The organism is Mycobacterium sp. P4_H6 (genome assembly GCF_056400845.1).
Genome location: NZ_JBFUKN010000001.1, coordinates 115,344 through 171,517 on the forward strand (window position 1 = coordinate 115,344; position 56,174 = coordinate 171,517).

59 protein-coding genes (2 of these 59 cut by a window edge) are annotated in these 56,174 nt (G+C 67.7%); 38 read left to right on the top strand and 21 right to left on the bottom strand.

The features are described 5' to 3' along the window. The 3 genes in view from mshC to AC1DTF_RS00510 are tightly spaced (at most 29 nt apart) and all read left to right on the top strand, a layout consistent with a single transcriptional unit that may run on beyond the window. Positions 1-402 carry the 3' end of a cysteine--1-D-myo-inosityl 2-amino-2-deoxy-alpha-D-glucopyranoside ligase gene (gene mshC, locus AC1DTF_RS00500; RefSeq protein ID WP_057165229.1) on the top strand. Its footprint begins 837 nt before the window's first position, so the window shows 402 of its 1,239 coding nt (coding positions 838-1,239); its start codon lies beyond the left edge, outside the window; it ends in the stop codon at positions 400-402. Between the two features lie 29 nt (positions 403-431). Beyond that, positions 432-1,313 (top strand): SDR family oxidoreductase, encoded by an 882-nt coding sequence (locus tag AC1DTF_RS00505; RefSeq protein ID WP_477472619.1) that lies wholly within the window; start codon positions 432-434, stop codon positions 1,311-1,313. Continuing rightward, entirely contained in the window at positions 1,310-2,746 is a 1,437-nt protein-coding gene (locus AC1DTF_RS00510) for a DUF1254 domain-containing protein (RefSeq protein WP_477472620.1), read from the top strand. Before AC1DTF_RS00505 ends, AC1DTF_RS00510 begins: the two co-directional genes overlap by 4 nt. On the opposite strand, the gene AC1DTF_RS00515 is transcribed toward AC1DTF_RS00510, so the two are convergent. Continuing rightward, positions 2,743-3,612, bottom strand: a complete 870-nt coding sequence (locus AC1DTF_RS00515; RefSeq protein ID WP_057165232.1) for a PAC2 family protein — start codon at positions 3,610-3,612, stop codon at positions 2,743-2,745. The two genes, AC1DTF_RS00510 and AC1DTF_RS00515, sit on opposite strands and share 4 nt — an antisense overlap. 409 nt (positions 3,613-4,021) lie before the next feature. Here AC1DTF_RS00515 and metH point away from each other — a divergent pair, with 409 nt between their 5' ends. Continuing rightward, positions 4,022-7,684 (top strand): methionine synthase, encoded by a 3,663-nt coding sequence (metH, locus tag AC1DTF_RS00520; protein ID WP_235570679.1) that lies wholly within the window; start codon positions 4,022-4,024, stop codon positions 7,682-7,684. 3 nt (positions 7,685-7,687) lie between these two features. Here metH and AC1DTF_RS00525 read toward each other — a convergent pair whose 3' ends face one another. Beyond that, positions 7,688-8,485, bottom strand: coding sequence for an SDR family oxidoreductase (locus AC1DTF_RS00525; protein WP_477472621.1), 798 nt, complete (start codon positions 8,483-8,485; stop codon positions 7,688-7,690). A gap of 75 nt (positions 8,486-8,560) precedes the next feature. On the opposite strand from AC1DTF_RS00525, the gene AC1DTF_RS00530 reads away from it, so the two are divergent. From AC1DTF_RS00530 to AC1DTF_RS00580, 11 genes are all read left to right on the top strand, one after another. Further along, positions 8,561-9,244, top strand: coding sequence for an HAD family hydrolase (locus tag AC1DTF_RS00530; RefSeq protein WP_477472622.1), 684 nt, complete (start codon positions 8,561-8,563; stop codon positions 9,242-9,244). A gap of 86 nt (positions 9,245-9,330) precedes the next feature. Beyond that, on the top strand, positions 9,331-10,683 hold the full coding sequence (locus AC1DTF_RS00535) for an ABC transporter substrate-binding protein (RefSeq protein ID WP_477472623.1): 1,353 nt from the start codon (positions 9,331-9,333) through the stop codon (positions 10,681-10,683). Next, positions 10,680-11,552 carry a carbohydrate ABC transporter permease gene (locus tag AC1DTF_RS00540; RefSeq protein ID WP_057165236.1) on the top strand — a complete coding sequence of 291 codons (873 nt, stop codon included), beginning with the start codon at positions 10,680-10,682 and terminating at the stop codon, positions 11,550-11,552. The genes AC1DTF_RS00535 and AC1DTF_RS00540 overlap by 4 nt, the downstream gene beginning before the upstream one ends. After that, on the top strand, positions 11,549-12,352 hold the full coding sequence (locus tag AC1DTF_RS00545; RefSeq protein WP_477472624.1) for a carbohydrate ABC transporter permease: 804 nt from the start codon (positions 11,549-11,551) through the stop codon (positions 12,350-12,352). The genes AC1DTF_RS00540 and AC1DTF_RS00545 overlap by 4 nt, the downstream gene beginning before the upstream one ends. Then, positions 12,349-13,410, top strand: a complete 1,062-nt coding sequence (locus AC1DTF_RS00550; RefSeq protein ID WP_477472625.1) for an ABC transporter ATP-binding protein — start codon at positions 12,349-12,351, stop codon at positions 13,408-13,410. The genes AC1DTF_RS00545 and AC1DTF_RS00550 overlap by 4 nt, the downstream gene beginning before the upstream one ends. A gap of 80 nt (positions 13,411-13,490) precedes the next feature. Next, positions 13,491-14,960 carry a sugar porter family MFS transporter gene (locus AC1DTF_RS00555; protein ID WP_057165239.1) on the top strand — a complete coding sequence of 490 codons (1,470 nt, stop codon included), beginning with the start codon at positions 13,491-13,493 and terminating at the stop codon, positions 14,958-14,960. A gap of 90 nt (positions 14,961-15,050) precedes the next feature. Further along, positions 15,051-17,369 (top strand): putative bifunctional diguanylate cyclase/phosphodiesterase, encoded by a 2,319-nt coding sequence (locus tag AC1DTF_RS00560; RefSeq protein ID WP_477472626.1) that lies wholly within the window; start codon positions 15,051-15,053, stop codon positions 17,367-17,369. A 30-nt stretch (positions 17,370-17,399) separates the two neighbouring features. Then, a complete protein-coding gene (locus AC1DTF_RS00565; protein WP_057165241.1) occupies positions 17,400-17,681 on the top strand; it encodes a phosphoribosyl-ATP diphosphatase in 282 nt (93 codons plus the stop codon). Next, a complete protein-coding gene (hisG, locus tag AC1DTF_RS00570) occupies positions 17,681-18,532 on the top strand; it encodes an ATP phosphoribosyltransferase (RefSeq protein ID WP_057165242.1) in 852 nt (283 codons plus the stop codon). Before AC1DTF_RS00565 ends, hisG begins: the two co-directional genes overlap by 1 nt. A gap of 78 nt (positions 18,533-18,610) precedes the next feature. Then, positions 18,611-19,111: a DUF4126 family protein gene (locus tag AC1DTF_RS00575; RefSeq protein WP_057165243.1), complete on the top strand. Its 501-nt coding sequence runs from the start codon at positions 18,611-18,613 to the stop codon at positions 19,109-19,111. After that, positions 19,111-20,490, top strand: coding sequence for an FAD-containing oxidoreductase (locus tag AC1DTF_RS00580; protein WP_477472627.1), 1,380 nt, complete (start codon positions 19,111-19,113; stop codon positions 20,488-20,490). Before AC1DTF_RS00575 ends, AC1DTF_RS00580 begins: the two co-directional genes overlap by 1 nt. On the opposite strand, the gene AC1DTF_RS00585 is transcribed toward AC1DTF_RS00580, so the two are convergent. The 6 genes from AC1DTF_RS00585 to AC1DTF_RS00610 form a co-directional block, all read right to left on the bottom strand. Further along, complete coding sequence (locus AC1DTF_RS00585; protein WP_477472628.1) at positions 20,474-21,085, bottom strand: flavodoxin family protein; 612 nt, start codon at positions 21,083-21,085, stop codon at positions 20,474-20,476. The genes AC1DTF_RS00580 and AC1DTF_RS00585 overlap by 17 nt on opposite strands. Further along, entirely contained in the window at positions 21,082-21,591 is a 510-nt protein-coding gene (locus AC1DTF_RS00590) for an SRPBCC domain-containing protein (protein ID WP_477472629.1), read from the bottom strand. Before AC1DTF_RS00590 ends, AC1DTF_RS00585 begins: the two co-directional genes overlap by 4 nt. Next, positions 21,588-21,905: an ArsR/SmtB family transcription factor gene (locus AC1DTF_RS00595; protein ID WP_057165247.1), complete on the bottom strand. Its 318-nt coding sequence runs from the start codon at positions 21,903-21,905 to the stop codon at positions 21,588-21,590. The genes AC1DTF_RS00590 and AC1DTF_RS00595 overlap by 4 nt, the downstream gene beginning before the upstream one ends. 69 nt (positions 21,906-21,974) lie before the next feature. Continuing rightward, the gene (locus AC1DTF_RS00600; protein WP_477472630.1) at positions 21,975-22,478 is read right to left on the bottom strand and encodes a hypothetical protein; all 504 of its coding nucleotides are present in this window, start codon (positions 22,476-22,478) and stop codon (positions 21,975-21,977) included. Between the two features lie 3 nt (positions 22,479-22,481). Beyond that, positions 22,482-23,273 carry a thioesterase family protein gene (locus tag AC1DTF_RS00605; protein WP_477472631.1) on the bottom strand — a complete coding sequence of 264 codons (792 nt, stop codon included), beginning with the start codon at positions 23,271-23,273 and terminating at the stop codon, positions 22,482-22,484. Further along, positions 23,270-24,166, bottom strand: a complete 897-nt coding sequence (locus AC1DTF_RS00610) for a RecB family exonuclease (RefSeq protein ID WP_057165250.1) — start codon at positions 24,164-24,166, stop codon at positions 23,270-23,272. The genes AC1DTF_RS00605 and AC1DTF_RS00610 overlap by 4 nt, the downstream gene beginning before the upstream one ends. 70 nt (positions 24,167-24,236) lie before the next feature. Between AC1DTF_RS00610 and AC1DTF_RS00615 the strand changes: the two genes are divergently transcribed. After that, positions 24,237-25,115, top strand: a complete 879-nt coding sequence (locus tag AC1DTF_RS00615; protein WP_477472632.1) for a tRNA (adenine-N1)-methyltransferase — start codon at positions 24,237-24,239, stop codon at positions 25,113-25,115. A 6-nt stretch (positions 25,116-25,121) separates the two neighbouring features. Here the strand turns inward: AC1DTF_RS00615 and AC1DTF_RS00620 are convergent, their stop codons facing one another. Genes AC1DTF_RS00620 through AC1DTF_RS00630 form a run of 3 tightly spaced genes read right to left on the bottom strand, consistent with a single transcriptional unit; the run spans position 25,122 to position 26,470 of the window. Then, positions 25,122-25,418 carry a DUF503 domain-containing protein gene (locus tag AC1DTF_RS00620; protein WP_477472633.1) on the bottom strand — a complete coding sequence of 99 codons (297 nt, stop codon included), beginning with the start codon at positions 25,416-25,418 and terminating at the stop codon, positions 25,122-25,124. Between the two features lie 3 nt (positions 25,419-25,421). Then, a complete protein-coding gene (lppK, locus tag AC1DTF_RS00625) occupies positions 25,422-25,964 on the bottom strand; it encodes a lipoprotein LppK (protein ID WP_477472634.1) in 543 nt (180 codons plus the stop codon). A gap of 11 nt (positions 25,965-25,975) precedes the next feature. Further along, on the bottom strand, positions 25,976-26,470 hold the full coding sequence (locus AC1DTF_RS00630) for an MTB12 family secreted protein (RefSeq protein WP_057165254.1): 495 nt from the start codon (positions 26,468-26,470) through the stop codon (positions 25,976-25,978). A gap of 145 nt (positions 26,471-26,615) precedes the next feature. Between AC1DTF_RS00630 and arc the strand changes: the two genes are divergently transcribed. Continuing rightward, complete coding sequence (gene arc / locus AC1DTF_RS00635; protein ID WP_057165255.1) at positions 26,616-28,451, top strand: proteasome ATPase; 1,836 nt, start codon at positions 26,616-26,618, stop codon at positions 28,449-28,451. On the opposite strand, the gene AC1DTF_RS00640 is transcribed toward arc, so the two are convergent. Continuing rightward, entirely contained in the window at positions 28,448-29,350 is a 903-nt protein-coding gene (locus AC1DTF_RS00640; RefSeq protein ID WP_477472635.1) for a LysR family transcriptional regulator, read from the bottom strand. The two genes, arc and AC1DTF_RS00640, sit on opposite strands and share 4 nt — an antisense overlap. A 71-nt stretch (positions 29,351-29,421) precedes the next feature. On the opposite strand from AC1DTF_RS00640, the gene AC1DTF_RS00645 reads away from it, so the two are divergent. Continuing rightward, entirely contained in the window at positions 29,422-30,357 is a 936-nt protein-coding gene (locus AC1DTF_RS00645) for a DMT family transporter (protein ID WP_477472636.1), read from the top strand. On the opposite strand, the gene AC1DTF_RS00650 is transcribed toward AC1DTF_RS00645, so the two are convergent. Both AC1DTF_RS00650 and AC1DTF_RS00655 read right to left on the bottom strand, forming a co-directional pair. After that, positions 30,358-30,657, bottom strand: coding sequence for a DUF732 domain-containing protein (locus tag AC1DTF_RS00650; RefSeq protein ID WP_057165258.1), 300 nt, complete (start codon positions 30,655-30,657; stop codon positions 30,358-30,360). It lies immediately after the preceding gene. A gap of 113 nt (positions 30,658-30,770) precedes the next feature. Continuing rightward, positions 30,771-31,931: a hypothetical protein gene (locus AC1DTF_RS00655; RefSeq protein WP_200962034.1), complete on the bottom strand. Its 1,161-nt coding sequence runs from the start codon at positions 31,929-31,931 to the stop codon at positions 30,771-30,773. 75 nt (positions 31,932-32,006) lie between these two features. On the opposite strand from AC1DTF_RS00655, the gene AC1DTF_RS00660 reads away from it, so the two are divergent. After that, positions 32,007-33,383, top strand: coding sequence for a HAMP domain-containing sensor histidine kinase (locus tag AC1DTF_RS00660; protein WP_057165259.1), 1,377 nt, complete (start codon positions 32,007-32,009; stop codon positions 33,381-33,383). Here the strand turns inward: AC1DTF_RS00660 and AC1DTF_RS00665 are convergent. After that, positions 33,359-34,033 carry a response regulator transcription factor gene (locus AC1DTF_RS00665; RefSeq protein ID WP_057165260.1) on the bottom strand — a complete coding sequence of 225 codons (675 nt, stop codon included), beginning with the start codon at positions 34,031-34,033 and terminating at the stop codon, positions 33,359-33,361. The two genes, AC1DTF_RS00660 and AC1DTF_RS00665, sit on opposite strands and share 25 nt — an antisense overlap. 621 nt (positions 34,034-34,654) lie before the next feature. Between AC1DTF_RS00665 and ectA the strand changes: the two genes are divergently transcribed. The 4 genes from ectA to thpD all read left to right on the top strand — a co-directional run bounded on the left by ectA (position 34,655) and on the right by thpD (position 37,943). Continuing rightward, a complete protein-coding gene (gene ectA, locus AC1DTF_RS00670; RefSeq protein ID WP_477472637.1) occupies positions 34,655-35,212 on the top strand; it encodes a diaminobutyrate acetyltransferase in 558 nt (185 codons plus the stop codon). Positions 35,213-35,275: 63 nt separating this feature from the next. Then, positions 35,276-36,571: a diaminobutyrate--2-oxoglutarate transaminase gene (ectB, locus tag AC1DTF_RS00675; protein ID WP_477472638.1), complete on the top strand. Its 1,296-nt coding sequence runs from the start codon at positions 35,276-35,278 to the stop codon at positions 36,569-36,571. Positions 36,572-36,603: 32 nt separating this feature from the next. Next, complete coding sequence (locus tag AC1DTF_RS00680) at positions 36,604-36,996, top strand: ectoine synthase (RefSeq protein ID WP_477472639.1); 393 nt, start codon at positions 36,604-36,606, stop codon at positions 36,994-36,996. After that, positions 36,993-37,943, top strand: a complete 951-nt coding sequence (gene thpD, locus AC1DTF_RS00685; RefSeq protein WP_477472640.1) for an ectoine hydroxylase — start codon at positions 36,993-36,995, stop codon at positions 37,941-37,943. Before AC1DTF_RS00680 ends, thpD begins: the two co-directional genes overlap by 4 nt. Here thpD and AC1DTF_RS00690 read toward each other — a convergent pair. Genes AC1DTF_RS00690 through AC1DTF_RS00700 form a run of 3 tightly spaced genes read right to left on the bottom strand, consistent with a single transcriptional unit; the run spans position 37,903 to position 39,879 of the window. Beyond that, the gene (locus AC1DTF_RS00690; protein WP_477472641.1) at positions 37,903-38,505 is read right to left on the bottom strand and encodes a hypothetical protein; all 603 of its coding nucleotides are present in this window, start codon (positions 38,503-38,505) and stop codon (positions 37,903-37,905) included. The two genes, thpD and AC1DTF_RS00690, sit on opposite strands and share 41 nt — an antisense overlap. Then, a complete protein-coding gene (locus tag AC1DTF_RS00695) occupies positions 38,505-39,161 on the bottom strand; it encodes an MspA family porin (RefSeq protein WP_477472642.1) in 657 nt (218 codons plus the stop codon). The genes AC1DTF_RS00690 and AC1DTF_RS00695 overlap by 1 nt, the downstream gene beginning before the upstream one ends. A 55-nt stretch (positions 39,162-39,216) precedes the next feature. After that, positions 39,217-39,879, bottom strand: coding sequence for an MspA family porin (locus AC1DTF_RS00700; protein WP_477472643.1), 663 nt, complete (start codon positions 39,877-39,879; stop codon positions 39,217-39,219). A 150-nt stretch (positions 39,880-40,029) separates the two neighbouring features. On the opposite strand from AC1DTF_RS00700, the gene AC1DTF_RS00705 reads away from it, so the two are divergent. The 12 genes from AC1DTF_RS00705 to AC1DTF_RS00760 all read left to right on the top strand — a co-directional run bounded on the left by AC1DTF_RS00705 (position 40,030) and on the right by AC1DTF_RS00760 (position 52,252). After that, complete coding sequence (locus AC1DTF_RS00705; RefSeq protein WP_477472644.1) at positions 40,030-40,584, top strand: hypothetical protein; 555 nt, start codon at positions 40,030-40,032, stop codon at positions 40,582-40,584. Positions 40,585-40,648: 64 nt separating this feature from the next. Beyond that, the gene (dop, locus tag AC1DTF_RS00710; RefSeq protein ID WP_057165264.1) at positions 40,649-42,157 is read left to right on the top strand and encodes a depupylase/deamidase Dop; all 1,509 of its coding nucleotides are present in this window, start codon (positions 40,649-40,651) and stop codon (positions 42,155-42,157) included. 73 nt (positions 42,158-42,230) lie between these two features. Then, positions 42,231-42,425: a ubiquitin-like protein Pup gene (locus tag AC1DTF_RS00715; RefSeq protein WP_057165265.1), complete on the top strand. Its 195-nt coding sequence runs from the start codon at positions 42,231-42,233 to the stop codon at positions 42,423-42,425. Further along, positions 42,422-43,273: a proteasome subunit beta gene (prcB, locus tag AC1DTF_RS00720; protein WP_477472645.1), complete on the top strand. Its 852-nt coding sequence runs from the start codon at positions 42,422-42,424 to the stop codon at positions 43,271-43,273. The genes AC1DTF_RS00715 and prcB overlap by 4 nt, the downstream gene beginning before the upstream one ends. After that, the gene (gene prcA, locus AC1DTF_RS00725; protein ID WP_057165266.1) at positions 43,273-44,001 is read left to right on the top strand and encodes a proteasome subunit alpha; all 729 of its coding nucleotides are present in this window, start codon (positions 43,273-43,275) and stop codon (positions 43,999-44,001) included. Before prcB ends, prcA begins: the two co-directional genes overlap by 1 nt. A gap of 80 nt (positions 44,002-44,081) precedes the next feature. Continuing rightward, positions 44,082-45,440 (top strand): Pup--protein ligase, encoded by a 1,359-nt coding sequence (pafA, locus tag AC1DTF_RS00730; RefSeq protein WP_477472646.1) that lies wholly within the window; start codon positions 44,082-44,084, stop codon positions 45,438-45,440. A gap of 47 nt (positions 45,441-45,487) precedes the next feature. Further along, positions 45,488-46,474 carry a helix-turn-helix transcriptional regulator gene (locus AC1DTF_RS00735; RefSeq protein WP_477472647.1) on the top strand — a complete coding sequence of 329 codons (987 nt, stop codon included), beginning with the start codon at positions 45,488-45,490 and terminating at the stop codon, positions 46,472-46,474. After that, positions 46,471-47,433, top strand: a complete 963-nt coding sequence (locus tag AC1DTF_RS00740; RefSeq protein WP_057165268.1) for a helix-turn-helix transcriptional regulator — start codon at positions 46,471-46,473, stop codon at positions 47,431-47,433. Before AC1DTF_RS00735 ends, AC1DTF_RS00740 begins: the two co-directional genes overlap by 4 nt. A 30-nt stretch (positions 47,434-47,463) precedes the next feature. Continuing rightward, the gene (gene tatA / locus AC1DTF_RS00745; protein WP_057165574.1) at positions 47,464-47,715 is read left to right on the top strand and encodes a Sec-independent protein translocase subunit TatA; all 252 of its coding nucleotides are present in this window, start codon (positions 47,464-47,466) and stop codon (positions 47,713-47,715) included. Between the two features lie 79 nt (positions 47,716-47,794). After that, positions 47,795-48,739: a twin-arginine translocase subunit TatC gene (gene tatC / locus AC1DTF_RS00750; RefSeq protein ID WP_477472648.1), complete on the top strand. Its 945-nt coding sequence runs from the start codon at positions 47,795-47,797 to the stop codon at positions 48,737-48,739. Further along, positions 48,729-51,467 carry a DEAD/DEAH box helicase gene (locus tag AC1DTF_RS00755; protein ID WP_477472649.1) on the top strand — a complete coding sequence of 913 codons (2,739 nt, stop codon included), beginning with the start codon at positions 48,729-48,731 and terminating at the stop codon, positions 51,465-51,467. Before tatC ends, AC1DTF_RS00755 begins: the two co-directional genes overlap by 11 nt. A gap of 38 nt (positions 51,468-51,505) precedes the next feature. Continuing rightward, a complete protein-coding gene (locus AC1DTF_RS00760) occupies positions 51,506-52,252 on the top strand; it encodes a DUF4333 domain-containing protein (protein ID WP_477472650.1) in 747 nt (248 codons plus the stop codon). 54 nt (positions 52,253-52,306) lie between these two features. On the opposite strand, the gene AC1DTF_RS00765 is transcribed toward AC1DTF_RS00760, so the two are convergent. After that, the gene (locus AC1DTF_RS00765; protein WP_477472651.1) at positions 52,307-53,266 is read right to left on the bottom strand and encodes a 5'-3' exonuclease; all 960 of its coding nucleotides are present in this window, start codon (positions 53,264-53,266) and stop codon (positions 52,307-52,309) included. Then, positions 53,263-54,102 (bottom strand): hypothetical protein, encoded by an 840-nt coding sequence (locus tag AC1DTF_RS00770; RefSeq protein ID WP_477472652.1) that lies wholly within the window; start codon positions 54,100-54,102, stop codon positions 53,263-53,265. The genes AC1DTF_RS00765 and AC1DTF_RS00770 overlap by 4 nt, the downstream gene beginning before the upstream one ends. 21 nt (positions 54,103-54,123) lie before the next feature. Between AC1DTF_RS00770 and AC1DTF_RS00775 the strand changes: the two genes are divergently transcribed. Together AC1DTF_RS00775 and AC1DTF_RS00780 are read left to right on the top strand one after the other, a co-directional pair. After that, on the top strand, positions 54,124-54,519 hold the full coding sequence (locus AC1DTF_RS00775) for a VOC family protein (protein ID WP_477472653.1): 396 nt from the start codon (positions 54,124-54,126) through the stop codon (positions 54,517-54,519). 10 nt (positions 54,520-54,529) lie between these two features. Next, positions 54,530-55,666 (top strand): M24 family metallopeptidase, encoded by a 1,137-nt coding sequence (locus tag AC1DTF_RS00780; protein ID WP_477472654.1) that lies wholly within the window; start codon positions 54,530-54,532, stop codon positions 55,664-55,666. 3 nt (positions 55,667-55,669) lie between these two features. On the opposite strand, the gene AC1DTF_RS00785 is transcribed toward AC1DTF_RS00780, so the two are convergent. Then, a complete protein-coding gene (locus tag AC1DTF_RS00785) occupies positions 55,670-56,095 on the bottom strand; it encodes a F420-dependent biliverdin reductase (RefSeq protein ID WP_477472655.1) in 426 nt (141 codons plus the stop codon). Between the two features lie 35 nt (positions 56,096-56,130). Here AC1DTF_RS00785 and AC1DTF_RS00790 point away from each other — a divergent pair, with 35 nt between their 5' ends. Beyond that, positions 56,131-56,174 carry the 5' portion of an SDR family NAD(P)-dependent oxidoreductase gene (locus tag AC1DTF_RS00790; RefSeq protein ID WP_477472656.1) on the top strand. It continues 700 nt past the right edge of the window, so only the first 44 of its 744 coding nucleotides appear in the window; its start codon is at positions 56,131-56,133; the stop codon falls past the right edge of the window.

Below are 56,174 nucleotides of genomic sequence, written 5' to 3' on the forward strand. Positions count from 1 at the left end.
GCCGGCATGATCGGATGGGACGGCCACAAGATGAGCAAGAGCCGCGGAAACCTGGTGCTGGTGTCCCGGTTGCGTGCCGACGGTGTCGATCCGGGTGCGGTGCGGCTGGGTCTGTTCGCCGGGCACTACCGCGAGGACCGCTTCTGGAGCCCGGCGGTACTCGAGGAGGCCGACGCCCGCCTGCGGCAGTGGCGCGCCGCGGTCGCGCTGCCGGCCGGACCGGATGCCACCGATGTGCTGAGCCGGGTCCGCCAGTACCTGGCCGACGATCTGGACACTCCGAAAGCGCTTGCCGCCCTGGATGGTTGGTGTACCGATGCGCTCACCTACGGTGGTTCGGACACCACCGCGCCCCGGCTGGTGGCCACGGCCGTCGACGCGCTGCTGGGTGTAAAGCTCTAATCACCACCGCGGGCGGTACGTTTGCCGCCATGGGTTCACTCAACGGCAAGGTCGTCCTCATCACCGGCGGCGCACGCGGTGTCGGAGCGGAGGTGGCCCGCCGGCTGCGCCGCAAGGGCGCCAACCTGGTGCTCACCGACCTCGACCCGGCGCCGCTGGCCGAACTGGCCGACGAACTCGGCGGTGACGCGCACGTGCTGACCGCGCTGGCCGACGTACGGGATCTGGCAGCCATGCAGCGCGCCGCCGACGCAGCCGTCGCCCGATTCGGCGGTATCGACGTCGTGGTCGCCAATGCCGGCATCGCCAGCTTCGGTTCGGTGCTGCAGGTGGATCCCGAGGCATTCCGGCGGGTCATCGACATCAACGTCGTCGGGGTGTTCAACACCGTGCGCGCCACCCTGCCCTCGGTCATCGAGCGGCGCGGCTACGTGCTGGTGGTGTCCTCGCTGGCGGCGTTCACCTCGGCACCCGGGCTCGCGGCCTATCACGCCTCCAAGGCCGGCGCCGAGTACTTTGCCAACACCTTGCGCCTGGAGGTCGCCCATCGCGGCGTGGACGTCGGATCGGCGCACATGAGCTGGATCGACACCCCGCTGGTGCAGGACGCCAAGGCCGACCTGTCCACCTTCCGCGAGATGCTCACCCGGATGCCCGGGCCGTTGAAGAAGACCACCACGGTCACCGAGTGCGGTGCCGCGTTCGTCAAGGGCATCGAGGGTCGCAAGAAGCGGATCTACTGCCCGCGCTGGGTCGGCGCCTTCCGCTGGATCCGGCCCCTGGTGTCGACGCCGATCGGTGAGCGCGACATCCGCAAGTTCGCCCCCGAACTGCTGCCGAAGCTCGACGCCGAGGTCGCCACCCTGGGCCGCTCCACCAGCGCCCGCATCGAATCGCTGGAACAGCGGTGACCCGCCTGCTGTGGGTGCTGGCCCTGATCGCCTGCGTGGCCGGCTGCAGCACCCCGGACAAGGAACCCGAAGCGGCACCGTCGGGCACCACGGCCCCGCAGGAACAGCCGGTGGACCTCGATCAGCTCCGCGCCATCGCCAAGGACGCCTACATCTACGGGTTCCCGATGGTGGACAACTACCGGGTCCAGTACGCCTACTTCGTGGACAAGCAGAACCCCGAATACAAGGGCGGATGGAACGAGATCCACAACACCGCCCGGGTCTACACACCCGCCGACACGGCCATCCAGACACCGAACTCGGACACCCCGTACTCCGCCGTCGGCGCCGATCTGCGCGCCGAACCGCTGGTCCTCACGGTGCCGCCGATCGAACAGGACCGCTACTACTCGCTGCAGTTCGTCGACGGCTACACCAGCAATTTCGCCTATGTGGGCAGCCGGACCACCGGCAACGGCGGCGGGCGATACCTGCTCGCCGGTCCGGGCTGGCAGGGCGAGAAGCCCGAGGGCATCGACGAGGTGATCCGTTCGGACACCGACCTGGCGTTCGTGCTGTACCGCACTCAGCTGTTCGGGCCGTCCGATCTGGAGAACGTGAAGAAGATCCAGGCCGGCTACCAGGTGGCGCCGCTGTCGGTGTTCCTGAACCAGCCGTCGCCCGCCCCCGCGCCGGCGATCGACTTCGTGCCACCGCTGACCCCGGATCAACAGCGCACCTCCCCGCAGTTCTTCGAAATCCTCAACTTCGTCATGAAGTTCACCCCGGCACTGCCCGAGGAGCAGGCGCTCCGGGACCGGTTCGCCCAGATCGGCATCGGCGCCGACGGAGATTTCGACGCCGACCAGCTGACCCCCGAAGCGCGCGAGGCAATCGTGAGCGCCATGGCCGACGCCAACACCGAGCTCGCCGACTTCACCAAAAACGAGATCGACACCGGCAAGGTCACCTCCGCCCAGCTGTTCGGCACCCGCCAGGAACTCAAGGGCAACTACCTGTACCGGATGGCCGGTGCGGCGCTGGGCATCTACGGGAACACCGCCGCCGAGGCCATCTATCCCGTCGCCGCGAAGGATTCCGCGGGCGCACCGCTGACCGGTGCGGGGGAGTACACCTACCGGTTCGCACCCGATCAGCTGCCCCCGGTGAACGCGTTCTGGTCGCTGACCATGTACGAGCTGCCCGCCAGCCAACTCGTGCAGAATCCGCTCAACCGGTACCTGATCAATTCGGCGATGCTGCCCAACCTGAAGGCCGACCCGGACGGCGGCTACACCCTGCGCATCCAGCGCGATTCGCCAGGACCGGACCAGGAGTCCAACTGGCTGCCCGCTCCGGAGGGACCGTTCACCCTGATACTGCGGCTGTACTGGCCCAAGCCGGACGCGCTGAACGGCACCTGGAAGGCACCAGTGCCGGCGAAGGTCTAGCGGCCCCGCCTGCGCAGATACCGCTCGAATTCGGCGGCCAGGGCGTCCCCGTCGATCTTGGCGACCGCCTCGTTCATGTCGACCTCGGCGTCGCCGCGTTCCTCCAGGGACTGCACGTACTCGGCGATCTCCTCGTCCTCGGCGGTCATCTCGGTGACCGCCTCCTCCCACTCCTCGGCCGCGGTCGGCAGGTCGGCCAGCGGGACCTCGATGTCGAGAACGTCCTCGACGCGGCGCAGCAGCGCCACGGTGGCCTTGGGGTTGGGTGGTTGCGACACGTAGTGCGGGACGGCGGCCCAGAACGTCACGGCCGGGATACCGGCCTGCACACAGGCGTCCTGGAACACCCCGGCGATACCGGTCGGGCCCTCGTAGCGGGTCTCCTCGAGGCCGAAGAACTTCGCCGAGTCCGACGAGTAGGCGGCGCCGGACACCGGCACGGGCCGGGTGTGCGGGGTGTCGGCCAGCAGCGCACCCAGGATGACCACGGTGTCGACGTTGAGTTTGTCGGCGATGGCCAGCAGCTCGGCGCAGAAGGTGCGCCACCGCATGTTCGGCTCGACACCGTGCATCAGCACGATGTCACGGTCGCTGCCGGGCGGGCGGCAGTGCGAGATGCGCATCGACGGCCACACCAACTCGCGGGTGACCCCGTCGATCTGCCGGATGACCGGACGATTCACCTGGTAGTCGTAGTAACTCTCGTCGTCGATCTCGACGATGGTCTCGGCCTCCCAGATGGAGTCCAGGTGTTCCAGTGCTCCGCTGGCCGCGTCACCGGCGTCGTTCCAGCCCTCGAAGGCGGCCACGACGACTGTGTTCTGCAGGTCCGGCAGGCCGGGCACGCTCGCATCCGACGGTGTCACACTGCCAGCGTAAGCCCTGCATCGCGGTGATGAGCTGCAGCGGGCCGCGCGGCGATTTGCCGGCGGATACCCCGCCCCACGGCGGTCACCGCGTCCAGATGAAATACCCTCGGCGACAAGACGGTTGATCGTGGCGACCATGCCAGTGCCGGCAGATCGATCACAGCCACGAGACGGCGTCCGAAACTCGGTGGAAAGACGACGTAGACTTTTCTGGTCGAGAGGCGTTGCAACGGATCCGGGTACCACCGGGGTCCGCCACGCTCGGCAGAGTTAAGGACGCCTTCCGCTACGGAAGGAGTGCCCTGTGAACGCCGCGAAATCGGACGTCTCTGCGCCGGACACCTTTGTGCCGAACATCCGCCCCGATTGCACCGACGAACTGACCGCCGCGCTGCGTGGGCGGATCATGGTGATCGACGGCGCGATGGGCACGGCGATCCAGCGCGACCGGCCCGACGAGGCCGGATACCGCGGCGACCGGTTCACGGAATGGCCGACCGCGCTGCAGGGCAACAACGACCTGCTCACGCTGACGCAACCGCAGATCATCGAGGCGATCCACCGCGAATACCTCGAGGCGGGTGCGGACATCCTGGAGACCAACACGTTCAATGCGAACGCGGTCTCGCTGTCCGACTACGACATGGCGGACCTGAGCTATGAGCTGAACTACGCCGGCGCTGCCCTGGCCCGCACAGCAGCTGACGAGTTCAGCACCCCGGACAAGCCCCGCTACGTGGCGGGCGCGCTGGGGCCGACGACGCGGACCGCGTCGATCTCGCCGGACGTCAACGACCCCGGAGCCCGCAACGTCTCCTACGACCAGCTGGTCGCCGCCTACCTCGAGGCCGCCAACGGCCTGGTCGACGGTGGATCCGACATCATCATCGTCGAGACGATCTTCGACTCGCTGAACTCGAAGGCCGCGGTGTTCGCCATCGAGACGCTCTTCGAGGAGCGCGGCCGCCGCTGGCCGGTCATCATCTCGGGCACCATCACCGATGCCTCGGGGCGGACGCTGTCCGGCCAGGTCACCGAGGCGTTCTGGAACGCGATCAGGCATGCGAAGCCGCTCGCGGTGGGTCTCAACTGCGCCCTGGGTGCGCCGGAGATGAGGCCCTACATCGCCGAGGTGGCGCGGATCGCGGACACCTTCGTCTCCTGCTACCCGAACGCCGGCCTGCCCAACGCCTTCGGTGAGTACGACGAATCCCCGGAGGCCCAGGCCGGCTACATCAAGGAGTTCGCCGAGGCCGGCCTGGTCAACCTGGTCGGTGGGTGCTGCGGAACGGCGCCGCCGCACATCGCCGAGATCGCCAAGGTCGTCGAGCGCGTAGCTCCGCGCACATTGCCGGAGATCCCGGTGGCCACCCGGCTCTCGGGCCTGGAGCCGCTCAACATCACCGACGGCTCGCTGTTCGTGAACATCGGTGAGCGCACCAACATCACCGGCTCCGCCCGGTTCCGCAACCTGATCAAGGCCGAGGACTACGACAGCGCCCTGTCGGTGGCCCTGCAGCAGGTCGAGGTCGGTGCGCAGGTCATCGACATCAACATGGACGAGGGCATGATCGACGGCGTTGCCGCGATGGACCGGTTCACCAAGCTGATCGCGTCCGAGCCGGACATCAGTCGCGTCCCGGTGATGATCGACTCCTCCAAGTGGGAGGTCATCGAGGCGGGCCTGAAGAACGTGCAGGGCAAGCCCATCGTCAACTCGATCTCCATGAAGGAGGGCGAGGAGAAGTTCGTCCGCGAGGCCCGGTTGTGCCGCAAGTACGGCGCCGCCGTCGTCGTGATGGCCTTCGACGAGCAGGGGCAGGCCGACAACCTGGAGCGCCGCAAGGAGATCTGCGGGCGTGCCTACAAGATCTTGACCGAAGAGGTCGGTTTCCCGGCCGAGGACATCATCTTCGACCCGAACTGCTTCGCGCTGGCCACCGGTATCGAGGAGCACGCGACCTACGGGATCGACTTCATCGAGGCGTGCGCCTGGATCAAGGAGAACCTGCCCGGGGTGCACATCTCCGGCGGCATCTCCAACGTCTCGTTCTCGTTCCGCGGCAACAACCCTGTGCGCGAGGCGATCCACGCGGTGTTCCTGTTCCACGCCATCAAGGCGGGCCTGGACATGGGCATCGTCAACGCCGGCGCGCTCGTGCCCTACGACTCGATCGATCCCGAGCTGCGCGACCGCATCGAGGACGTGGTGCTGAACCGTCGCGCGGACGCGGCCGAACGGCTGTTGGAGATCGCGGAGCGGTTCAACAGTTCCGAGAAGGCCGACGATCCGGTGGCCGCGGAATGGCGCAGCCTGCCGGTGCGCGAGCGGATCACGCATGCTCTGGTCAAAGGCATCGACGCCGACGTCGACGCCGACACCGAGGAACTGCGGGCCGAGATCGAGGGCGCCGGAGGGCGGCCGATCGAGGTGATCGAGGGTCCGCTGATGGACGGCATGAACGTCGTCGGCGACCTGTTCGGCGCGGGCAAGATGTTCCTGCCCCAGGTGGTGAAGTCGGCGCGGGTGATGAAGAAGGCCGTTGCCTACCTGCTTCCGTACATCGAGGCCGAGAAGGAGCAGAACGGCACCACAGCGGCCAAGGACACCAACGGCACGATCATCATGGCGACGGTCAAGGGCGACGTCCACGACATCGGCAAGAACATCGTCGGGGTCGTGCTGCAGTGCAACAACTACGAGGTCATCGACCTCGGGGTGATGGTGCCCGCCCAGAAGATCCTGGACGCGGCCAAGGAGCACAACGCCGACATCATCGGGCTGTCCGGCCTGATCACCCCGTCCCTGGACGAGATGGTCAACTTCGCCGTCGAGATGGAGCGCCAAGGCCTGGAGATCCCGCTGCTGATCGGCGGGGCGACCACATCGCGCGCCCACACCGCGGTGAAGGTGTCGCCGCGTCGCAGCGGTCCGGTGGTGTGGGTCAAGGACGCGTCCCGCTCGGTGCCGGTCGCCGCGGCGCTGCTGGACGACAAGCAGCGGCCGGCCCTGCTGGAGGCCACCGAGAAGGATTACGCGTCGCTGCGCGAGAGGCACGCCCAGAAGAGCGAGCGGCCGATGCTGACGCTGGAGAAGGCGCGCGCCAACCGGACGCCGATCGAGTGGGACGGCTACACCCCGCCGGTACCCGCGCAGGGTCTCGGCGTGCGCGAATTCCTGGACTATGACCTCGCCGAGCTGCGCGAGTACATCGACTGGCAGCCGTTCTTCAACGCCTGGGAGATGAAGGGCCGCTTCCCCGACATCCTCAACAACCCGGTCTCCGGCGAGACAGCCCGCAAGCTGTACGACGACGCCCAGGAGATGCTCGACACCCTGATCAAGGAGAAGTGGCTGACCGCCAACGGGGTGATCGGCTTCTTCCCGGCGAACGCCGTGGGCGACGACATCGAGGTCTACACCGATGAGACCCGCACCGAGGTGAAGACGAAGCTGTTCAACCTGCGCCAGCAGGGCGAGCACCGAGACGGCATCCCGAACCGGTCACTGGGTGACTTCGTCGCACCCAAAGAGACTGGAGCCGCCGATTTCATTGGCGCCTTCGCCGTCACGACCGGGCTCGGCAGCGGTGACAAGATCACCGCGTTCAAGGCCGACAACGACGACTACAGCGCGATCCTGCTGGAGTCGCTCGCCGACCGGCTGGCCGAGGCGTTCGCCGAACGGATGCACCAGCGGGTCCGCAAGGAGTTCTGGGGATTCCAGCCCGACGAGCAGCTCGACAACGAGGCGCTGATCGCGGAGAAGTACCGGGGAATCCGCCCGGCGCCCGGCTACCCGGCCTGCCCGGAGCACACCGAGAAGGCGACGCTCTGGGAGCTGATGGACGTCAAGGAGCGCACCGGCATCGAACTCACCGAGTCGATGGCGATGTGGCCCGGCGCCGCCGTCAGTGGCTGGTACTTCAGCCACCCGCAGTCGCAGTACTTCGTGGTCGGCCGGATGGCCCAGGATCAGGTCGCCGACTACGCCAAGCGCAAGGGCTGGACGCTGCAGGAAGCCGAGCGCTGGCTCGGACCCAACCTCGGTTACAACCCGGAGGACTGAGGCTCAGGCGAACTGTTCGGCGTTGGCCGCCGCCCACTGTGTCATCGACAGCGCGGGGGTGCCGGTCAGCCGCTCGACCAGGTCGTTGGCGTGCTGCGGTCCCGACTCGCCGTCGAACAGGTCCAGGTACCAGTCCACGCCGGCGCCCATCACCGGCCGCAGCAGCGCCTCGGCCTCGGCCCGGTCGCACCGCTGCATCCGCACGGGTGTKCCGAGGCCGGCGCCGATCTGGCGGGCGATCTCCGCACGCGTGATGGCTTCCGGTCCGGTCAGCTCGTACATCTGGCCCAGGTGAGCGTCCTGCGGAGCGGCCAGCAGGTGCGCGGCGACCCGGGCGATGTCGTCCATGGACACCGGTGACTGAATCGCGTCGGGCGCGAGGTCGCGCACCACACCCGTCTTGATCTGCGGAGCCCACATGGCGAAGTTCTCGCAGAACTCGCCGGGGCCCAATTGGGTGCTGGCCACCGGGGTGGCGGCGATCCGGTCGGCCTGTTCCTGCCAGTGCGCGGCCCCGGAGAGCGCCACCACATATTTCACCCGGGCGGCGGCGATCATCTCGCAGGTGATGCCGATGGTGCGCGGGAACGGCGCCAGGTAGATCTGGTCGACGTCGGCGAGCGCGGGCGACAGCGTCTCGGGCCTGCCCAGAAATCCTGTGAGCACTTCCACACCGGCGGGCAGATCCGCCTTCGCCGGATCGGAGGTCAGGGCCCGGATATCCGGGACACCCAGGTCGAGTAGTCGATCGACGACCCGGCGGCCGATGTTGCCGGTGGCGCCCGTCACAAGAACCGTCATGGCGACCACGCTAGCCGTGTCCGCCGAGCTGCTCAGGTTTTCCGGCCTGCCACGATCAATGAGACAATCGGGGACATGCGTGCAGTGCTGTGGGATATGGACGGCACCCTCGTCGACTCCGAAAAGCTTTGGGATATCGGCCTCCAGGAGCTCTATCGCCGGCACGGCCGGGAGCTGAGCGACGAGGTGCGCGCCACCACCATCGGTGGGTCCAGTGAGGTCGTGATGCAGATCGTGTACGCCGACCTCGGTCTGGACCCCGATCCCGCCGACATCGCCCGTACCGCCGACTGGTTGCACGACTATGTCGGTGAGCTTTTCGAGACCGGCCTGCCGTGGTGTGCGGGCGCGCGCGAGATGCTCGACGAACTCGCCGCCGACGGTGTGACGATGGCGCTGGTGACCAACACCCGCCGAGCGCTCACCGAGAAGGCCCTCAACAGCATCGGCCGCCACTACTTCACGGTGACCGTGTGCGGGGACGAGGTGCCCACGGGCAAGCCGTCTCCGGACCCGTACCTGCGGGCCGCCGCGTTGCTGGGTCTGCAACCCGAGCACTGCCTGGCCGTCGAGGATTCGGTGACCGGCACCACGGCCGCCGAAGCCGCCGGATGTGCAGTGCTGGTGATCCCCAACGAGATCGAGGTGCCTGCGGGTCCGCGGCGCCGTCATGCCGAGTCGTTGGCCGAACTCAGTGTGGCCCAGCTCCGGGACGTGCACGCCGATCTGGGAACCGAACTCGGCGAACGCACCGCCTGACCCCGTCTGGGAGTGCGCACCGAGTCATGATCGCGGTGAGTTTTTACCTCGCCGAGCGCTGCCGTGCCTTTCTATTCTAGAAAGTTGTGACCACTCACCATCTTTCGCGCCGGCGTGCGCTGCAGTTGCTCGGACTGGCAGGCGGCGCGGCGGTGCTCGCACCGGTTCTGGCCGCCTGCGGCTCGGCGTCGAGTACCAGCGCATTGCCCAAAACCGCTCCGGTATCCGGCCGATTCGACGGCGTGACCCTCAAACTGCTGGTCAACCAGCCGCACGTCACGTCCTTCCGGGACATCCTTGCGCCGGCCTGGGCGGCGGAGACCGGTGGCGCGCTGGAAGTCACCGCCGCCCCCTATGACCAGCTGACCAGCAAGCAGATCCTCGATGTGCAAAGCGGCACCGGGGAATTCGACGTGTTCGACTACTTCTACTTCGGGCTGGGCGACCTCGTCGACGCCGGGGCGCTGGTGGATGTCACCGAGTGGATCGACAACAACACCGACGCCATCGACGTCAGCGGCTATCTGCCGTCGATCTATGATCCGTACACCCTGCTCGACGACAAGCGATACGGACTGCCCTACGACGGGGACGTCCACATTCTGTTCTTCAATGCCGAACTGCTCGAACGCTACCGGGTGGAACCGCCCAAGACCTGGGACGAGTACGACGAGGTCGCCGCCAAGATCACCACCGATGCCCGTGGCAGCGCCTATGGCGCGATCGTGTCGGGTCAGCAGGTGCCGATGATCCTGGGCTGCTCGTACATCAACAGGCTGACCGGATACGGGGGCAATCTGCTCACCGCCGACGGTAAGCCGGACCTGACGTCGGAGTCGTCCGTCGCGGCCCTGCGTCACCTCGTCGATGTCGCGCCCGCCGCACTGCCCACCCCGCTGCAGATCGGATTCGATCAGGCCAATCAGGCCTTCCTGAGCGGTCAGGGCGCCCTGCTGGACACCTGGACCGATATGGCGCTGCGGGCCGAGGATCCGACGGCGTCGAAGATCGCCGGCCGGTGGGGAGCGGTGTCGCTGCCGGTGGGCGGCTCGAACACCACACCGCGCACCGCACTGGATGCCGGTTTCGGACTGGGCATTTCGACCGCGTCGAAGAATCAGGACGCTGCGGCGGCCTTCCTCAACTGGGCCACCGCGGCCCCGCAGAACCTGAAGGTGTCCTCCACCGCGGGCGCAGGCATCGACCCGGTGCGTGGGGACGTGCTCGATTCCGATGGCTACGCCAAGGTGGTGACCGGGGCGATCGAACCGATCCGGCAGGGCCTGCACGGCGATCCGTTGGTGTGGCCCAAGGGTAAAGGTGCGCCGAAACTGTTGCAGGATCTCGTCGATCAGCTCGCTCTCGCGATCGCGGGCACCCAGACCGTCGAGCAGTCACTGGAGAACGCCCAGAAGAGCTGGGAGAACGCCGCGACATGATCCGTCGCGTCCCGCTCTGGCTGGCGCTGCCCGCCGTCGCTGGACTGGTGTTGTTCCTGGTGTACCCGACCGCGTATCTGATCGCCTTGGCGCTCACCGATTCGTCATTGGGAAATCCGTTGCGGGCCTTCACCGGAGCGCAGAACTTCCACACCGCCTTCGACGCGCCGGCCTTCGTGCCATCACTGTGGCGCTCCACGCTGTTCGCGCTGGTCGCCACGACCGCCACCACCGGGATCGGCCTGCTGCTGGCGGTGCTGCTGCGGGCCCGCGGTACCCGGTTCGGCGCCGTCGGGGCGCTGCTGCTGCTGCCACTGGTCACCGCGCCGGTGCTCATCGGGGTGGCCTGGAAACTGTTGCTGGCACCCGTCGGCGGCGGCCTGTCGGATGTACTGTCGGCTGTCGGCCTGGCCGGCGCCAACCCGCTGGGCTCGGGGGCGGGGGCGTATGCGGTGCTGCTGAGCATCCACATCTGGCAGTGGACGCCGTTTGCGGTACTCGTGCTGTTCGCCGCCCTCGGCGTGGTGCGTCCCGAGCTGCAGGAATCCGCGCGGATCGATGGGGCCGGGCCGTGGCGCACCTTCACGAGCGTGACCTGGCCGGCGATCGCGCCGACCGCCTGGGCGGTGTTGATCCTGGAGCTCGTGATCGGCTACCGGGTGTTCGACCTGATCGTCGTGATCACCTCGGGCGGGCCGGGTTTCGCGACGACGCTGTCGCCGTACCTGATCTACCAGACCGGCTTGCGCGGAAGCTTCGACATGGGCACCGCGGCGGCGCAGACACTGGTGTTCGCTGCCGTCGTCGGCGTGGTGGCAACGGTCTTCACCGCCGCGCGGTCCCGGTCGGTGGAAGCTGAGCGCGCATGACCACACGTGTACTGATTCGATCGGCTCTCGCCGTTGTGGTGCTGATCGTGCTGATCCCTGTGGGCTACCTGGTGTCGCTGTCGGTGCGCCCGCCTGCCGACGTCCTGAACTCCAGTCTGCTGCCCGGCGAATGGACATCGGCGAACTTCACCTCCGTGTTCGACACCATCGCGCTGGGCACCATGCTGCAGAACTCGTGGATATCGGCGGTGGGCGCAGCCGTGCTGGCGGTCGCGATCGCCACTCCCACAGCGTATTTCACCGCGCGCCGATTCGGCGGTGAGCGATTGCTGACCGTCCTGCTGGCCGCATACTGCGCACCGCCGATCGTCGCGGTCATCCCGCTCTTCTTCCTGTTGCGCAGCGCCGGTCTGACCAACAGCATGGTGGGCCTGATCGTGGTCAACGGGATCGCGAACGTTCCGGTCGCCGCCTGGCTGATCGACGGTTTTGTCAGGCGCGTACCGATCGAGATCGACGAGGCCGCCGTCATCGACGGACTGTCGGTGGCCGGCGCGTTCGCCAGGGCCGTGCTGCCTCTGCTGTGGCCCGGGGTGATCGCGGCCCTGCTGGTGGTGTTCTTCCTGTCCTACAACGACTTCTTGTTCGCCGTGTATCTCGCCGTCACGAAGGAGAGCCAGACCTTGACCGTCGGACTTTCGCTGTTCCAGGGGGACCGCAACGTCCAGTTCGGGCAGCAGGCCGCTGCGGGACTGCTGGGCATCCTGCCCGTTTATGCGCTGGCGCTGGCGGCCCAGCGGTTCCTGGTCGGCGGTCTGGCGACCGGAGCCACCAAGTGACCGCACTCGAGTTGACCGGTCTCACGAAGAGTTTCGGCGACGCGACCGTCGTGGACGATCTGACGTTGACGCTGCCCGACGGATCGCTGACCGTGCTGGTCGGCCCGTCCGGATGCGGTAAGTCCACCACGCTGCGCATCGTCGCCGGACTTGAGTCGGCCGACGCCGGCACCGTGCACATCGGCGACCGGGATGTCACCGCGGAGACTCCGCGGCGGCGCGATGTGGCCATGGTGTTCCAGAACTACGCGTTGTACCCGCAGCTGACGGTGGCCCGGAACATCGCCTTCCCGTTGCGGAATGCCGGAGTGGGCAGGGCCGAGGCCGCCGCCCGCGCCGCCGAAGCGGCAGAACGCGTCGGCATCGCCGCACTGCTCGACCGCAAACCGCGTCAGCTCTCCGGCGGTCAGCAGCAGCGGGTGGCGATCGCCCGGGCCCTGGTGCGGACCCCGTCGGTCTTCCTCTTCGACGAACCGCTGAGCAATCTGGATGCCAAGCTGCGCGTCGAGTTGCGCACCGAGATCCGCAGGCTGCAGCAGCAGACCGGGATCACCGCGCTCTATGTCACCCACGACCAGGAGGAGGCGATGACGATCGCCGATCAGCTGGTGGTGCTGCAGTCCGGTCGCATCGCGCAGAGCGGGACACCCGAACAGCTGTACCGGCGCCCGGCCAACACGTTCGTCGCAGGGTTCATCGGATCACCGAGCATGAACCTGGTCGAAGGCCAGGTGCGCGGGGGCAGCTTCGAGTCCGGTGCGCTGCGGTGGCCGGCGCCGGGCCCCGATGGGGCGGTCGTTTTCGGGGTGCGCCCGGAGGATCTCGTCATCGAACCGGACGATGCCGGTGAGGGCCGGCTGGATCTCATCGAGCTGTTGGGACCGCGCTACGCGGTGATCGTGGAGGTCGGCGAACACCGCCTGACCGCGGTCGTGGAGGCGGCCACGGTGGCGGCCTGGGCCACGCCCCCGGGACCCGGTGCACCGGTGCGTGTTCGGGTGCGACCAGGCCGGGAGCATCTGTTCGATGCGGTGGGCGGGAATCGCCGACCGGACTGAGCCGGTAACCGACCCTTTGGGACGGCGACTGTGCGATTGTGATGTGACACGCATCACGGCACGGGGTGGAAGGACGATCCATGACGCACGGTCCGGTCGGAGGCGACGAAGCCTCGTTCCTCGATGACGATTCCGGGTTCAGCTCCGGTCGCACGGCGGTGCGGATCGCGGCGGTCGCCGCGCTCGGCGGCCTGCTGTTCGGCTATGACAGCGCGGTGATCAATGGCGCAGTCGACTCCATCCAGGAGGACTTCGGGATCGACAACGCGAAACTCGGGTTCGCGGTCGCGTCTGCGCTGCTTGGAGCCGCGGTCGGCGCGATGACAGCGGGCCGCATCGCCGACAAGATCGGCCGCATCGCGGTGATGAAGATTGCGGCCGTGTTGTTCCTCATCAGTGCTTTCGGAACGGGCCTGGCACACGAGGTCTGGACGGTGGTGGTGTTCCGCATCGTCGGTGGCATCGGTGTGGGTGTGGCGTCGGTCATCGCGCCGGCCTATATCGCCGAGACGTCGCCGCCGGGCATCCGCGGCCGGCTGGGCTCACTGCAGCAATTGGCCATCGTGCTGGGTATCTTCGCGTCCTTTGCGATCAACTGGGTGCTGCAGTGGGCGGCGGGCGGGCCCAACGAGGTGCTGTGGCTGGGCCTGGACGCCTGGCGGTGGATGTTCCTGGCGATGGCCGTGCCGGCCGTGCTGTACGGCGTGCTGGCCTTCACCATCCCGGAGTCGCCGCGTTATCTCGTTGCCAGCCACAAGATTCCGGAAGCCCGCCGGGTGTTGAGCATGTTGCTCGGGCAGAAGAACCTGGAGATCACGATCACCCGTATCCGGGACACCCTGGAGCGCGAGGACAAGCCGTCGCTGCGGGACCTCAAGAAGCCGACCGGCGGCATCTACGGCATCGTCTGGGTGGGTCTGGGCCTGTCGATCTTCCAGCAGTTCGTCGGCATCAACGTGATCTTCTACTACTCCAACGTGCTGTGGCAGGCGGTCGGCTTCAGCGCCGATGACTCGGCAAAATTCACCGTGATCACCTCGGTCATCAACGTGCTGACGACGTTGATCGCGATCGCTCTGATCGACAAGATCGGACGCAAGCCGCTACTGCTGATCGGATCGACCGGCATGGCGGTCACGCTCCTCACGATGGCGGTCATCTTCGGTAACGCGACGCTCAACGCCGACGGCACGCCGAGCCTGCCCGGCGCATCCGGGACGATTGCGCTGATCGCGGCCAACCTCTTCGTCGTCGCGTTCGGTATGTCCTGGGGCCCGGTGGTCTGGGTGCTGCTCGGCGAGATGTTCCCCAACCGCATCCGCGCCGCCGCGCTCGGTATTGCCGCGGCCGGTCAGTGGGCAGCCAACTGGCTGATCACCGTCACCTTCCCGGGTCTGCGGGAGCACCTGGGCTTGGCCTACGGCTTTTACGCACTGTGCGCGGTGCTGTCGGGCCTGTTCGTCTGGCGGTGGGTGATGGAGACCAAAGGCGTGTCGCTGGAGGACATGCACGGCTCGATCCTCCGTGAGGACAAATCCGCCACCAACTGACCGCCGAGTGCGCCCGGGGGCGATCAGCGGCACATCGGCCCCACCGTTACCTTGAGTGCGGGGAGCACGTCGGTCGTTGGGGGTGAGCAGGTGGACGCCGGTCGGTTGCTGTCGCGCGACGTCGCGGCGATCGCCGCGCCGTGGGTGCTGGTGGTGGCGCTCGCGTTGACGATGGTGCTGGCACGCGATGCGGCCCACCTACCCGTCGTCAATGACGCCATCTCGCTGGCACTGGCGGGGTATGCCGCCGCGAGCGCCGTGACAGCCGCCCGCGCGGCCGACGGACCCGTGCGCCTGGCCTGGGCGATCCTGGCCGCGGCGCTGGCGGCATGGGCGATCGGTGACGCGATCTGGTTGGTCTACGACGTGGTGCTGCGTCAGCCGCCGTCACCCTCACCGGCGGATCTGTTCTATCTGGCGTTCAACGTGCTCGTCGCCCTCGGCCTGGCCCAGCTGCTCGCGGCGGGCACCCTGATCTCGCGGCTGCACCTGGCCCTCGACGCGCTGACGGTCTCGCTCTGCCTGTTTCTGCTGGTGTGGATCTTCAGCCTGAATCGGGTGTTCGACAACCTGCGTGACCACAACGTCGAACTGACGCTGGCGCTGGTCACCCCATTGGCCGATGTGGTGGTGCTGTCGATCGCGGTGCTGGCTCTGGCGCGCTCGCGACGCCGCAGGCCCGTGGCGCTGGCAGTGGTCACCGTCGCCATCACCTTGATCACCGTCGCCGACGTCACTTTGGCGTTCCTGATCGTCGACGGCAGTTACCGCACCGGACATTTCATCGACCTGCTGTGGGCCGCCGCCATGGCGTTGTTCGCCGTCGCGGCGGTGCTGAGCCGGCGCCCGCAGCCCGCACCCGATCGCCCGGCGCCGGTGCCGTCCCACTCGTCACTGTGGTTGCCCTATGTCCCGTTGTTGCTGGCGGGCGTTCTCGGTCCGCCGGTGGTGATGCGCGGATTCGAGAGCGTGCTGGTGCAGATGATCGTGGTTGTCATCTGCGCCAGGCAGATACTGTCGGCGTGGGACAACCGCCAGTTGCTGACCGCAGCAGCCGATCAAGCGTTACGAGATCCGTTGACCGGCTTGGCAAATCGCACATTGTTCAACGAACGCCTGGACCACGCGATGCTGTTACGGGTCCGCGATTCCCGGCCCATCACCGTGATTTCGATCGATCTCGACGACTTCAAACTGGTCAACGACAGCCTGGGCCACCCCGTGGCGGATCGACTGTTGATCGGGGCAGGACAACGCTTCCTGGAGTGTGTCCGGACCGGCGACACCGTCGCGCGCCTGGGCGGCGACGAATTCATGATGTTGCTCGAAGGCGGCGCGGATGACCACCAGCTGGTCGCGCAACGGGTGGTCGAAGCCTTCGAGCGGCCGTTCGAGGTCGACGATCACGAAGTCTTCCTGCGACCGAGTCTCGGGGTGGCGACGGCGTCCGAGGATGAACCGGACCTCACCGCGAGCATGCTGATGACGCAGGCCGACCTGGCGATGTACGCGGCCAAACGGTCGGCGGCCGACATCCAGACGTTCGCCGCCGACCTGACCACGGCGCCCACCGACATCGTCGACCTCAAGCAGCGGCCCCGTCGCCCCGCGGGCGGGGGAGCCGCACGCATCCGCCTGCTGGGTGAGCTTCGCGACGCGGTGGATCACCGCACCATCGAGGTGGCCTACCAACCCAAGGTGAATCTGAGCAGCGGAAGGGTCACCGGTGTCGAGGCACTGCTGCGGTGGCCCCACCCACGGTTGGGCATGCTGCGTCCCGACGCCTTTCTGTCCCTGGTCCGCCAACACGGTCTGATGCGTCCCGTGTCGGAGATCGTCGTCAGCAAGGTGCTCGATGACGCGGCCGACTGGCGTTCCCAGGGTCTCGACGTCGCCGTCGCGATCAACTTCTTCGCGCCGATGCTGCGTGACACGCGACTGCCCGACCAACTCTGCCTGGAACTCGACCGCCGCCACCTCGACCACGACGTGCTGACCGTGGAGATCACCGAGGATCTCGTCCTGACCGAGGTCGGCACCGTCAAAGCGGTGCTGCGGGAGCTGCGCGAACGGGGGGTGCGGGTGGCCATCGACGACTTCGGCACTGGCTACTCGGCGTTGTCCTACCTGCGTGACCTCGCCGTCGACGAAGTGAAGCTCGACCGGCAGTTCGTCGCCGACGTCACCTCCGACCCACGGGCCGCCGCGGTGGTCGGCGCCGTGATCAATCTGACCCATACCCTGGGCATCTCGGTGGTCGCCGAAGGTGTCGAGAACGCCGACACCGCCGACTGGCTCACCCGGCACAGCTGTGACATCGGCCAGGGTTTCTTCTTCAGCACCCCGGTCGAACCCGCCGCCGTGCCCGCGTTGCTCGACAGACTGGGCGCCTCAGATTGGGCGGGATGAGCACCGCGTCTCCGAGGTTGTCCTGCCCGCATGAAACAATCGGTGCCCGTGAAGACCTTCGAAGGCCTGTTCGCCGAGCTCAGTGAGAAAGCGCAGACCCGGCCCGCCGGCAGCGGCACGGTCGCTGCGCTGGACGCCGGCGTGCACGGCCTGGGCAAGAAGATCCTCGAGGAGGCCGGCGAGGTGTGGCTGGCCGCCGAGCACGAAAGCGATGAAGCGCTCTCCGAGGAGATCAGCCAGCTCCTCTACTGGACCCAGGTGCTGATGCTCTCGCGCGGTCTCAGCCTCGACGACGTGTACCGGAACCTGTGATGACGACACTTCGCGTCGCCGTGCCGAACAAGGGTGCGCTCAGCGAATCGGCCGCCGAGATCCTGTCCGAGGCCGGCTACCGGCGCCGGACCGATCCCAAGGATCTGACCGTCGTCGATCCCGCCAACAACGTCGAGTTCTTCTTCCTGCGGCCCAAGGACATCGCGATCTACGTGGGCTCCGGGGAACTCGACCTCGGCATCACCGGCCGCGACCTGGCCGCCGAGTCCGATGCCCCGGTCCGCGAACGGCTGGCGCTGGGCTTCGGCTCATCGACGTTCCGCTACGCCGCGCCCAAGGGCCAGGACTGGACGATGGATGCGCTGGCGGGCAAGCGGATCGCCACCGCCTACCCGAATCTGGTCCGTAAGGATCTGGCGGACAAGGGGATCGAGGCCACCGTCATCCGCCTCGACGGTGCCGTGGAGATCTCCATCCAGCTCGGTCTCGCCGATGTCATCGCCGACATCGTCGGTTCCGGACGCACCCTGGGACTGCACAATCTGGTCGCCTTCGGTGAGTCGCTGTGCGATTCCGAGGCGATCCTGATCGAACGCGCGGATCCCGAGCCCGATCCCGCGCGCGACCAATTGGCTGCACGGGTGCAGGGTGTCGTCTTTGGCCAGCAGTACCTGATGCTCGACTACGACTGCCCGCGCACCGTGCTGGAGAAGGCCACCGCCGTCACACCCGGCCTCGAGTCGCCAACGATCGCTCCGCTGGCCGACCCTGACTGGGTGGCGGTGCGCGCGTTGGTGCCGCGCCGTGACGTCAACGCCATCATGGACGAGATCGCCGCCATCGGCGCCAAGGCGATCCTGGCCTCCGACATCCGGTTCTGCCGGTTCTGACACAGCACCGGATACCGGGCTGACCGGAGTCGTGCGTGTTAGCGTCCGGAGATCATCCGATCTTGTCCGGAGGTTGTCATGACGGTGGTCCTTGCTCTGCTGCTGGCACTGCTGATCGGCGTGGTCGCCGGGTTGCGCGCACTGACACCTCCGGCGGTGGTGGCCTGGGGCGGCGCGCTGGGCTGGATCGACCTCGACGGCACCTGGGCGCAGTTTCTGACCAACCCGATCACCGTCACGGTGCTGACCGTCCTGCTGGTCGTCGAGTTGGTCACCGACCAGCTGCCCAACACCCCGGCGCGCACCGTCACGGTGCAGTTCGCGGCGCGGTTGTTCACCGGTGCATTTGCCGGGGCCGTCCTGGTGACCGGCGCGTTGGCCGCAGTGAAGACCGGGACGATCATCTCCGGCATCGGTGCCGGCGTGATCGGTGCGGTGCTGGGCACGATGGGCGGCTACCGGGCCCGCAAGGCCCTGGTCGCACGCAACGGCGGCAAGGACCTCCCGGTGGCTCTGGTCGAGGATGTCACCGCGGTGCTCGGCGGTTTCCTCGTCGTCTTCCTCGCCAGCCTGATCTGATGACCGGCCCGGTAACCGATTTCGACGCCATCATCGTCGGCGCCGGCCAGGCCGGACCACCGCTGGCAGGCAGGCTGACCGCCGCCGGACAGCGGGTCGCGGTGATCGAGCGCAAACTCGTCGGCGGCACCTGCGTCAACTCGGGCTGTATCCCCACCAAGACCCTGGTCGCCAGTGCGCATGCCGCCCACATCGCCCGCCGTGCAACCGATTTCGGTATCGGCACCGGCGAGGTCACCGTCGACATGGCGAAGGTGAAGGCCCGCAAGGATCAGATCGTGCAGTCCGACCGGGACGGTGTCGAGGGCTGGCTCGAAGGGATGGACGGCGCCACCCTGTTACGCGGGCACGCCCGTTTCGTCGACCCGCACACCGTCGATCTCGACGGCCGGCTGTTGCGCGCCGAACGCATCTTCCTCAACGTCGGTGGCCGTGCCGTGGTGCCGGATCTGCCGGGCCTGGCCGATATCGACTATCTGACCAATGTGTCGGTGCTGGAACTCGATTCGGTGCCCGAGCACCTCGTCGTCGTCGGCGGCAGCTACATCGCCCTGGAGTTCGCGCAGATGTACCGGCGTTTCGGGGCGCGCGTCACGGTGATCGAACGGGGGCCCCGATTGACCTCCCGTGAGGACGAGGATGTCTCGGCGGCCATCCGGGGCATCCTCGAAGCCGAAGGCATCGAGATCCACGTCGGCGCCGACGACATCCGGTTCACCAAGTTGCAGCACGGATTCGAGGTCACCCCGCGATCCGGTGCCGCACCGATCGTCGGCAGCCACGCCCTGATCGCCGTCGGCCGGATACCCAACACCGACGATCTCGGCCTGGAGCACGCCGGTGTGCGCACCGACAGCCGCGGCTACATCGAGGTCGACGACACCCTGCGCACCAATGTCGAGCACATCTGGGCGATGGGGGACTGCAACGGCAAGGGCGCCTTCACCCACACCTCGTACAACGATTTCGAGATCGTGGCGGCCAATCTGCTCGACGACGACCCGCGCCGGGTCAGCGACCGGGTGCCCACGTACGCGCTCTACATCGACCCGCCGCTGGGCCGTGCCGGGATGACCGCCGACGAGGTGCGTCGCACCGGTCGTAAAGCGTTGGTGGGCAAGCGCCCGATGACCCGCGTCGGGCGGGCGGTGGAGAAGGGCGAGACCCAGGGCTTCATGAAGGTCGTGGTCGATGCCGAGACCGAGGAGATCCTGGGGGCGTCGATTCTCGGGGTCGGTGGCGACGAGGTGGTGCACGCGATCCTGGACGTGATGACCGCCAAGCTGCCCTACACCGCGATCTCACGCACCATGCACATCCATCCGACCGTCAGCGAGTTGGTGCCCACCCTGCTGCAGGATCTCAAGCCGCTGAACTAGCCGCCCGGCCGGCCATCAGCTGGGCGGTGACGGTGGCGACGCGCTGCCCGAGGTGCCGGCAGGTCCGGAGGTCGGCGGGGTGCACATCCTCGGGTCCGGCGTCGACGTCGGTCTGCGCACCCGCACCGAGCCAGAAACCGAGCCGGTTCAGGTCCTGCTCACTACCTGCCGAGGAGTTCCAGCCCGGGCCCAGACCCAGACTGACCCAATGCATGTGATGCTGGGCGGCGAACACCATCAGCGAGATCAGAGCGGTCAGCTTGTCCCCGCTCTTGGCGCCGGAATTGGTGAACCCCGCCGCGATCTTGTCCCGCCACGCGCCGGTGATGCAGCGCCGTCCGGTCTGCTCCGCGAATGCCTGGAACCCGGCCGACACATTGCCCATGTAGGTCACGGTCCCGAAGATGATGGCGTCGGCTCCGTCCAGCGTCGCCCAGTCCGCATCCGCCATCGTGTCGACGGCCACCGCGGCGACGTCGGCACCTTCGGCGCGCGCACCGTCGGCAACCGCGGATGCGAGCGTCGCGGTGTGCCCGAAGCCGGAGTGGTAGGCGATGACGATCGCCGGCCGGTTCCCGAAGGCATTGTCGGTCATGAGAACTCCTCACCTGTCGGCGCGAAGCCGGAGATGGCCTGCACGCGTTGAGCCCAGTTGGGTAGTGCTTCGCCGGCGAGCAACGCCGCGAGCCGATCGAGGTACGCGTGTGTCCCGGTGCGGAAACCATTCGCGTTCGGTGCGCTCAGCCCCCGGTGGCTGAGCCGCAACAGGGTGCCGGCGCCGTCGGAGCGGAGTTCGTAACGCACCACCCCGGGTTCGACGATGGGCTGCAGCCATTCGTGTTCGAACACATGCGGCGGATCCCAGACCAGAATGCGGCCGGTCATCCGCTTGCGCTCGGGCGGCAGCGGCGGGCCGGAGGCGACGGTCTCGATGGTGCCGCCCTCACGCGGGTCGATCACGGTGCGGCCCATCCACTTTCCGCGATGACCGGGATCGGTGATCGCGGTCCACACCTGCTCGACCGGGTAGGGCAGTCGTCGTTCGAAGTGCAGCACCGCGCGATCACCGTCGACGGCCACCCGTCCGTCATGAGCGGTCACGACGGTTCCCCGAACGTCGCGTGCAGATGGTCTTCGAGCGCATCGAGGCGGCCGGACCAGAAGTGCCGGTAGGACTCGATCCAGGTGTCCATCTCCACGAGACCGTCGGCGCGCAGGGCATAGATGCGCCGCTGCGCATCGGAGCGGACCTCGACCAGGCCGACCTCGCGCAGCACCCGCAGGTGACGGGACACCGTGGGCTGCGTCAGCGCGGGCAGGGTGTCGACCAATTCACCGGCGGTGCGCTCACCGTGTCGCAGGGCATCGAGCAAGGTGCGCCTGCTGGGTTCGGCGACGGCTTCGAAGACGTCCATGAACCAAGTATTGCAATGGATCTATATAGATGCAAGCGCATATTGCTGTTTGGGGCAGCGCCCGTGCGGTCAAGCGGCCTGCTCCGGAGCAGCCGTCTGGTGCATGCCGTCCAGGGTGCCCGCCTGTAGCTGCGCGGCGAGTTCGTCGCGCAGGGTGGCTGCGCCCGCGTAGTCCTTCGCATGTTCGGTGCGGAAATGTGCGTACTGCCGGTCGACCTGAACCGGCCAGCGGGCCAGCCCGGTGGCCCGCGCCAGCAGTACGACGGGCAGCGCCAGCAGTTGCAGCACCAGGTTGATCAGCCAGAGCGACACCATGAACACCGCGGCCAGAGCGATGAGTATCGCCTTGCCCCCGTAGATGATCACCCACAGCACCACGCCGACCGTCAGCTGCAGGAACCGCAGGGCGGCGCCGGGCGGTTCCTCGGTGGTCGCCGTGTCCTCGGTTGCGGTGCCCTTGTCCGAGGGACTGTGCCACATCTCGCGGAAGGACACCGGCCCGCGCCAGGGCAGCCAACGCCGGCGCACCGTCCAGGTCACCCCGTCACTGCCGATCACCGAGAGTCCGGCCACCGCCTACCTCCGCTGCACGAGGAGCGTCTGGGCAGACGTTCCGATGAATCCCTGCCGGTCGAAGATATCCGCCGTCGTCACCCCGATACCGTCCGGGCCGATGGAGCCACGGGCGCGGAGCGCGAAGTCGCTGCCGGCGGGCGCGCGGTGCAGATGGACGGCGGTGTCGGTGTTCATGAAGACGAACACGTCGGGATCGAGTGCGGCGCCGACACCGTTCGCCGAGTCGACCACCATCGCCAACCGCTGCAAATCGGTCAACGGCTCGGAAGCAACCAGCGGCACAAGGGGACTCATCCACACCACCGCAGCATCGCCGGGGCCGGTCCGCTGTTTGCGCCAGCTGACGGTGTCCAGGTAGCCGGGTGCGCCGACCCATCCGTGCGGATTTTCCATCGCCGCACCCTCCACCAGCGGGGGATAGCGGTCGGTGACGGCATCGGCGGTATCGCTGGTGGCCAGCAGCCAGGCACTCACCCGCGCCAGCACCCGGTCCTTGCCCTGGACCGTCCGCATCTCGGCGACCGCCATGGTAATCCGGGCGCCAGGCCGTTCCACCCAGGCGCGCACCTTCACCGGGGCGACCGGAATGGCTCCCAGGATGTCGAGCACCAGACGGCCCACCCGGAGTTCGGGACGGTCGAGGTAGAGCTCTTCGATCGCTCGGGTCAGTAGTGCCAGTGGCGGTGACCCGTGCTGGATCTCGGTATCCCAGTTGCTCGCGGTGCCCAGGGTGGATTCGAACACCTGGTAGCCATCGGACTCGGACAGCCGCCGGTAGTGGCAGTCGCTCACTCGACCGCCGTTCCTTCCTGGCTCCTGCCCTCCGCAACAATTTCCCGGGTCGCTTCGCTCCTGCCCTCCGGTGCGGGTTCCTGCGGCCAGCCCGGGTACACCGGGGGCGTGCCGCCGAACTCCGGGCAGAGCTGCTGGTGCGCGCACCAGCTACACAGCTTCGAGCGCTTGGACCGGAAATCGCCCGTACTGCCGGCGGACTGGATCGCCCGCCAGATGGCGGTCAGGGTCCGTTCGAAGCGCACCAGCTCCTCCAGGTCGGGGGAGTAGTCGAGCACCTGTCCGTCGGCCAGGTAGAGCAATCGGAGCTTGGCGGGCAGCACCCCGCGCGACCGCCAGAGGGCGACGGCATAGAACTTCATCTGGAACAGCGCCTTGGCCTCGGCCAGTGCCCACAGCTCCGACGGGGACTTGCCGGTCTTGTAATCGACGACCCGCATCTCACCCGTGGGGGCGATGTCGATCCGGTCGACGAAACCGCGCAGCAGCGTGCCGTCCTCCAACTCCACCTCGACGCGCTGCTCGCAGCTGTGCGGATCGAAGCGGGTCGGGTCCTCCAGGCGGTAATACCCCGACAGCAGCTTGCGGGCATCGCGCAGCAGCTCGGCCCGAAGCTCCGCATCCACCTCGGCGCCGTCGGCGAGCACCCGGTCCAGCGCCGGGTCCACCAGCGTCAGCGCGGTGTCATGGATGCGCTCGACCGCGGGCAGCGCGTAGAGCTCCTCCAGCGCGGCATGCACCACCGATCCGCGCAGCTGGGCCGGCGAGACCGGCTCGGGCAACCGGTCGATCGCCCGGAACCGGTACAGCAGCGGGCACTGTTTGAAATCACTGGCCCGTGACGGTGACAGGGCCGGGCGCCAACCGGTGCGGGCGGGTGCTGGGGCGCTCATAGGTGAAGCCTAGGCCTGCGGGCCGACAACAATTCGTAGCCTCGGCGGCGCGTCTGGCAGGCTGACCCCCGTGCAAATCACTGGTCCGTTCGTCATCGGCGATCGCGTGCAACTCACCGATGCCAAGGGACGGCACTACACGATGGTGCTCAATCCGGGTGCCGAGTTCCACACCCACCGCGGCGCCATCCCGCACGACAACGTGATCGGCCAGCCCGAGGGCAGTGTGGTGAAGTCCACCAACGGCGACCCGTTCCTGGTGCTGCGGCCCCTGCTGATCGACTACGTCCTGTCGATGCCGCGCGGAGCGCAGGTCATCTATCCCAAGGACGCTGCCCAGATCGTGCACGAGGGCGATATCTTCCCCGGCGCACGCGTGCTGGAGGCCGGTGCCGGCTCCGGCGCACTGACCTGTTCACTGCTGCGGGCGGTCGGGCCGACCGGTCAGGTCATCTCGTACGAGGTGCGCGATGACCATGCGGTGCACGCGATCCGCAATGTCGAGACCTTCTTCGGCGAGCGCCCGGCCAACTGGGATCTGCGGATCAGCGACCTGAACGAGTATCCGGCCGGCGGCCGCCCGGCGGCCGGCGACGCGACGAGCGACGCGACCGGCGACCAAGAAGTGGACCGCGTGGTGCTGGACATGCTGGCTCCCTGGGACGTCCTGGACACGGTGGCGACGGCGCTGGTGGCCGGCGGCGTGCTGATCGTCTACGTCGCCACCGTCACGCAACTCTCCCGCACCGTGGAGGCGCTGCGGGAGCAGCAGTGCTGGACCGAGCCCAGGTCCTGGGAAACCATGCAGCGCGGCTGGAACGTCGTCGGCCTTGCGGTGCGGCCACAGCACAACATGCGCGGGCACACCGCTTTCCTGATCAGCGCTCGCAAGTTGGCGCCGGGCACGGTGACCCCGACGCCGCTGCGCCGCAAACGCCCCCAGGTCTGAGCGGGCTCACTCGTCGGTGCTGYGGTGCAGTCCGCGGCGCGTCGAGAGCAGCTCCAGCTCGGGCCGCGCCGCCACCAGCCGTTCGGCGGCGTCGAGCACGTCCACCACATGCGCGCGGTCGGCGGCCACCACGGACACCCCGACACCGGCCCGGCGGTGCAGGTCCTGATCTCCGGTCTCGGCCGCCGACACGGTGAACCGGCGGCGCAGTTCGGCGATCACCGGACGGATCACCGACCGCTTCTCCTTGAGCGAATGCACATCCCCGAGCAGCAGGTCACACTCCAGCCAACCGATCCACATGGCTTACCGCGGTGGTTCGGGCGCCGGGGTGTCGGTCGGGGCCGGTCCCAGTTCGAGCAACTGGTCGGCTGTTGCCCGGGTCAGCTGCCAGGCCCCTTCATCCAGGGTGAACTGCATGGGGAAGGTGAACGGGCGCGCCTCGGGGGCCGGGTTGGCCGAACTGACCGTCACAGTGGCGACGACGTCGCCGTACTCGGTGGGCGACCAGCTGAGGTCGGCGGCCTGGAACGTCAGCGGTGCCAGACCACCGTCCACGGTGGCCCGGGCGAAGCGGTCCAGGGCGGCGCCGTCTTCCGGAGTGGCGTACTGCACCAGCGCGACCTTCTGCTCACCGGGAACCGAAGGGTCCGCCAGTCTGGCCAGCACATCGGTGAGCGCCTCGGGGTCCGGCAGGGGTGCCTGCGGGGCCGATTGGGCGCCCGCGGCAGCCGGTGCGGAGGACGAGGTCACCGGCACCGGCGGAATCGGCTCCGCGCCGCAGCCCGACAGTCCGAGCGCCACCACGAACAGGGTGGCGCTCACGACCGCTACGGGACTGCGGCGCATCGGCGCGTGGGTCAGCCAGCCGCCGAGAGCAGCGCCAAGGCCGACTGCCGGGACACCTGCCAGCCGGTGGGGCTGGGTCCGGCGGTGAAGGTCACGGGCTGAGTCGCGGTGCCGCCGGTGGCGGAGGTGGCGGTCACGTTCGCGGTGGCGACCGGCCCATTGACATCGATGTCGGCGATGTTGAAGGTCAGCGGGAACTTACCTTCGCGGGCGGCGTTGTTGTAGGCGCGGTCGGCGGCGATCGACTCGATCCGGCCGATGCCACCCTGGATGTAGGTGGCCTTCCCGGAGAAAGAACCGGGCCCAGCGAGAACGCTCAGCGTCTGCGTCAGAGGTGCCTGCAACTCGGGGGCGGGCGCCTGCGGCATCGGGATGTCCCAGACCACCGGGGTGATCGCCGGGGCGCTGCTGGCYGTAACCGACGACACGCCCGTCGCCGCAGCGGTTACCAGGCCGGCTGCTGCCGCGCTGGTGACGAAGCCGATTGCGAGGGTTTTGAGGATCACAGTGGTCCTTTCAATGGGGCAAGCTAAGCAAGGAGGTTAACAGCGTTGCTGGTGTGTCGAATTCCTAGACCGCACACAAAGGCTGAATCGCCGGTAGCGTTGAAGTTGTTACTGCACCAACATTCGGTGCGGGAGGGAGCGCAGCATGAGTGAGTCCGAGCGTTCTGAGAATTTCGGAACACCCCACGAATCGAGCATGTCCGCAGAGGATGCCGCCGAACTGGAGAGGCTGCGCCGAGAAGCGGCCGCCCTGCGTGAGCAACTCGAGGGAGCGGTAGGCGCCGGCAGCGGACTGCGGACGGCCCGCGATGTCCAGCAGCTCGAGGCGCGCATCGACTCATTGGCGGCGCGCAACGCCAAGCTGATGGACACCCTCAAGGAGGCCCGCCAGCAACTTCTCGCGCTGCGCGAAGAGGTCGACCGGCTCGGGCAGCCGCCCAGCGGCTACGGGGTGCTGCTCGCGGTCTACGAGGACGAGACCGTCGACGTCTTCACCTCGGGTCGCAAGATGCGTCTGACGCTGTCGCCCAATATCGAGACCAGCACCCTCAAGCAGGGTCAGTCGGTCCGGCTGAACGAGGCGCTCACGGTCGTGGAGGCCGGCGCTTTCGAGGCGGTCGGCGAGATCAGCACGCTGCGCGAGATCCTGGACGACGGCCACCGCGCGCTCGTCGTCGGCCATGCCGACGAGGAACGCATCGTGTGGCTGGCCGAACCACTGGTCGGCGTGGAGTACCTGCCCGAAGGGGTGGAGATCCCGCTCGACATCGACGGAGAGCCCCCGCGCAAGCTGCGTCCCGGCGACTCGCTGTTGGTCGACACCAAGGCCGGCTACGCCTTCGAACGGATCCCCAAGGCCGAGGTCGAGGATCTCGTGCTCGAAGAGGTGCCCGATGTCAGCTACGGCGATATCGGTGGCCTCACCCGCCAGATCGAGCAGATCCGCGACGCGGTGGAGCTGCCGTTTCTGCACAAGGATCTCTACCGCGAGTACTCGCTGCGGCCGCCCAAGGGCGTGTTGCTCTACGGCCCGCCCGGATGCGGTAAGACACTGATCGCCAAGGCCGTCGCGAATTCGCTGGCCAAGAAGATGGCCGAGCTGCGCGGCGAGGACTCCCGGGAAGCCAAGAGCTACTTCCTCAACATCAAGGGTCCCGAGCTGCTCAACAAGTTCGTCGGCGAGACGGAGCGCCACATCCGGCTGATCTTCCAGCGGGCCCGGGAGAAGGCGTCCGAGGGCACCCCGGTGATCGTGTTCTTCGACGAGATGGACTCGATCTTCCGTACCCGCGGCACAGGTGTCAGCTCGGACGTGGAGACCACCGTCGTGCCGCAGTTGCTCTCGGAGATCGACGGTGTCGAGGGCCTGGAGAACGTCATCGTCATCGGCGCCTCCAACCGCGAGGACATGATCGACCCGGCCATCCTGCGGCCCGGCCGCCTGGACGTGAAGATCAAGATCGAGCGCCCGGATGCCGAAGCCGCACAGGACATCTTCTCCAAGTACCTGACGGAGAACCTGCCGGTGAACACCGACGATCTGGACGAGTTCGCCGGCGACCGTGGGCTGACCATCAAGACGATGATCGAGAAGGTCGTCGACCGGATGTACGCCGAGATCGACGACAACCGGTTCCTGGAAGTCACCTATGCCAACGGTGACAAGGAAGTCATGTACTTCAAGGACTTCAACTCCGGGGCGATGATCCAGAACGTGGTGGACCGCGCCAAGAAGTACGCCATCAAATCGGTGCTGGAGAGCGGGCAGAAGGGTCTGCGCATCCAGCATCTGCTGGATTCGATCGTCGATGAGTTCGCCGAGAACGAGGACCTGCCGAACACGACGAATCCCGATGACTGGGCCCGCATCTCGGGCAAGAAGGGCGAGCGGATCGTCTACATCCGTACGCTCGTCACCGGCAAGAGTTCGTCGGCCAGCCGGGCCATCGACACCGAATCGAACCTGGGGCAATACCTCTAGGGAACCGAGCCGCCGACCAGGTCGGCGATCGCGTGTAGCTCAGCGAGCACCAGCGCGATCGCCGGCCGGGACGCGGCGCCGGCGCGGGTCACCGCCTCGATCCGCCGGGCCAGTTTGATGTCCTCGATCGGCCTGCGGACCAGATCGCGTGCCAACACCACGTAGCGCGGCATCAGCGCGATTCCGATGCCCGCCTGCACCAGTTCCTCGAGGACCCGGAAGTCGTTGACCCGTTGGGTGATTCGGGGTGCGACCCCGGTGAGGGTGGCAATCGACTTGAACACGTCATCGACCATCAAGCCGCCCTCGACACCGATCCAATCCTGATCGGCGAGCTCTGAGAGCCGCAGCTGCGCCTTGCTCGCCAGCGGGTGCTGCGGCGGCAGCAGGACGTCCAGCGGTTCGCGCAGCAACACCGTGGAGGTGAACCTCGGACCCCAAGCGGTGGTGTCACGCTCATCGCGGTGCACGACCACCACATCGACATCGGCGAGTTGCTGGGGTGCCCGCGCGGCAGGCACGTCGATATCGCGGCCGATGACCTCGACTCCCCGGGCCCGGGTGCCGAGGATCAACGGCGCCAACAACATCGCCGCACCGGATGGGAAGAACGACACCGTCACCTGGCCGCGGGCGGTGGTCCGGTAGCTGTCCATATCGGCCTGCGCCCGGTCCAGCGCGGCGAGCACCTGTTCGGCGTGATCCACCAGCACCTGCCCGGYGTCGGTCAGTCGCACCCGCCGACCCGCCGGTTCCAGCAGCGTCACACCGGCCTCCCGCTGCAGGGTCTTGAGCTGCTGGGAGACCGCCGACGGTGTCATGGCCAGCATGTCGGCCACCGCGGCGACGGTGCCGTGGTCGGCGAGTTCGCGCAGCATGCGTAGCCTTGAGGCATCCATGTAGCAATACTACTTCTATGCGTTAGAAGAAGTAGCTGGACTGAATGGTCGGTGGTCGGCAGTCTTGCCCCATGACTCGGTACCGCGTCGACCTCGCCCTGCTGGCCGTGGCGTTGGTGTGGGGATCGAGTTATCTGGCCGCCCAGGAGGTCGTCGACGCGGACAGTGTGCTGGCCTTCCTGGCTGTGCGGTTCGCCATCGCCGCCGGCGTGCTGGCGCTGGTGCTGGGGCGCCGGATCACTCGAATCGGCCGCCCGGAAATACTCGTGGGATCGCTGTTCGGCGCCATCCTGACCGCTATCTGTGTCTGTGAAACATACGGGGTGACAAGGACATCGGCGTCCAATGCCGGTCTCATCATGGCGCTGACGGTGGTGATCACCCCGCTGCTGGGTGGTCGGGGAGCCGTCGCGCCACTGTTCTACGCACCGGCCGCGGTGGTGGTGCTGGGCTGCCTCGCGCTGACCCAGTCCGGTGGTTTTGCGCTGCCCAGTGCCGGCGACGCCCTGATCGTGGCGGCGGCGGTGCTGCGGGCCGTGCACGTCACCGTGATGTCGCGGGCCTCGACGCAGCGCCGGCTCGATCCGGCGGCGGTGACGCTGGTGCAGCTGACCACGGTGGCGGTGCTGGCATCGATGCCGGCCTGCGCGCTGGGACAGTTCTCCGTCGTGCCGCAGATGTCCGGACGGGACTGGGCGCTGATCGCCTATCTCGCGCTGGCGTGCACGGTGTTCGCGTTCGGTGTTCAGATGTGGGCGGTGCGGTACAGCACTCCGGCGCGCATGAGCCTCCTGCTGGGCACCGAGCCGCTGTGGGCGGTGGCGATCGGGGTCGGGCTGGCCGGGGACCCGGTCACCGCCCTCGGCGCGCTCGGCGCCGCACTGGTGGTGGCCGGCACGAACTGGGGCAGAATCGTTGACAGCGCAACGATTTCGACGTCGGCGTCCGACGCGCCAGGACGGCCCCGCAGGCCGGGAGCCGCGGGGCCGCCATCGAAAAAGGGCTGATCAGCAGAGGTGCAGGATGGCGGCCTTGTAGAGGAAGGTCGCGTCGGCGGCGTCGACGTTCTCGTTGGTGTTCTCATAGATCGCGTCGAGCGTGACCTGTTGGGGCACACCGTTGGCGAGGTCCTCGCAGATGGAGTAGCCCATGTCCAGGGCCACCTCCTGGGAAGTGTCGCCGTAGCCGTAATCGGTCAGCTCGGTGAAGTAGCCGGTTTCGTCGGCGCTGGCCGGAGCCGCGACCGCGAGTCCCGCGGCGAACGTCGCCGCGAGGACCGGCAGCAACATCTTCCTCATGGTGGTCATCCCTTCATCCCGTGTTGCGCAGGTGGTTGCCAGTCACAGGACATTTTCCGGTGATGCGCAGCGTAGGGAAGTGTAAAGCCGCCTCACAGGGTTTGCACGCCAATCGAACAGACTCAGCTCTTGGCTTCCCATTCCAGGTAGGCGTCGCGTCCAGCAAGGCTCACCGCGACGTCGGCGATCAGCGGATCGAAGAAGCGCTGTCGGTACAGCGGGTCAACACTGGTGCTCACGGTGAAGTAGAGCCCGGACAGTACGGCGACGAACAGCGAGGTGTGCACCACCGTCTGCGGAATCGGGATGTGGACACCGAACCACGTTCCCGCACAAGGCGGTTGGCCGACCTGGCAGGTCTCCTCGGCGGCCCACAGCACGGTGACGTCATAGGGGATGGCGATGATGCCCAGCGCCAGGAAGAAGGCGAACAGTCCGGCGGTGAACAGCACCACCTGAATGGCTTGGGACACCACCATCACGGCGACGACGTTCATCTGCTCGGCGCGGGAGAGCGGCGTGCGGGTCCCCGCGGGTGCGGTGAAGGGCGTGCCGGCCAGCAGTCGGCCGGCATCGGTCTGTTCGGCGCGGTCGTCCCGCAGCGCCTGCACCTCGTCGCGGATGGTGGTGACCATGAACAGCAGCGCCACCAATGCCAGGAAACCGACTGTCTCCCAGAGGCGTTGACGAGTCATCCGGGCCGAGAGCTGCCACAGTTCGCCGGTGAAATACACCACCACCGTCAGCATCAGCAGCGGCAGCGCCCGGCTCATCAGGGTGCCGAGCGCGCCCAGCTGCACCCAGGCGAACCGGAAGGCCCATGCCGCGATAGACCCGAAACCCAGGTAGGTCAACCAGATCGCGAGCAGTGAGATCAGCACGAACAGTGGCGCCTCGGCGGCCGCGGCGCCGGACCAACCGCTGACCGTCACCGGCATCACCACCACGAAGATGGCCATCACCCCCCAGGCGCCCCAGCGCCGGGCGGCCTCGCCGAGTGCGGTGGATCGGCGGTGCAGTGTCACGAGCACGAACGGGGCGGCCAGCAGCACGAGCGTGATGATGCCCAGCCGCAACGCGTATGCGTAGTTCGGGCCGTCGCCGGTGACCTCGGCCAGCAGCATGGTCAGCGCGGTCAGCGCACCCACCGAACTGATCATCGGCGCCGAACGTTCGATCAACCTCCGGGACCGCACCCGGCGGGTCAGCACCAGCGGCAGACCGCGATGCAGAAACCACTCGTGCACCTGCTCGTCGTTCTTGGTCGGGCTGCTGTCGGACACCGCAACATTGTGCGCGTTCGGCGGCCGAATGGCGTGCCACCACGCGCGATCGGCGCCATGAGGCACAGTGGACGGATGCGACGTGGACTTACCCGGCCCGGGAACTGGGGGATCTCGGCGCGGTCGGCTTTCGTCGCAGCCAGCGTGGTGTTCGTGGCGCTCGGTGTCACCGGGATGGTGCTGGCCGGCGTGCTCTACCGCTCGATGCTCAGCGAGGTCGACAACGCCGCCGCCGCGCGGGTGGCCCGGGCCGCCGCGGTGATCGCCGCCCGTGGCCCGGCCGCGCTGGACGCCGAACTGCTCGCCACCGACACCCGGGTGCTGGCCGTGCAGGTCATCGGCGCCGACGGCACGGTGCTGCACCGCTCGCCGGGAGCGCCGTCCACACCGCTGATCCCGGTCGGTGAGATCGGTGCGGGCCCGCGGATCGGTATGCCCGAACATGATTCACCGTTCGGCGAGATCCGTTTCAGCGCGCAGACCGTCATCGGCCCCGACGCGGCGCGCTACACCGTGGTCGTCGGTGAGGGCAGTCCGCTGGTGCTCTCGACGGTGGGGACCGTGGTGACCGCGCTGGCGGTGGCAGCGCCCGTGGTGATCGCGGTGTCGGCGGCCGCGACCTATCTGCTGGTGCGCCGATCCATGCGGTCGGTGGACGATATCCGCTCCCGGGTCGCCGATATCACCACCTCGGATCTGACCGGCCGGGTGCCGGTGCCGGACAGTCGTGACGAGATCGCCGCGCTGGCGGTGACGATGAACGAGATGCTGGCCCGCGTCGAGGCCGGGCACGCCGCACAGCAGCGGTTCGTCGGGGACGCGTCACACGAATTGCGCAGTCCGTTGGCCACCATCATCTCGGCCCTCGAGGTCGCCCAGGCCCATCCCGATCTGCTCAACCCCGAACTGGCGCAACACACGCTGATGCCCGAGGCGCAGCGGATGCGCTCGCTGATCGATGATCTGCTGTTGCTGGCGCGTGCCGACGAGCGGGGCTGGAACATCCGCCGCGACGATGTCGATCTGGACGACCTGGCGAACGGCGAGATCGAACGGCTGCGGCGGGACAGTGATCTGGAGGTGACCGTGAGCATCGAACCGGTACGCGTCAGCGGCGATCCGCCGGCACTGGCCAGGGTGCTACGTAATCTGCTGGACAACGCCGCCCGGCATGCCGCATCGGTGATCGAGGTGGACCTGCGCCACCGCAATGGGCAGGCGGTCCTGACCATCGGCGATGACGGCCCGGGAATACCTGCGGGGGACCGGCTTCGGGTGTTCGATCGGTTCGTCCGCCTCGACGAGGGCCGGTCCCGGGGCGCCGGCGGCACCGGGCTGGGGCTGGCGATCGTGTCCGAGATCCTCGCGGCCCACCACGGTCAGGTCCGCATCGAGGATCGCCCCGGCGGCGGGACGCGGGCGGTGGTTCAGTTGTCGGCGGCCAGCCGGTAGCCGACACCCCGGATGGTCTCGATGGTGTTGGTGCCGAACGGGATGTCGATCTTGCGGCGGACATAACCGACGTACACCTCGACGACATTGTCCGGGCCGTCGTAGTGGGCGTCCCAGACGTTGTGCAGGATATCTGCCTTGGTGACCGCGACGTTCTTGTTGCGCATCAGATACTCCAGCACCCCGTACTCGCGCGGGGTCAACGACAGCGCCTTGTCGCCGCGTTGCACGAGGCGCCGGCCCGGATCCACCGTCAGCGTGCCCGCGGTCAGCATCGGCGGCTTGTGCGGTGCCGCGCGGCGCACCAGGGCGCGGAGCCTGGCCACCAGCACAATGAACGAGAACGGCTTCGTCAGGTAGTCGTCGGCGCCGAGATCGAACGCGTCGGTCTGGTCGTACTCGCCGTCCTTGGCGGTCAGCATCAGCACCGGCGTCCACACCGAACGCGCCCGCATGCGGCGGAGCACCTCGTAGCCGTTGAGACCGGGGAGCATGATGTCGAGGACCACGACGTCGAAGTCGTTCTCGGTCGCCTGCCACAGTCCGTCGATACCGTTGGCAGCCTCCACGACGGCGAACCCTTCAGCCCGCAGGCCGATTGCCAGGGTGGAACTCAACCGGGGTTCGTCCTCGACGATCAGAACTCTCATAACGTCTCTATGTCTACAGGCTCAGCGCAGAGGTCGGCACGCCACACTGTGCGCGGCGCCCGCATGTCAACGACGAGCATGAAGGAGAAAGCGCTGGTGCGTGGCGCGCCGACGGTCTGTTCGGCCTGCGTATCCAGTGACGCTAGCCCTCGTATCGACGGTTGGGACGAAAACACCGAAACCGCTGCCCAGCAGCCCCGATGCCGAGCCTGCGGTCCGGCCACACGCCGGGCGGCCGCCGACGGCGAAGTCGCGTATCGACCGAATTGTTCGGGCCCCGTTCGGTGAACAACTCCGGAAATCCGGCTGAAACCCATACGCAATTTCTGCGTCGGCAGTCGGCGGAATTCGGGCCGCACGGTTATTTCGAAAGCACTCCGCCGCGGATTCGGCGTGACCTGCGTCACTCGATGTATAACGATTCGATAACGTTGCCCGGGCCGCGGTCGGTCCGGCAGCTGCGGTGTTCGCGCTGGTAAGCAGGCGGTGGCCAGCGTTGCCCGATGTCAAACGTGAGCTGTCGCAACTTGATCCGCCTCTTCGGCTGTGTCTACGGTCTTGGCACCGAAGACCTGAAACCAAATGTGATCGATGACTGCTCGGTGGTGACTTTTACTCGATATGAATGGCGTACAAACTGCTCCGGAAATTCGTACCGGCGCACATAATTGGGCCACCGCGTTACGGCCGCCTCGAGGATCCGACGCCGTCGCAATTCGCGACCTGGTGGCCGAAACCGGTGTGCTGGACCTCAATTCGACCTATGCCTATCTGCTGCTGAGCACCGATTTCGCCGAGACGTCGATCGTCGCGGACGTCGACGGCCGGCTGCAGGGCTTCATCACCGGATACCGGCCGCCGCAGCGGCCGGACGTGCTGTTCGTGTGGCAGGTCGCCGTCGCGCCGTCCGCCCAGCGCGGCGGGCTGGCCGCGGCCATGCTCGACGCCCTGGTGGACCGGGTGCGCGCCGGGGGCGACGGTGCTCCGCTCACCGTCGAGGCCACCGTATCGCCGGGCAATGCCAGTTCACGCGCCTTCTTCGGCGCTTTTGCGCGCCGGCACGGTGTGGCACTGACCGAGCGCCCGCACTTCACCGCCGATCAACTCGATCCCGATGGCGCCCACGAGGACGAACCGTTGCTGAGGATCGGGCCCATCGACCGTGCGAAAGCCGTCTGACCTGTCCGGCCGGTTCGTGTTCGATTCACTGTATTTCACTGAAAATTATTGGAGGACAATACTTTGCTGCTCGATACCCCGCTGACGACCGCTCCGGCCCTCACCGAAGCCGACCTACCTTCGGTGTTCTCCACTGTCGAATCCGAGGTACGCAGCTACTGCCGAAACTGGCCCACCGTCCTGACCACCGCCAAGGACTCCTGGGTGACGGACAGCGAGGGTCGCCGCTATCTCGATTTCTTCGCCGGCGCTGGTGCACTGAATTACGGGCACAACAACGCCCAGCTCAAGGGTGCGCTGCTGGAGTACCTGAGCGGCGATGGCATCGTGCACTCGCTGGACATCGCGACGGCGGCCAAGCAGAACTTCCTCGAGACGTTCGACCGACTGATCCTCAAGCCCCGAAAGCTGGACTACAAGGTCCAGTTCCCCGGGCCGACCGGGGCGAACTCGGTGGAATCGGCACTGAAACTGGCGCGCAAGGTGACCGGGCGTGAGTCGATCATCAGCTTCACCAACGCATTCCACGGGATGACGCTGGGCGCACTGTCGGTGACCGGAAACTCGATGAAGCGGGCCGGAGCCGGAATCCCGTTGGTGCACGCGACGCCGATGCCCTACGACAACTACTTCGGGGGAGTCACCGAGGATTTCCACTGGTTCGAGCGGGTGCTCGACGACTCGGGCAGCGGACTCAACCGTCCCGCGGCGGTGATCGTGGAAACCGTGCAGGGCGAGGGCGGCCTCAACGTGGCGCGCCTGGAGTGGCTGCAGGAACTGGCGAACCTGTGCCAGAAGCGCGAGATCCTGCTCATCGTCGACGACGTCCAGATGGGTTGCGGACGCACCGGTGAGTTCTTCAGCTTCGAGGCCGCGGGCATCGTGCCCGATATCGTCACGCTGTCGAAGTCGATCAGTGGTTACGGCCTGCCGATGGCGCTCACCCTGTTCCGCCCGGAACTCGACGTGTGGGCGCCGGGGGAGCACAACGGCACCTTCCGTGGACACAACCCGGCATTTGTCACGGCCACCAAGGCGATCGAAACATACTGGAAAGACCACGAATTCGCGTCCGAAACCGCCGAGAAGGGCACGCTGCTGCGCGACGGTCTCGACAAGATCGCGCTGTCGCATGACGGGGTGTCGGCCCGCGGCAGGGGTATGGCGCAGGGCCTCAAGTTCGATGACGCAGACCTTGCCGCCGACGTGTGCCGGGCCGCGTTCGAGCGCGRCACCCTGATGGAGACCAGCGGTCCGTCCGACGAGGTGGTGAAGCTGCTTCCGCCGCTCACCACGTCACGCAGCGATCTGGAGTCGGGCCTGGAGATCCTGGCCGAATCCGTCGCCGCGACCGTCTAGACACCGACAGGCCAGAGCAGAGAGGGATAACAATGATTGTTCGTACCACCGCCGAGATCACCGGGACCGACCGCGACGTGGCCGCCGAATCCTGGCGCTCCAAACGGATCATCCTGGCCGGCGACGGCGTCGGATTCTCGTTCCACGAGACGACCATCGAGGCATCCTCGGTCCACGACTTCCACTACCAGCACCACGTCGAGGCGGTGTGGGTCGTCGAGGGCAACGGGACCCTGACCAACCTGGAGACCGGTGAGGTCCACCCGCTCGCCCCGGGCACCATGTACCTGCTCAACGGGCACGAGCGGCACCGGGTCGCCTGCGATGAGCAGCTGCGCATGTTGTGTGTGTTCAACCCGCCGGTGACGGGCAAGGAGGTCCACGACGAGTCCGGCGCCTACCCGGCACCGCAGGTGGTGGCATGAGCGCGGCGCTACAGGAGGACCTACAGGACCCGTACCCGACCCGGCTCGACCATGCGATCGCACCGATCGAACGCCGCGAGCCCGCGGTGTGGGGTGCCGCGGGCAATGGACCGTTGGCAGCCCAGGAGCTGGATTCCTTTGCCGCGCAGGGCTATCTGATCCGGCCGGACTCCGTCGCCGAAGACATGCTTTCGCCGCTCGGACGCGAACTGGAACGCCTGGCAGCCGAACTCGACGATGACGACCCCAGGGTGATCCGCGAGCCCGGCGGCTCCATCCGCTCCATCTTCGCGCCACATCTGCTCAGCGAGCTCGTCTCCGAGGTGGTGCGGCTGGACACGGTGCTGCCCGTCGCGCGCCAGCTGCTCGGCAGCGACGTCTACATCCACCAGGCCCGGATCAACCTGATGCCGGCGTTCACCGGCACCGGTTTCTACTGGCACTCCGATTTCGAGACCTGGCACGCCGAGGACGGCATGCCGCAGATGCGCGCGGTGTCGTGCTCGATCGCGCTGACCCGTAACTATCCCTACAACGGATCGCTGATGGTGATTCCGGGATCGCACCGGACCTTCTATCCGTGCGTGGGCGCCACTCCGCAGAACCACCACAGTTCGTCGCTGGTCGCTCAGCAGTTCGGGGTGCCCGACGAGAACACCCTGACCAAGGCGGTCGACGGGGACGGTATCGAACAGTTCACCGGCGCAGCCGGTTCGGCGCTCTGGTTCGACTGCAACCTGCTGCACGGGTCGGGCTCGAACATCACTCCGCTGCCGCGCTCGAACGTCTTCCTGGTGTTCAACTCCGTCGACAATCAGCTGTCCGCGCCATACGCCGCGGACGGGATCCGACCCGAGTACCTGGCGGCCCGGCGCACCCGCTCGCTCGGGTTGCCGGTGCCCGCCCCTACGGCAGCGGCAGGGGCACCTCAGGCACGTGCGGAGTGAGACCCGGCGGGATCGCGGTCCCAGAAGGGGGCGCGGTCCCCGGCAGCGGTGTGCCGAGCTGATCCACCGGTATCTGTCCGAGCAGGCCGCCCCGCAGGTAGCCGCCCTCGTAGAGATGCCACACCCGCCTCGGGAGGTCGATCCCGGACAGGGCTGCATGTTCGTCGCCGGGCGCGACGTCGAACATCGCGCCTTCACCGGGTGCCGAGGGCGTCAGGTTCTGCGGTAGAAAAGTGGAGTTGTTCAGTCCCAGGAGGTTCGGCGGCACGCCGGGTGGTCCGCCCGGCGCCAGCGGCACCGGGTTCTGGCCCAGGAGGTACTGATTCAGGTCGGTGGGCAAGCCGGGCAGCAACGATGCGTCCCGGACCAATGGCGCACCGATGATCGGCAGCGGCGGGCCCGGCGGGACCGGAGGAAGTGCAGGCGCCGCCGGATCGGTCGGCAGAGGCGGAAGTGGTTGCGCAGCTGCGGTTGTCGACGATCCCACCGCGGCGAGTATCCCGGCCACCGCGATACTCCCGACGATCATCATGGCCGCCCCCAGGCGAACTTGGCCGTTCATCAGACCGCCTTGGTGACACCGTAGTGCGCGACGATGTCCTCGGTGCCCGAGGTTCTGCTCGTCAAGATCGCGTATGACCGCAGGAATGACTGACCGAGACAGCCGTCGATGGTGATGTGCACATCATTGAGCGTGACGCGGGTGGTCGTGCCACTGAAATTCTTGTTCATCACCGGGACGTCCCGTACCAGCCCGGGTTGCAGGTCGACCTTGATCGCGCCGGAGACGCTCCCGCCGAGGTCGACCGCGGGTAGCGGGAAAAGGTCGAACCCGCCAATGCCGACGCCGCCGCCGAGTACCACCTTGTCCAGCGCTATGCCGCAGCCGATCTGATAACCGACGACCATCGTTCCGCCGTCCAGTTCGGTGGTGCCCGATCCGTCCACCGTCCCGGTGAATGTGCCGGCCGCCAGGTATTCACGCGACGAGACAGCAGTCGTCAATGGCGCAACCGGTAGCTGAGTCTCGCTCGTCGCGCYGAGCGTCAGGACCCAGCCATCGGGGGTCGTCACCACACTGGGCGGCGCCGACGCGACGACCCCGGTGTCCGGGGGTGGCATTGCCGGGTCAGGCGGCGGTTCCCCCGAGGCGGGCGCTGCCATGGCCAACGCGACGAGCGCGCACACCGCGGTGAGCGCGCCGCGACGAAGCACCATGTGAAGTACCGGCGGCCGAATCCGCGGTTGTGGTGACATTCGTGCGGTGCGCGGTTCAGACAATCTTGGTGACACCGAGGTAGGTGATGACATCTTCGGTGTCCTTGGTCGAGACCGACAGCGTTGCGTAGGACCGGATGAAGGACTGCCCGACACATCGATCGAAGTTGACGCGCAGGCCGGTGATGGTGACGCGTGCATCCACGCCGTCGAACTCCATATCGGTGACATCGACCACGGAGATCTCGCCGGGCAGCAGATCGACGACTCCATCGAGACCGACCTCGACGTCGAAAACTGGTACCGGGAAACCGAGACCGAGGCCGGCGCGCGGGCTGATCTGGACCTTTTCGAGCAGAACGCCACAGCCGATCTGGTACCCGGCGACCAGTGTTCCTCCGTCGACCTTCGTTGCGCCCGAACCGGTGACCTTCCCGGCGAACGTGCCGCCGACCAAGTACTCCCGCGTCGAGACGGCGGTCGTGAGCGGTGTCACCGGCAGCTGGGACTCATCGCGTCCAGACACCTCGATGTGCCAGCCGTCGGGAGTGTCGACAATTCCGGGGGGACCCGACGGAACGGCGCCCGGTGGCCCGGACTGGCCGGCGTTGGCGACCGGCTGCACGGGGTCGGGCACTGGCTCTGCCCGCGCCAAAGGCCCTGTCGCCACAGCAATCGACACGCAGGCGATTGTCAGGGCGGCGGAACTTCTCGCCATGGTGGGTCCGCCTCTCGAAGACCTGATCTCGCGAACTGTAGTCCCGCACCGCCGGCCGGGAGAGGTGATTGACAGGTCGGCGAAGCCCCTTGAGGATTCTGCTATGCGCCGGATCCATGATTCTCTGCATCGGCACAGCGGGAGTCGTCGATGACATCGTCATGTCTGCTCCGGCGGACACTGACCACATCGCTGTGCGCCATCGGCGTGAGCCTGGGTTGCGCCATCACCGTATCGGCCGATCCCGGCCCGCCAGAGCCTCCGCTTCCCGGGCCGGCGGTCGATGTGCCGGTTGCGCTCGAGGCGTCGGGTCCCATGGAGGCGGGCTGTCGGCAGTTCGGCGCGGTGCTGCGGCTCTCCTCCGCGTACTACAACGACTTCGCCTATGCGATCGCCGGCAACGGCGCCGAGGTCGACTACCGGGATCCGAAGGTCCAAGGCGAGAACGTGGAAGGTCGTACCGCACTGCGGAAGGCGGCCGGTGAGGCGATGACTGTGGCGTCGGCGCCCGGAGTGCCGCCGGTGATCGCCGACCCGATGCGCTCATGGTCATGGCATGCAGCGAAGCTGGCGATGGCCATGGGAATTCGTGCCGACGGCGACACCCTCAACAACGCGGCGGCCGAACTCAACAAGGACGCTGAACGTACCGAGATGGCCTGCGCCAACGCGGGGGTTCGTCCCACGATCAGCCACCAGCGGTAGCGCCACCTGTCCCGTCCGCGACGTGCCTTCGAGAGCTCGGGGTACGTCCCCTAGGGTGGGCCCTATGCAACGGATCATCGGCACCGAGGTCGAATACGGCATTTCCTCGCCGTCGGACCCGACGGCGAATCCGATCCTGACCTCGACTCAGGCGGTGCTGGCCTACGCGGCCGCCGCCGGGTTACAGCGCGCCAAGCGCACGCGCTGGGATTACGAGGTGGAATCCCCGCTGCGCGATGCCCGCGGATTCGACCTGTCCCGGTCGTCCGGGCCGGCGCCGATCATCGACGCCGACGAGGTCGGCGCGGCGAACATGATCCTGACCAACGGGGCCCGGCTCTACGTCGACCACGCGCACCCGGAGTACTCGGCTCCCGAGGTGACCGACCCGATGGACGCGGTGATCTGGGACAAGGCCGGCGAACGCGTCATGGAGGCCGCCGCACGGCACGTGGCCAGCGTGCCCGGAGCGGTCAAGCTGCAGCTCTACAAGAACAACGTCGACGGCAAGGGCGCCTCCTACGGCACCCACGAGAACTATCTGATGTCACGCCAGACGCCGTTCTCCGCCGTCATCGCCGGGTTCACACCGTTCCTGGTGTCGCGCCAGGTGTTCACCGGGTCCGGGCGCGTCGGCATCGGCCCGTCCGGCGACGAGCCCGGCTTCCAGCTGTCCCAGCGGGCCGACTACATCGAGGTCGAGGTCGGACTGGAGACCACCCTCAAGCGCGGCATCATCAACACCCGAGACGAACCGCACGCCGATGCCGACAAGTACCGGCGCCTGCACGTCATCATCGGTGACGCGAACCTCGCCGAGACGTCGACCTATCTCAAGGTCGGCACCAGCTCGCTGGTGCTGGACCTCATCGAAGAGGGACCCGCGCACGGTATCGATCTGTCCGATCTGGCGCTGGCCCGGCCGGTGCACGCCGTGCACGTGGTCAGCCGCGACCCGTCGCTGCGCGCCACCGTCGCACTCGCCGACGGCCGCGAACTGACCGCGCTTGCGCTGCAACGGATCTACCTGGACCGGGTGGCCAAGCTGGTGGCCGCCCGCGATCCGGACCCGAGGGCCAACCATGTCCTGGAGACCTGGGCGCACGTGCTGGATCTGCTGGAACGCGACCCGATGGAATGCGCCGAGATCCTGGACTGGCCTGCCAAGCTGCGACTCCTCGAGGGTTTCCGGCAGCGGGAGAACCTGACCTGGTCGGCCCCGCGGCTGCACCTGGTGGATCTGCAGTACTCCGATGTGCGCCTGGACAAGGGCTTGTACAACCGGCTGGTGGCACGCGGGTCGATGCAGCGCCTGGTGACCGAGCAGCAGGTGATCGACGCCGTCGACAACCCGCCGACCGACACCCGCGCCTACTTCCGCGGCGAATGCCTGCGGCGGTTCGGCGCCGATATCGCCGCGGCAAGCTGGGACTCGGTCATCTTCGATCTGGGTGGAGATTCACTCGTCCGGATTCCGACGCTGGAACCGCTGCGCGGCAGCAAGGCACACGTCGGTGCGCTGCTGGACTCGGTGGACAGTGCCGCCGAACTGGTCGAGCAGCTCACCACATAAGCTGCGCTATCCCAAGCATTGCCGGTGTTGACCGGTAGTGTGAAAGAACCGGACGAGCAATCAGGAGGCAGCGATGGCTCAGGAGCAGACCAAGCGTGGCGGCGGCGGTGGCGAGGACGACGACGCCAGCGGCCCTTCGGCGGGCGGCCAAGAGCGCCGCGAGAAGCTGGCCGAGGAGACCGACGATCTGCTCGATGAGATCGATGACGTCCTGGAAGAGAACGCCGAGGACTTCGTGCGCGCCTATGTTCAAAAGGGCGGCCAGTGACGGCCTGGTCGAATAAGCCTTTCACCAATCCGCTCGATCTCACGTCATCACATCTGAATCTGTCGTCCTTCTCGGATTTTCTGAGCAGGCAGGCACCGGAGTTGCTTCCGGGCGGTGTCTCGCACGCCGTCCCCAGTGGTGGTGTCGATCTGCCGCACGGCACGACGATCGTGGCGCTCAGGTACCCCGGCGGGGTCCTCATCGCCGGTGACCGGCGCGCCACCCAGGGCAACATGATCGCCAGTCGCGACGTGCAGAAGGTGCACATCGCCGACGACTACGCGGCCACCGGCATCGCGGGCACCGCGGCGATCGCCGTCGAATTCGCCCGGCTCTACGCGGTGGAGCTCGAGCACTACGAAAAGGTCGAGGGTGTCCCGCTGACCTTCCGCGGCAAGGTGAACCGGCTGGCCACCATGGTCCGCGGCAACCTCGGTGCGGCCCTTCAGGGTTTCGTCGCGCTACCCCTGCTGGTCGCCTTCGATGTCGACGCGGTCGATCCGGTCAACGCCGGTCGCATCGTGTCCTTCGACGCGGCCGGCGGCTGGAACATCGAGGAAGAGGGCTACCAGGCAGTGGGTTCGGGATCGCTGTTCGCCAAGTCGTCGATCAAAAAGCTGTACACGCAGGTGACCGACGCCGATACGGCGCTCAAGGCCGCCATCGAGGCGCTCTATGACGCCGCCGACGACGACTCGGCCACCGGCGGACCGGATCTGGTGCGCGGTATCTACCCGACCGCCGTGCTGATCGAAGCTGCCGGCGCCGAGGAAGTGACCGAGGCCCGGATCGCGGGGCTCGCGCGCGAAGTCATCGAGCGCCGGACGCGTACGGACGGGAACGGCTGATGAGCTTTCCGTACTTCATCTCGCCCGAGCAGGCGATGCGCGAGCGTTCCGAGCTTGCCCGCAAAGGCATTTCACGCGGACGCAGTGTGGTCGTACTGGCCTACGACAGCGGTGTGCTTTTCGTGGCCGAGAACCCGTCGCGTTCCCTGCAGAAGGTCAGTGAGCTCTACGACCGGGTCGGCTTCGCCGCCGTCGGACGCTTCAACGAGTTCGACAAGCTGCGGGTGGCCGGTATCCAGTTCGCCGACACCCGCGGCTACGCCTACGACCGCCGGGACGTCACCGGCCGGCAGCTGGCGAATGTGTACGCCCAGGCGCTCGGCACCATCTTCACCGAACAGGCCAAGCCGTTCGAGGTCGAGCTGTGTGTCGCCGAGGTGGCGCATTACGGGGAGACGAAAGCCCCTGAGCTGTACCGCATCACCTACGACGGCTCGATCGCCGACGAGCCACATTTCGTGGTGATGGGTGGCACCACCGAGCCGATCGCCACCGCGCTGGGGGAGTCCTTCACCGAGAACGCCAGTTTGGCCGACGCGGTGAAGATCGCGGTGAACGCCCTGCGCGCCGGTGGTAGCGGCAGCGAACCCCGGGTGCTGGAACCGTCCACCATGGAGGTGGCGATCCTGGACGCCGGCCGTCCCCGTCGTGCGTTCCGGCGCATCACCGGGGCCGCGCTGGAGGCCCTGGTGCCCGACACGGAACCGGATCAGCCTGCCGCGGAGTAAGGCGCAACGAACCGGCGGGAAACGAACCGCCGTGCAGCCTTGCGCACCGTTACCGATACCCAACCCGTAAGCTCGATCATGTGCAGCGACGGATCATGGGAATTGAGACTGAATTCGGGGTGACCTGCACGTTTCACGGTCACCGGCGGCTCAGTCCGGACGAGGTTGCCCGCTATCTGTTCCGGCGGGTGGTGTCCTGGGGCCGCAGCTCCAACGTCTTCCTCCGCAACGGGGCGCGGTTGTACCTCGATGTGGGGTCACATCCGGAGTACGCGACGGCCGAGTGCGACAACCTCGCCCAGCTCGTCACGCATGACCGCGCCGGTGAGCGGGTGCTCGAAGATCTGCTGATCGATGCCGAGCAGCGGCTGGCCGATGAGGGCATCGGCGGCGACATCTACCTGTTCAAGAACAACACCGACTCCGCGGGCAACTCCTACGGCTGCCACGAGAACTACCTCATCGTGCGGGCCGGCGAGTTCTCCCGGATCTCGGATGTCCTGCTGCCGTTCCTGGTGACCCGTCAGCTGATCTGCGGCGCCGGAAAGGTGCTGCAGACCCCCAAGTCGGCCACCTTCTGCCTGAGCCAGCGCGCCGAGCACATCTGGGAGGGCGTGTCGAGTGCGACGACCCGTTCGCGCCCGATCATCAACACCCGCGACGAGCCGCACGCCGACGCCGAGAAGTACCGCCGGCTGCACGTGATCGTCGGTGACTCCAACATGTGCGAGTCCACCACCATGCTGAAGGTCGGGACGGCCTCGCTGGTGTTGGAGATGATCGAAGCCGGCGTGGCCTTCCGGGACTTCTCGCTGGACAACCCGATCCGGGCCATCCGCGAGGTGAGCCACGATCTGACCGGGCGCCGCCCGGTGCGGCTGGCGGGCGGTCGGCAAGCCAGCGCGCTCGACATCCAGCGTGAGTACTACGGCCGTGCGGTGGAGTACCTGCAGACCCGTGAACCGAACACCCAGATCGAGCAGGTCGTCGATCTGTGGGGTCGCCAGCTCGACGCGGTGGAAAGCCAGGATTTCGCGAAGGTCGACACCGAGATCGACTGGGTGATCAAGCGCAAGCTGTTCCAGCGCTACCAGGATCGCTACAGCATGGAGCTCGCCGATCCCAAGATCGCGCAGCTCGACCTCGCCTACCACGACATCAAGCGCGGTCGCGGGGTGTTCGACCTGCTGCAGCGCAAGGGGCTGGCCGCGCGGATCACCACCGACGAGGAGATCGAAGCCGCGGTCAACACCCCGCCCCAGACCACCCGGGCCAAGCTGCGTGGCGAGTTCATCAGCGCCGCACAGGAAGCGGGCCGGGATTTCACCGTCGACTGGGTGCACCTCAAGCTCAACGACCAGGCTCAGCGCACCGTGCTGTGCAAGGACCCGTTCCGCTCGGTGGACGAGCGGGTCAAGCGGCTGATCGCGAGCATGTGAGCGGGTCGCGCCGGGATCGCGGCCGCTGCACGCCCTAAGCTGCTTTGGTGCCGACATCCAAGGTCGAAAGACTGATGAATCTGGTGATCGCACTGTTGTCCACCAGTTCCTATCTCACCGCGGAGAAGATCCGCAAGAACGTGGCCGGCTACTCCGACAGCGCCAGTGACGAGGCGTTCTCGCGGATGTTCGAGCGCGACAAGAACGAACTGCGCGACCTGGGCATCCCGCTGGAGACCGGCAGGATGTCCTCGTTCGATGCGACCGAGGGTTACCGCATCAACCGGAAGGCCTACGCGCTGCCGCCGGTCGAGCTGACCGCCGAGGAGTCGGCCTCGGTCGCGGTCGCGACGCAGCTGTGGCAGTCCCCGGAGATGGTCACCGCCACCCAGAGCGCCCTGCTCAAGTTGCGTGCCGCCGGCGTCGACGTCGATTCCGAGGACGCCGGAGTGGCGTTCACTTCGACCGCCGCACTGCCCGGACTGCGCGGCTCCGAGGAGGTGCTGGGAGTCCTGTTGGCCGCCAGCAATTCCGGGCGAGTGGTGCAGTTCGAGCACCGTCCGTCCCGCAACGATCCGTACCGCACCCGCACGGTGGAACCGTGGGGCGTGGTCACCCATCGGGGGCGCTGGTATCTGGTCGGGCACGACCGGGACCGTGCGGACACGCGCACCTTCCGGCTGTCGCGCATCACCGGCGCCAAACCCGTCGGGCCGGCCGGGGCGGTGACCCCACCGGAAGGGGTGAATCTGCGACAGATCGTGCAGCGGGTGGTGGCCGATGTCCCCACCGGCGAGCGCGCCCGGGTGTGGATCGCCGAGGGGCGGGCCACCGCACTGCGCCGCCAGGCCGCCACGGCGACCCCGAGCGTGTGGCGGGGTCGTGCCGGGGAGGAGATCACCGTCGACATCGGCATGTACGACCGGCTGGCACGGGAGATCGCCAGCTATGGCACCGATGCCGTGGCACTGGATCCGCCGCAGTTGCGCGAGGACGTGGTGGCGCGGTTGCGCGGGCAGGCGGAGCGCGCATGAGTCAGGTCTCCAGCCGGCTGGTCCGGTTGCTCAACATGGTCCCGTACTTCAAGGCCAATCCCCGGGTGACCCGCGACGAGGCGGCTGCGGCCCTCGGTGTGACCCGGAAACAACTCGACGCCGATCTCGAACAGCTCTGGCTGTGCGGACTGCCCGGATACGGCCCCGGCGATCTGATCGACTTCGACTTCACCGGCGACACCATCGAGGTCACCTTCGCCGCCGGGGTGGACCATCCGTTGCGGCTGACCTCGCCCGAGGCCACCGGCATCCTGGTGGCGTTGCGCGCCCTGCTCGATGTGCCGGGCATGGTCGATCCGCGGGCCGCGCGCTCTGCGATCGCCAAGATCGAATCTGCCGCAGGCACCGCCGGGGCCGTCGGAAACGCCGAACTGGAGAGCGACGAGCCCGAGAGCGCGACGGCCGCCGCGGTGCGTGACGCCGCCCGTACCGGCAAGGCGCTCTCGCTGGAGTACCACTCGGCGTCCCACGACACGGTGTCGAGCCGCATCGTCGACCCCATCCGGGTGGTGCTGGTCAGCGACCGCAGCTATCTGGAGGCGTGGTGCCGCACCGCCGAGGGGGTGCGGCTGTTCCGGTTCGACCGCATCGTGGACGCCCAGGTGCTCGACGAGCCCGCCCGGCCGCCGGCGCCTGCGGTGCAGGCCGGACCCGACACCGCGCTGTTCGACGCCGACGCCGAGGATCCCTCGTTGCACTCGGCACGCCTGCTCATCGACCGCTCGGCGGAATGGATGTTCGACTACTACCCGTTGCGAGTGATCACCGAGCTCGCCGACGGTGCCTGCGAAGCGGCCATGACCTACGCTTCCGATGAGTGGATGGCCCGGTTCGTATTGGGCTTCGGATCGGCGGTGCGGGTGTTGACACCGCAGTCGCTGGCCGAGAAGGTCCGCGAGACCGCCGCGGCTGCGGTACGCGCTTACGAAGACGAGTAGACTCGACCACAACTTGCGGAGGTGTTTGAATTGGGCGGTCTTCAACCGTGGCACTGGCTGATCGTTATCGCGGCTTTCATTCTGTTGTTCGGTGCCAAGAAGCTCCCGGACGCAGCGCGTTCTCTGGGTAAGTCGATGCGCATCTTCAAGTCCGAGATCAAAGAGATGCAGGCCGACGGCGCCGACAAGCCGGAAGCCGCGCCGCTTCCCGCCACCCCGGTCACCTCGGAGCGCGTGGAGACACCTGCGCCCGAGCAGTCCGGCGACAAGCGACCGGCCTGATAGCTGCCAAGTCCGTCCCATCGCGGTGTGATGTCGCGTCGATAGGGCGCGCCTGCCTGCATCGACGTTAAGGCTGCCCGTGCACCCCCCTGGAATTTTCAAGAGGTTCGACCCGCGCCAACGACGCGCCCGGGCGAATCCCGACGGCACCATGTCGCTGGTCGATCATCTCGCCGAACTGCGCAACCGGCTGCTGATTGCGACCGCGGCGGTGGTGCTGACCACGATCGTCGGTTTCTTCTGGTACACCCACGGCGTCTTCGGCTTCCACAGCCTCGGCGAGTGGCTTCGCGGTCCGTACTGTTCGCTGCCGGAGTCCGCGCGCGCCACCATCGCCCCCGACGGGCAGTGCCGATTGCTGGCCACCGGTCCGTTCGACCAGTTCATGTTGCGGCTGAAGGTCGCCCTGACCGCCGGGATCGTGCTGGCCTGCCCGGTCTGGCTGTATCAGCTCTGGGCGTTCATCACCCCGGGCCTGTACCGCAAGGAACGGCGTTTCGGCATGGCGTTCGTCGGGGTGGGCGCGGTGCTGTTCATCGGCGGCTCAGTGCTGGCCTACGTGGTGTTGTCCACCGCGTTGAGCTTCCTGCTCACCGTCGGCAGCGACGTCCAGGTCACCGCGCTCTCGGGTGATCAGTACTTCGGCTTCCTGATCAACCTGCTGCTGGTGTTCGGGATCAGCTTCGAGTTCCCGCTGCTGATCATCATGCTCAACGTGATCGGCGTGCTGCCCTACGCGAAACTCAAGGAGTGGCGCCGCGGCCTGATCTTCGCGCTGTTCGTGTTCGCCGCGTTCGCGACGCCGGGTTCCGACCCGTTCTCCATGCTGGCGCTCGCGCTGGCGCTGACCGTGCTGCTCGAGCTCGCCATCCAGGTCACCCGCGTGCACGACAAGCGCAAGGCCCGCCGCGAGGCGCTGGCCGAGGTCCCCGAGGATGAGGCTGCGCCGATCCCGGCCGCCGAACCGATCGCGCCGCCGACCGCGGTGTCCTCCCAGAAATTGTTCGACGACGATGTCACCTGAGTCCGGGCCGCCTGAGTCCGGTCCGGAACTGCTCGGTTTCGCCGCGCAGCTTCCCTTCGGCCTCGATCCTTTCCAGGTACGTGCCTGTGTCGCTCTGGAGTCCGGCCACGGAGTGCTGGTCTGCGCACCGACCGGAGCCGGCAAGACCGTCGTCGGCGAGTTCGCGGTGCACCTGGCACTGGCGGCGGGCCGGAAGTGCTTCTACACCACCCCGATCAAGGCGCTGAGCAACCAGAAGCACCTCGACCTCGTGCGCCGCTACGGCGCCGACCGGGTCGGGTTGCTCACCGGCGACCAGTCGATCAACTCGGACGCCCCGGTGGTCATCATGACCACCGAAGTGCTGCGCAACATGCTCTATGCCGACTCGCCGGCACTGCAGGGGCTTTCCCATGTGGTGATGGACGAGGTGCACTTCCTGGCCGACCGGATGCGCGGCGCGGTGTGGGAGGAGGTCATCCTGCACCTGCCCGAAGAGGTGCGACTGGTCAGCCTCTCCGCCACGGTGAGCAACGCCGAGGAGTTCGGGGGCTGGATCCAGACCGTGCGCGGGGACACCACCGTGGTGGTCGACGAGCACCGACCGGTTCCGCTTTCTCAGCACATGATGGTCGGCAAGCGACTCTTCGACCTGTTCGAGGGTGGTGGGCAGACCACCCTGGTGGACCCGAACCTGCTGCGTCACATCGCGCACCGCCGTGAGGCCGACCGGCTGGCGGACTGGCAGCCGCGGGGCCGCAACCGGGGCAGGCAGGGCCGCCCGACCGTGCACCGCGGGCCGTCGCGACCCGATGTCATCGCCACCCTGGATGCCGAGGGACTGCTTCCGGCAATCACTTTCGTCTTCTCCCGGGCCGGCTGCGATGCGGCGGTCAAGCAGTGCCTGCGCGCACCGCTGCGACTCACCAACGACGAAGAACGCGCCCGCATCACCGAGGTCATCGACCGGCGGTGTGCCGACCTCGCCCAATCCGATCTGGGCGTGCTCGGCTACTACGAGTGGCGCGAGGGCCTGTTGCGGGGGCTGGCGGCCCATCACGCGGGCATGCTGCCGGTCTTCCGGCACACCGTCGAGGAACTCTTCACCGCGGGGCTGGTGCGGGCGGTGTTCGCCACCGAGACACTGGCTTTGGGCATCAACATGCCCGCCCGCACCGTGGTGCTGGAGCGCCTGGTCAAGTACAACGGCGAGCAACACGCCCCGCTGACGCCGGGGGAGTACACCCAGCTGACCGGGCGCGCGGGTCGCCGCGGGATCGACATCGAAGGTCACGCGGTGGTGCTGTGGCACGCCGATGACAACGCCGCGGAACCCGCCGAGGTCGCCGGTCTGGCCTCGACACGCACCTTCCCGCTGAAGAGTTCCTTTGCGCCGTCGTACAACATGACGATCAACCTGGTCCAGCAGATGGGCCCGGACCTGGCGCGCCAACTGCTGGAACGGTCCTTCGCGCAGTACCAGGCCGACCGTTCGGTGGTGGGCCTGGTGCGAGGCGTCGAACGCGGGGAGCGCATGCTCGCCGAGATCGCCGCCGAGCTGGACCCCGAGATGCTCGAATACGCGCGCTTGCGTGCCGAGATCAGCACCCGGGAACGCGCTCAGTCGCGGGCATCGCGGCTGCACCGGCGCCGGGCGGCCGACGAGGCGCTGGCCGGTTTGCGCCGCGGCGACATCATCACCATCACCCAGGGCCGCCGGGGTGGGCTGGCCGTGGTCCTCGAACCCGCCCCCGACAGCGACGACCCGCGGCCGCTGGTCCTCACCGAACATCGCTGGGCCGGGCGTATCTCGTCGGCCGACTACTCCGGGGCGTCCACCCGGCTGGGATCGATGACGCTGCCCAAGCGCGTCGAGCACCGCCAGCCCCGGGTGCGCCGTGACCTGGCATCGGCGCTGCGGTCGGCGGCCGCCGGCCTGGATGTGCCGTCCCGGCGCCGGGAGCAGGGCGGCGTCGACCGTGATGTGGACCCCGAACTGGCCGGGCTGCGTGACCAACTGCGCCGCCATCCCGCCCACGGCGCGGCCGACCGCGAGGCCCAGGTCCGTGCGGCCGAGCGCTATCTGCGCATCGAACGCGACAACGAGCAGATCCGGCAGAAGGTCGCCGCCGCCACCAATTCCCTGGCGCGCACGTTCGACAAGATTCTGGTGCTGCTGACCGAGCGGGGCTTCATCGATCCGGCCGGCGACACGCCGAAGGTCACCGAGGACGGGCGGTTGCTCGCGCGGATCTACAGCGAGAGTGACCTTTTGGTCGCCGAGTGCCTGCGCCAAGGCGTCTGGGAGGGTCTGGCACCGGCCGAGCTGGCGGCCGTGGTGTCCGCGGTGCAGTTCGAATCGCGCGGTGACGGCACCGGCCCGCAGGGCCTGCAGATCCCGACGGGGGGCATCCGGCGCGCGCTGGCGGGCACCCGCCGGCTGTGGGCCCAGATCCGCAGTGACGAACAGCGGCAACGCATTGCGCACAGCCGCGAACCCGACGACGGCTTCGTGGCCGCCATCCACCAGTGGGCCACCACCGGTGATTTGGCCTCCTCACTGGCGGCATCCGATGTCAGCGGCAGCGGATCCCCGCTGTCCGCGGGAGATTTCGTGCGGTGGTGCCGTCAGGTCCTGGATCTGCTGGACCAGGTGCGCAATGCCGCCCCCACACCGGCGCTGCGGACAGCGGCGAAACGCGCCATCACCGACATTCGACGAGGCGTCGTAGCAGTTGATGCAGGGTAGTGTGGCGGCGTAGAACGAGCCCGGATCAAGGAGACACGATGAGCGGACCGCAGGGATCTGACCCCACGCAGGCGTGGTCAGGCCAGCCGCCGCAGTCCGGCGGTGCCCCGTCACCGGGTGAACAGCCCGCCTGGCAGCCGCCGCCCACACCCGAGCAGGCCGCCGGCGATGCCCCGGCCTGGCAGCAGCCCGCCTACCAGCAGCCGCAGGCGCCGCAGCAGTACCCGCAGTATCAGCAGCCCGCGTACAACCCGCCCCCGCAGGGCGACCAGTACGGCCAGCAGCCCACGGGGTACGCGCCGCAGGGGTACCCGCAGTACGGTCAGCAGCCGGGTCAGCCCTACGGGCAGCCCCAGTACGGACAGCCGCCCCAGTACGGCCAGCCCGGTCAGTACGACCAGCAGCAATATTCGCCCTACGGGCCCACCGGCTCCGAAGAGGGCTCGAAGAAGTCGCTGGCCGTCATCGGCACCGTGATCGGTGTGCTGGCCGCGGTGATCGTCGCGGTGGTGCTGGTACTCGGATTCTGGAAGCCCGGATTCTTTGTCACCACCACGCTGGACGTCGATGCCGCGCAGACCGGTGTGCAGCAGATCCTGACCGACGAGGCCAACGGATACGGCGCCAAGAACGTCAAGGACGTCCAGTGCAATGACGGTGTCAGCCCCGAGGTGAAGAAGGGCGACACCTTCACCTGCCAGGTCAGCATCGACGGCACCAAGCGTCAGGTCACCGTGACGTTCCAGGACGACAACGGCACCTACGAGGTCGGCCGCCCGAAGTAGTCCACGCTCTCTCGACGAATGCCCGCGATACGCCGTATCGCGGGCATTCGCGTGTCAGGGCAGCGTGTCGAGTGCCTTCTGCAGACGCCCGATCGATGACACCACTCCGTACTCCTCGGCCAGTGCCACCACCCGGGCCGGGTCGGCCGCGGACAGCGGCAGGACGTCGGACGATGTGGACAGCGCGACAGGGGCATCCACGGCGACCCGCACCACCGGTTCGGCGGCGATGATGTACTCGTCGGCGGCGAGCAGCTTCTTGCGTTGGGCGGCAGGCATTTTCGATGACGGATCGGCGGCGGCCGCGACGATCGCGGACAGCGAGCCGTGCTGGGCCATCAGAGTCGCCGCGGTTTTCTCGCCGATGCCCGCAACCCCGGGCAGCCCGTCCGACGGGTCGCCGCGCAGCAGCGCCAGTTCGGCGTAGGCCGGCCCGGCACGGTCCACCGGCACGCCGTAGGTATCGGCGACCTCGGTGGGCCCGAACAGGATCGCCTTGCTCAGGCCGCGGCCGATGTAGAACACCCGCACCGCGACCGGGTCGTCGCCGACCAACTGCAGCAGATCCCGGTCCCCGCTGACCACGATGACGGGGTCGCGGCGCTCGGCGGCGGCCAGCGTGCCCAGCACATCGTCGGCCTCGTATCCCGGTGCGCCCGCGGTGGTGATGCCGAACGCGTCGAGCACGGCCATGATCATGTCGACCTGCGGGGTCAGTTCATCGGGCACCTCCTCGACGTCGGGGGCACCGTCGGGGCGGGCCTCCTCGACGCGGTGCGCCTTGTACGACGGGATGCGGTCCACCCGCCACTGCGGCCGCCAGTCGAGATCGAGACAGACCACCAGCCGGGCCGGCCGATGCTGGGTGACCAGGGTGGAGACGGCATCGAGGAAACCGCGCAGCGCGTTGACCGGCCGGCCGTCGGGGGCGGTGATCGAGGACGGCACCCCGAAGAACGAGCGGAACCACATGCTGGCGCCGTCGAGCAGCAGCACCGGTCGATCGGCGGTCATGACGACTGCACGCGGAAGACGTAGGAACCCACCGTGACCAACCTGTCCTCATTTCCCTCGTCGTAGAGTTGCACCCGCACCGCGACGGTGCCGTCGGCGCCGGGAACCCGCTCGGTCTGCACCCGGAACGGGCCGGCCTTGCCGCGGGCCAGGAACATCACATGCGCCGAGACACCCTGCACGTCGCCGCCCGCGGCATCGATCGCCGCCGTCTCCAGGATCACGAACTGCGGCCCGATGTGCAGGGCGGCATCGGGGGAGGCGACCTCGGCCGACAGTTCCGGCAGACCCCACAGCCCGTCCTCGCGCCGGAATCCGCCGAACACCTGCCACAGCGGAGGCAGATCGGGTGAGTCGATCACCTCGATGTTGTCGACCTCCATCTTCTGCAGGCCGCCGGGCGGCACGCCGATGCTCACCCCCTGGCCCTCGATCAGCGCGAGTACCCGGTCGGGCCGGTCCGCATCGACGATCGCGGCCCGGCTGTAACCGAATTGCCTGCCCTGTTTCAGTGGCTCGGAGACGATCTCGATGCGGCGCACATCGTGGCCGGGGTCGAGGATCTGACAGGAGTGGATGACCGGATTCGGCACGGCCTCCAGATCCGACATGTGCCCGCTCTCGGGTGCCGAGATGCCGAGCACCGCAAACAGCAGTCCACCACCGGCATTGCGCATGTCGTGGCGCACCGTCACGGTGTCCTCGACATCGCGCGGGTCCATCGAGGCATACATCCGGCCGATGTAGCGGTAGCTGAGCAGCCCGCCCCACCGTCGCCGCAGCTCGTCGGCGTAGGCCTCCTGCTGATCGRTCAGCTCCCGGATATCCCTCAGCATCGCCTGACAGTAGCGTGAGGTATGACCTTCACTGTGGATCGCATCGACCACGTCGTGCTGAATTGCCGTGATACCGAAGCCACCATCGACTGGTACGTGAGGGTGCTGAACATGCGGCGCGAGGAGTTCGGCGCCGGCCGCACCGCGCTGGCGTTCGGCGCCCAGAAGATCAATGTGCGGCCCACCGGGGCACCGAACTGGGTGACCGCGGACGCCGATGTGCCGGGCTCGCTGGATCTTTGCTTCATCGTCGACGCCGACGCCGCCACGGTCGGTGCGCATCTGCGGGCCCGCGGGGTGCAAATCACCGAAGGGCCGGTCGCCAAGACCGGTGCGCTGGGCCCGATGACCTCGCACTACTGCCGCGACCCCGAGGGCAACCTGGTCGAGGTCGCCACCTATAGCGGGCATGACTAACCTCGTCCTCATGGACAGCAGTCGTTTCAGCACCGAGGTCTACGCGCAGCGCGTCCGGGCGGCCGCCGCAGGTGCGGCGAGCGCCGGGCTTGCCGGCCTGGTGATCACCCCCGGCTACGACCTGCGCTACCTGGTGGGCTCACGAGCGCAGACCTTCGAGCGGCTCACCGCGCTGGTGCTGCCCGCCGACGGGTCGGCGCCCACGGTGGTGGTCCCACGCCTGGAGCTGGCCGCGCTCCGCGAGTCTGCGGTGACCGAAATCGGTGCGACGGTTCAGGATTGGGTGGACGGCGAGAATCCCTACGAGTTGGTCGCGCAGGCACTGCGGGGATCGGGCGTGGCGCCGGTGACCGTCGCCGTCACCGATTCGATGACGGCCCTGCACCTGCTGCCGCTGGCCGACGTGCTGGGCGCGGTGCCCGTGCTGGCCACCGACGTGCTGCGCAGGCTGCGGATGATCAAGGACCCGGCCGAGGTCGACGCGCTGCGCAAGGCCGGCGCGGCCATCGACCGCGTGCACGCGCGGGTGCCGGAGTTCCTGGTGTCCGGCCGCACCGAAGCCGACGTCGCCGCAGACATCGCCGAAGCCATTGTCGCCGAAGGCCATTCGGAGGTGGCGTTCATCATCGTCGGATCCGGCCCCAACGGGGCGGACCCACATCACGAATGCTCGGACCGCGAGCTGCAGGTCGGCGACATCGTCGTCGTCGACATCGGCGGGCCGTATGCGCCGGGCTACAACTCCGACTCGACCCGCACGTACAGCATCGGTGAGCCCGACGCCGAGATCGCCCGCCGGTACGCGGTGCTGCAACGCGCCCAGGCCGAGGCCGTCGGGGCGGTCCGCCCGGGCATCACCGCCGGTTCGGTCGATGCGGTGGCGCGCGATGTGCTGGCCGCCGAAGGCCTGGCCGAGGTGTTCGTGCACCGCACCGGGCACGGTATCGGGCTGTCGGTGCACGAAGAGCCCTACATCGTCTCCGGGAACGAGATCACCCTGGAGCCGGGCATGGCATTCTCGGTGGAGCCCGGCATCTACTTCCCCGGCCAGTGGGGCGCGCGGATCGAGGACATCGTCATCGTCACCGAGGACGGGGTGGAATCGGTGAACCAGCGTCCGCACGACCTGGTCGTGGTGCCGGTGTGAGGCTCAGGCCTCGCTGCGGTCCAGCAGCGTCGAGGATCCCAGCACCCGCTCGATCCGGACCTCGATGACCACCCGGCGCGGGTTCACCCGTGGGGTGCGGTAGCGCTGGGCATAACGCAGCTCGGCATCGCGCACATCGTCGGCGTCGCCGCTGACGGTGGCCGCACCTTCCAGCGACAGCCAGCGCGCGCCGTCGACCTGGCTGAGCACGGCGACCCCACGCTCCTTGGCGTTGACCGCCTTCTGCGAACCGCCGGTGGTGATCACCCGGGCGATGTGCGTGGTCGGGTCGAAGGTGAAACCCACCGCCACGACGTGCGGCGAATTGTCACCCCGCAGCGTGGTCAGCATCGCCAGATGACGCTCTGTCAGAAATGCCAGCGCGTCGTTGGTGAGTCGGGTTGTTGCCTTGCGACCAGATGCAGCCATCGGGGTCCACGCTAGCGCAGGACATAATCACAGCCATGGAGGACACGGGACTCGTCGTCATATTCGGGGGGCGCAGCGA

Coding starts and splice junctions, on each gene's coding strand:
- hisG (WP_057165242.1), top strand. CDS start 17,681: ATGACGACACTTCGCGTCGCCGTGCCGAACAAGGGTGCGCTCAGCGAA.
- AC1DTF_RS00545 (WP_477472624.1), top strand. CDS start 11,549: ATGACCACACGTGTACTGATTCGATCGGCTCTCGCCGTTGTGGTGCTG.
- AC1DTF_RS00760 (WP_477472650.1), top strand. CDS start 51,506: ATGAGCGGACCGCAGGGATCTGACCCCACGCAGGCGTGGTCAGGCCAG.
- AC1DTF_RS00530 (WP_477472622.1), top strand. CDS start 8,561: ATGCGTGCAGTGCTGTGGGATATGGACGGCACCCTCGTCGACTCCGAA.
- AC1DTF_RS00700 (WP_477472643.1), bottom strand. CDS start 39,879: ATGGCGAGAAGTTCCGCCGCCCTGACAATCGCCTGCGTGTCGATTGCT.
- AC1DTF_RS00765 (WP_477472651.1), bottom strand. CDS start 53,266: ATGACCGCCGATCGACCGGTGCTGCTGCTCGACGGCGCCAGCATGTGG.
- AC1DTF_RS00610 (WP_057165250.1), bottom strand. CDS start 24,166: ATGAGCGCCCCAGCACCCGCCCGCACCGGTTGGCGCCCGGCCCTGTCA.
- AC1DTF_RS00595 (WP_057165247.1), bottom strand. CDS start 21,905: ATGGACGTCTTCGAAGCCGTCGCCGAACCCAGCAGGCGCACCTTGCTC.
- AC1DTF_RS00540 (WP_057165236.1), top strand. CDS start 10,680: ATGATCCGTCGCGTCCCGCTCTGGCTGGCGCTGCCCGCCGTCGCTGGA.
- ectA (WP_477472637.1), top strand. CDS start 34,655: ATGAATGGCGTACAAACTGCTCCGGAAATTCGTACCGGCGCACATAAT.
- AC1DTF_RS00565 (WP_057165241.1), top strand. CDS start 17,400: ATGAAACAATCGGTGCCCGTGAAGACCTTCGAAGGCCTGTTCGCCGAG.
- AC1DTF_RS00775 (WP_477472653.1), top strand. CDS start 54,124: ATGACCTTCACTGTGGATCGCATCGACCACGTCGTGCTGAATTGCCGT.
- dop (WP_057165264.1), top strand. CDS start 40,649: ATGCAACGGATCATCGGCACCGAGGTCGAATACGGCATTTCCTCGCCG.
- AC1DTF_RS00505 (WP_477472619.1), top strand. CDS start 432: ATGGGTTCACTCAACGGCAAGGTCGTCCTCATCACCGGCGGCGCACGC.
- prcA (WP_057165266.1), top strand. CDS start 43,273: ATGAGCTTTCCGTACTTCATCTCGCCCGAGCAGGCGATGCGCGAGCGT.
- AC1DTF_RS00660 (WP_057165259.1), top strand. CDS start 32,007: ATGCGACGTGGACTTACCCGGCCCGGGAACTGGGGGATCTCGGCGCGG.
- AC1DTF_RS00715 (WP_057165265.1), top strand. CDS start 42,231: ATGGCTCAGGAGCAGACCAAGCGTGGCGGCGGCGGTGGCGAGGACGAC.
- arc (WP_057165255.1), top strand. CDS start 26,616: ATGAGTGAGTCCGAGCGTTCTGAGAATTTCGGAACACCCCACGAATCG.
- AC1DTF_RS00785 (WP_477472655.1), bottom strand. CDS start 56,095: ATGGCTGCATCTGGTCGCAAGGCAACAACCCGACTCACCAACGACGCG.
- AC1DTF_RS00645 (WP_477472636.1), top strand. CDS start 29,422: ATGACTCGGTACCGCGTCGACCTCGCCCTGCTGGCCGTGGCGTTGGTG.
- AC1DTF_RS00585 (WP_477472628.1), bottom strand. CDS start 21,085: ATGACCGACAATGCCTTCGGGAACCGGCCGGCGATCGTCATCGCCTAC.
- AC1DTF_RS00690 (WP_477472641.1), bottom strand. CDS start 38,505: ATGAACGGCCAAGTTCGCCTGGGGGCGGCCATGATGATCGTCGGGAGT.
- AC1DTF_RS00650 (WP_057165258.1), bottom strand. CDS start 30,657: ATGACCACCATGAGGAAGATGTTGCTGCCGGTCCTCGCGGCGACGTTC.
- AC1DTF_RS00780 (WP_477472654.1), top strand. CDS start 54,530: ATGGACAGCAGTCGTTTCAGCACCGAGGTCTACGCGCAGCGCGTCCGG.
- AC1DTF_RS00580 (WP_477472627.1), top strand. CDS start 19,111: ATGACCGGCCCGGTAACCGATTTCGACGCCATCATCGTCGGCGCCGGC.
- lppK (WP_477472634.1), bottom strand. CDS start 25,964: ATGCGCCGCAGTCCCGTAGCGGTCGTGAGCGCCACCCTGTTCGTGGTG.
- AC1DTF_RS00705 (WP_477472644.1), top strand. CDS start 40,030: ATGACATCGTCATGTCTGCTCCGGCGGACACTGACCACATCGCTGTGC.
- thpD (WP_477472640.1), top strand. CDS start 36,993: ATGAGCGCGGCGCTACAGGAGGACCTACAGGACCCGTACCCGACCCGG.
- AC1DTF_RS00680 (WP_477472639.1), top strand. CDS start 36,604: ATGATTGTTCGTACCACCGCCGAGATCACCGGGACCGACCGCGACGTG.
- AC1DTF_RS00555 (WP_057165239.1), top strand. CDS start 13,491: ATGACGCACGGTCCGGTCGGAGGCGACGAAGCCTCGTTCCTCGATGAC.
- metH (WP_235570679.1), top strand. CDS start 4,022: ATGGTGATCGACGGCGCGATGGGCACGGCGATCCAGCGCGACCGGCCC.
- AC1DTF_RS00575 (WP_057165243.1), top strand. CDS start 18,611: ATGACGGTGGTCCTTGCTCTGCTGCTGGCACTGCTGATCGGCGTGGTC.
- AC1DTF_RS00665 (WP_057165260.1), bottom strand. CDS start 34,033: ATGAGAGTTCTGATCGTCGAGGACGAACCCCGGTTGAGTTCCACCCTG.
- AC1DTF_RS00755 (WP_477472649.1), top strand. CDS start 48,729: ATGTCACCTGAGTCCGGGCCGCCTGAGTCCGGTCCGGAACTGCTCGGT.
- AC1DTF_RS00740 (WP_057165268.1), top strand. CDS start 46,471: ATGAGTCAGGTCTCCAGCCGGCTGGTCCGGTTGCTCAACATGGTCCCG.